The organism is Vibrio sp. MM46 (assembly GCF_027587135.1).
Lineage (GTDB): Bacteria > Pseudomonadota > Gammaproteobacteria > Enterobacterales > Vibrionaceae > Vibrio > Vibrio harveyi.
On sequence record NZ_JAPPTO010000004.1, the window covers coordinates 1 to 57671 of the forward strand.

Genomic DNA, 57671 nt, shown 5'->3' on the forward strand with positions numbered 1-57671 from the left:
AAATAAACATACTCTAGCGACTAGCACTTAGATATGAGACCAAGTGCTGATTAATAATTATTAAATTTAGAATGATACGTTAGTGAAAGTATGAGAAACATTATGGAAAACAATAAGGATAAGCCTGAAATCCTAATGATCACTCAGCAAAGTTTACAGAGTGAAAACTTCAAGGAGATGCTTTCTAAGAATACCGAAACCAAGATTACGATTATTGATAACAAGAATCCTAGTTACCACGAACTTATTCCAGAGAAGTATTTTCTACTTGTTGACTTTTCTATAGATACTCCTTCTGAAACTTTAGATTATTTAAAAAATAATGAAAAAGTACTAGGAACAATAATGCTTAACCTTGGGCATGAGCTTCAAATAGAAGAGTTGGCTGCGTGGCCTTTCGTGAAAGGGATTTTTGGTCCCAATGATTCTATGAACAAGTTATGTCAGGGCTTAGAGGCAATTATAAAAGGCGAAAACTGGTTATCACGTCGACTGTTAGAACAGTTACTTACTTATTACAAAGATAAGGAAGTGAATCGAATTATTGAGCCAGCTATAGAAGTGGAGTTAACCCGACGAGAAATACAAGTGCTACAGATTTTGAAAGAAGGTGGCTCAAATATGGAAATTGCCGATTCTTTATTTATCAGTGAACATACAATTAAATCTCATCTTTATAACATTTTTAGAAAAATTGAAGTAAAGAATCGAACCCAAGCAACAAGTTGGGCAAAAAGAAATCTTTAGTACTACTAGTAACTCTTTGTATTGGATAAAGAATATTGAAGAAAGTATGAGTTAATATTTTTTTGATAATTGAGTCAGCTTTAAATCTCATCCCATATTCAAACTCGCTCCTTTGAGGTTATTTATTAGACTTTTTATGTCTGAAATTGAGTCGTAGTCCAGACGTGAAAAGGTCTATTCAAAAATAAAGCCAAGAGGGAACAATAATGAGTATAAATCATACGCACAACGGTGATTCAGGTGACAACCATAAAACTGACTTTGATGGCGGCAACGACATCTTTGTTGGATTTGGTGGCAATGACTCCTTTGTTGCGGGCGGCGGCAATGACTACGTCGTAGGTGGCGCGGGAGACGATCGTCTTATTGGCGGTGCCGGAGATGATATTTTGAAGGCTGGTGAAGGCAATGATTACTTGGGCGGAGGTACAGGTAATGACAAATTGCTAGGGCTATTAGGTGACAACAAGCTTAACGGTGGTGTCGGTGACGATACGCTTCTATCTGGTTCAGGTGACAATGTGCTGATCGGTGGTACTGGCGCAGATAAGTTTATCTTCACAGATAAGTTTGGTGGTCATGGTGAGGCGAAGGTCGTTGATTTCACTATTGGTGAAGATTCACTTCATATCGTCAGTGATTCAGTAACATCATATGAAGACCTGACGTTTACTTACGATGCGAACGGCAGCGCAGTGTTCACGGACGGTGCAGACTTAACTGTGAAACTAATTGGCGTCACGCAAGAAGATATCGAGTCATACGGAAGCGACTTATTCATTATCTAAGTCATTCTATTGGGCGCTAGATTACTAGCGCCCACGTATCAACATATGTGGATGTAATCGTGCAAAATACGGTTTTCAAAGAAGTTAAACAGAAACTGTGCACGCTCACAGGTTTGCTGATTGGCTTTAGTTTATTTATAAATTTATTAGTACTTTCAATCCCTTTGTACATGTTGCAGGTGTACAATCGTGTAATCTCTTCCTATTCCATTGATACGCTTTTCTTATTAACGGTTATCGTACTTGCAGCGCTACTAACCATGTCGTTTATCGATATTGCTCGCGCTCAAATGAGTAAATCCTTCGGTTATTGGATAGATTCAAAACTGTCGGTATTTATGCTTAAACGCAGTATTCAATACCAAGCCCACACGGGTAAAAGCTACACCTCTCAAGTGCTGAGAGACATTCAAAACATCAAAAGCTTTTTAAGTAGCCAAGCGCCATACCCTTTACTTGATGCTCCTTGGACCCCCGTTTTCATTTTATTCGTTTATCTGCTGCACCCTATGTTGGGTCACATAGCCCTAGGTGGCTCTATTGTGCTGTTTAGTTTGGGGTTAATTAATGAGCTTGTGACACGCAAAACCTTACAAGAGAGTGAAGTTCGTTCGATTTCCCATATCAATCAAGCAGAAGTCGCGACTCAAAACTCAAACTCAATCATTGCGATGGGCATGATGAACGCCTTTTTAGAGCGTTGGTATTCTAGAGTGAATGAATCCAACCAGTTGGAGCAGCGTGTGGCGGGTAAATCGATCTACCTTACTAATTTCTCCAAGTTTGTTCGAGGCTCATTACAAATTTGTTTGTTAGGTGGTGGCGCATGGTTGGTAATCCAGCATGAGATCACTGCAGGCGCGATGATTGCGAGCTCAATTTTAATGAGTCGAGCACTATCACCGATGGAGCAAGCGATCGGCACTTGGCGCAGTGCAATGTCGGCAAAAAACGCTTACAGCCGTCTGTTTGAAATAGACAAGATTGTCAAACACGATGAGTCTGATATGCCTTTGCCTCGACCTAAAGGGCACTTCGAATTGACAGGTTTAGCCTACCGCCACCCTGGTGCAACGGAGCCAGTTTTGTCTGCCATTACGCTGTCTATCCCTCCCGGTGTGTCTGTTGGCGTAATTGGTCCTTCAGGCACTGGTAAATCGACCTTTGCTAGATTGCTCCTTGGTAATATCAAGCCTCTTGCGGGCAAAGTGACGTTAGATGGCATGGAAGTCTCTACATGGGCTTCTGAAGATCGGGGAGCACATTTCGGTTACTTAGCACAAGAAGTGGAATTGTTTCCTGGGACTATTCGGGAAAATATTGCGCGTTTCAAAGACGAAGACCCCGCTAAAGTGATTCAAGCCGCTCAGCTAGCTGGTTGTCATGAGCTCATACTAAAGAAAAACAAAGGCTATGATTTCATGGTCGGTGAAAACGGACGAGGTTTATCGGGTGGAGAACGCCAACGAATTGCTTTAGCCAGAGCCGTTTATGGTGACCCTTCGGTCGTTGTATTTGATGAAGCAAACGCAAACTTAGACGGAGAGGGGGAAGCGGCGTACCAACGCTTGATTGCTCACCTTAAATCCCAAGGTTCTACCGTGATTGTGATTGCCCATAACCCAAGCACGTTAAGGCAGATGGACCGATTGCTCTACTTGGCTGAGGGGCGCGTGAAGCTGTATGGAGCGAGAGATGAAGTTCTTAAGCGTTTAATGGGTGAAGAGAGAACAGATATACCGAGGGTGCGAAATGAGCAATCAACTGCCAACCGTTAACGAATTAGCTGCTGAAAAGGTGGTGCGCTTTATGCCGTCTTCGGAGCTTCGTTTAAAAGGTCCCATTTTGCTTGGCGTACTTACACTATCGCTATTTTTAGGTGGGCTTGGTTATTGGGCGGCGACGTCTAAGCTTGAGAGTGCAGCTATTGCTTATGGTGATCTTTCTGTATTGAGCAAACGACAAGAGATCCAACATCTAGAGGGGGGCATTATTGATAAGCTCTACGTTCAAGAAGGCGACTTGGTTGAAAAAGGGCAATTACTTATTCAGCTCTCGCAGCGTCAAGCTAACGCTAAGCTGGACTCTGTTGGCGGTCAGTACATCCACACTATCGCAAAAGAAAATCGTCTCAATGCAGAGTTGGATGAGCTTCCAGAGATTGTTTGGTCGCAAGATCTAACAATGTTCGTGAACAGTGAGATTGTTGCCGAAGCAAAGTCTGTTCAAAACAAGATTTTTGAGGCAAGAAAACGCTTTTTTAACAGCAAGTTAAACATCATTGCGCAGAGTGTTTCCGGCGCGAGTTTGGAATTGGATAACCTTAAGGAAACCAAAGTAATTGAAAGGGAGCGCCTCAAATTTATCGAAGAGGAAATTGCGAGCAATCAAGCTTTGGTACAGAAAGGGTTTTCAGGTAAGTCAGCTTTATTACAGCTAAAGCGCCTTGCTGCAGAAGTACGAAGCACCTTAAGTCAGCTTGATCGCCAGTCTCTCACCGTCAGCAAGCGTTTGGATGAGAACCAAGCTAAAGTTGAAGAGCTAAAACTTGAACGGCTCAATGAAATCGTAGAAGAGTTGCGTAACACTAAGAAAGAGATCGTTTCAATTCGTGAGGAGTACCGTTCGGCGAAAGACGTCGTTGCGCGTACTGCCATTGTTGCGCCAATCTCTGGCAGAGTGGTCAATATGCAAGTATTTACCGAGCAAGGTGTTATCGGCTCTGGTGAAACCTTATTGGAATTGGTTCCTCAAGACGATAAGTTGTTGGTGGAAGCTCGAGTAAGCCCTCAAGATATTGATTTGATCAGTCCAGGGCAACATGCTCAAGTGCGTTTAACGGCTTTAAATGCAAGAACACTTGCACCGCTAGATGGCACAGTATTAACCGTCTCTGCTGATAAATTATCTGAGCAGAATCAAGATGACTTTTATCTCGCTCGTATTGCGCTGTCTCAAGACGATGTTGCGAAGCATAGGCTGACATCTGGTATGAATGCAGAAGTGTTGATTCTGTCTGAACCGAGAACACCCCTAAGTTATTTGGTTAAACCATTAACGGAGAGTATGAATCGCGCATTCCGAGAAGATTGATGGATAGCTTCTGTTTGAAATCTCATCACAGTGTTTACACAAATAAATAATCCACTACGCCAGTCACATTTTGCGACGTTGTGATGTGCTTTGATGCGCTTTTATTTTGGTGAGATGAACGATGAGAACAGAAAAAGAAAAAATGCTGGCAGGCGAGCCATACGATGCTTGGGACCAAGAGCTCTACCAAGCGCGAATTGAATGCCGAAAGGTTCTGCAAAAGATTAACAACAGCATTCCTGATACGGATGAATGGCGAAGTGCGATTGATGAATTGATCCCTGATTCTGAAGGGGCGTACCTTGAACCGCCATTTCGGTGCGACTACGGCTCAAACATTAAAGTGGGTAAAAACTTCTATGCCAACTTCAATTGCGTGGTGTTAGATGTCGCGGAAGTCCACATTGGGGACAATGTTTTGTTTGCTCCTAACGTGCAAATTTACACTGCGGGTCACCCTCTCGATGTCAGAGGACGCGTGGAAGAAGGCGTTGAATTTGGCACGCCAATTACGATTGGTGACAATGTATGGCTGGGGGGCGGTGTGATTGTTTGCCCTGGTGTCACTATCGGTGAGAATTCTGTTATTGGGGCGGGTAGTGTCGTGACAAAGGATGTCCCAGCGAATGTTGTAGCCGCTGGTAACCCATGCAAAGTAATTCGTTCTATTGAGCAGTAAAGGCGAAGTAAATAAACTAAAAAGCGCAAGTAGACAAAAAGTACAAATAAACAAAAAGCCGACTCTGAGTCGGCTTTTTTGGGGTTCTCATTCTGAGTTCAAATAGACACTCGAGGTCTAAAGCATACTGGAATGTACTTGTTGACCTTGTTCGGTCAGTGAATAAATACGACCGTCTTCCTTGATCACCAAACCACTATTGACCAACTGTTTTAAGTGGAAATTAAACTTGGTGTGATCCTCAATACCCACCACTCGACATAGATCCATAAACTTCATTTTACGATGGATTTTAAGTTGCTTGATTACCGAGCGGCGAATTGGGTTGGATAACGCACTAAAGATTTGGTCATGCTTTCTTTCATCAAGAGGGGATTTTGGTGAGCGTTCAGCATGGACGCGCTTTAAGGTGACCGATAGTGCAGCGAGGTTAAAAGGCTTAGTGAGAAACTCATCTGCCCCTTTTTTCATGGCGTCGACAGCAACGTCAACAGTAGCAAATGCCGTTGTGATGATAATACCAATGTTGGGATGTTGACGTCTTAAAGTGGAGAGAGCTTCAATACCTGTCATCCCAGTCATCACCACGTCGAATAGCGCTAAGTCAAAATGTTGCTCGCTAGCAATATCTAACGCATCCTCTGCATTATCACATGCGATGACTTCAAACGATTCCAAGGTTAATGCCTCAACGAGGACCTCTCTCAATTCTACATCGTCTTCTGCAAGTAAGAGTTTTAATGTCATTCAATGTTCCTTGGTAAGCGGATTTCAACTGTTAAGCCTGTTACCTGATCACTCTTCTTCGAGTTCCTCAAGTTTAGCTCGCCACCGTGTTGTAAGATAATTTGATTACTGATAGCCAGTCCCATTCCCGTACCTTCTCCCCGAGGTTTTGTGGTGTAGAACGGCGTCTTTGCTTTGGCGATTTTGTCTTGTGGCATCCCTGTTCCCCAATCCGAAATTGAGAGTGTTGCTACGAGTTTGTCTTGATAAGTTTCGATATAAATCTGTTTATGTTCTTGGCTTGCATCGATAGCGTTGCCGATGAGGTTTGTTACCACTTCTTCTAACTGGCCCGCATCGCCTCGCACACTCAATTTGTCGTCTAGTGATGTACTGACAATAAAGCCTTCTAGGCGGTATTGATTGAGAGACAAAGCATGTTCCACAACCTCTTTGAGCGAAACCACCTCACGTCGTATTGGCTTATGGTGAGCGTAGTTAAGTACTTCGTGGCTGATCTCTGCGGCGCGCTCAAGACCCTGCCGAATTCTAGCCAGTTGTCGATGAGTTGCTTCGTTATCCGGCAGCTGTTTTTCCAATAAATCGCAGCTCATGGTTGCGCTGGAGAGTGGTGTTTTAATCTCATGTGCAACCGCTGAGGTCAGTTCACCAAGTTCTTTTAATTTAGCGTCTTGTTGAGAGAGTTGGATATGACTTTCAAGCTGCTTGTTCTTTTCATCGTCAAATACTCTGAGGGCAATCCAAAGAGTGCACAAGATAGAGAGCGCACACACCATTCTAACGATCAGCACCCAAAGTCCTAAATCGACCGTCAGCGCGCCTGCGGCAATGCCATAAGCAACGAGAGAAAGCCCCGTCAGCTTAAAAGGCAGTGAAGCGCCATGACCTTCTTTTTCAAGAATATTGGCGTAGCTCATCATGGCTAGGCCAGAGATGACTCCAGAGCCTAAACCAAAAATCCAGCGTACTTGGTTAGCGGTGTTATGGACATAAATGGCGTATTCTTTGTTGCCGAAGCGGTAAACCAAGCTAACGATAAATAGAGCCAGAACCGCAATCGCGGCGTATTTGATGTACTTGACCTTCTTCCAGCTGGTCAGATCTAGCATCTTCCAAGCGAAAGCCCCGAGAGCAATGAATGAGAACAAGAGCTTAAATACTTTGAAAGTCTCTATGCCTTTAGTCAGGGTAAATTCGTGTTCATACATCACCAAGTAAAGTTCGGACCATTCATGGAAGCCGTGGATGAAACCAAATAAAGCCAGAATGGGCAGAGCAGAAGCAATAGCAATGCGACTTTTGCGTAGATCTCGAAACAGAATCGCAAAAAAGATGGCGAAGAAAGCTAAGCCATAGAAGAGGTAAATTTTGAAGATGAGTAACATATCCATCATTTGAGTCTAAAGGACTCCTTACCCTTCATCAATATTTAAAAATTGCAATCTTATTATTTTGCATTGCATACATATTTCCTTAGAAACGTCCTTATCTATATAGATTTCATATGATGTTTGTGAATTTTTCTTATCATAAATTATTTGCGGGAGATAATTGTTATTCACACTGAGCTGTTTAACTTATTTCTTTAATAAAACTGTCATATTAAATTTCTAATCTCAACGCGTCGATTGATTAGTACCGATTGACTGTTTATTTATTTCAATACCTAGTTTTACTTGAACACTAAAACTAACAGGGCTAATTAAACATTGGTTTTTAATTAGCCCAAATTTCTCACTAAATTATATCGGAGATATATTGTGAAATTTATGAAATCAGCTCTAGTGTCTTCAGTTCTGGTTGCAGCATCATTTGGCGTTGCTGCTAAAACAACGATCAACGGCGCTGGTGCGACATTCCCTCATCCAATTTATGCGAAATGGGCTGAGCAATACCAGAAGGAAACGGGTGTTCAGATTAACTACCAAGCTATTGGTTCTGGTGGTGGTATTCGCCAGATTACAGCAAACACAGTGGACTTTGGTGCGACTGACGCGCCACTGACTATCGAGGAGCTGAACAAAGAGGGCATGATTCAGTTTCCAATGGTGATGGGGGCAATTGTTCCTGTGGTGAACATTCCTGGTATTGATGCTGGAGAGGTGAAACTAACAGGTAAAGTTCTCGCAGATATTTTCCTTGGTAACATCAAAAACTGGAATGATCCTGCGATTGTCGCACTCAATAAAGATGTCGACCTACCTAATCAACCTATCTATGTTGTCCACCGTTCAGATGGTTCTGGCACCACCTACAATTTTACGGACTACCTCGACCGTGTAAGCCCCGAATGGCATAAGTCTATTGGTGTTGGCAAAGACATTACATGGCCGAAAAAAGCAACAACCATTGGCGGGAACGGCAATGCCGGTGTAGCAAACTTTGTTAACCGTACCCGAGGAGCCATTGGGTATGTAGAGTATGCGTTTGCTAAGCAAAATGATCTCGCCTATACACAAATGCAATCTAAAGATGGCAAGTTTCTAAACCCAGGCATGGACACTTTCCAATCTGCAGCTGCCAATGCTGATTGGGATAATGCTCCGGGTTACCACTTATTGTTAAACGACCAACCGGGTGCAAACTCATGGCCAATGACAGCAGCGACGTTTATTCTTATGCATAAAGAGCAGGCGGATGCGAACAAAGCGAAAGAAATCGTGAAATTCTTTGAATGGAGCTATAAACAAGGTCAACTTGCAGAAGAGTTGGATTACATCCCAATGCCAAATAAAGTCGTTAACATGGTTAATGAGACTTGGAAAGAGGGTTTGAAATCTAACGGTCACACGATTATTCAATAATTAATCAAGTAGCCTGATAAGTAATATATTTATCAGGCTACTATATAAAATATTATGACTACTTTAGCTATTAAAAGTAAAGTGAACGGCGATTCGGTTTTTAATAAGCTGAGTTTTGCTAGTGCTTTATTAATTTTTGTAACTTTAATTGGTATTTTATTATCTCTTATTGAAGGTGGTTGGCCAGCCTTTAAGGAATTTGGTCCAGGCTTCATTTTTAGAGATATTTGGGATCCCATTAACGGTCAATTTGGCGCTGCCTCAGCAATTTATGGCACGCTGGTTACTTCTTTCATCGCTATTGTTATTGCTGCACCGATTGCGTTAGGTACGGCTGTATTCCTTGCTGAGTTAGCTCCTAAATGGTTGAGTCAACCAGTAAGTAAAGCCATTGAACTGCTTGCTGCTGTACCAAGTATCATCTACGGCATGTGGGGACTGTTTGTCTTCGTTCCTTGGTTTTCTGAAGGTTTCCAAATGTGGGCCGGTGTGCATTTGGTCGATATCCCTTTGGTAGGTGGTTGGTTTAATGGTCCGCCGATTGGGATAGGCTTATTGGCGGCGGGGATCATCTTGTCATTTATGATTCTGCCTATCATGACTTCTTTAACGCGTGACGCATTGAAATCCATTCCGGATGTCCTCCGTGAAGCAGCATATGGAACGGGAGCGACACCATTTGAAGTCATCACCAAGGTGCTTATCCCTAAAGTTAAGAATGCAACAGTGAGTGCTGGCATTTTAGGTCTCGGTCGCGCTCTCGGTGAAACCATGGCTGTCGCCTTTGTTATTGGTGGTGCGAGCCGTATTGAATTTTCATTCTTTATGCCAGCAAGCTCCATTTCTTCGACGATTGCTCAGCAATTTAACGAGGCAACAGATCCAATCCATATCGCATCGTTAATTGGTCTGGGAGTGGTGTTGTTTCTTATCACTTTCTTTGTGATGGGTTTTGCTCGTCGTTTGTTAAGGAAGTCATCATGAATAGCAGAAAATTAAAGAACTTTAGCTTTCTAACATTTTGCACTTTGTCGGCAGCGTTCGGTGTCTTCGTTCTCGCGAGCATCTTATACACCTTGATTGGTGAAGGAATAAAGGGCTTGAGCTTCGCTATCTTCACCGAGTTAACGCCTGGTCCGGGCAGTGAAGGTGGCTTAAAAAATGCCATTGTGGGGAGCTTAATGCTGACTGGCTTGGGCATTCTGATTGCTGCACCGATTGGGGTTCTTGCGGGCACGTGGTTGGCAGAAGCTGATAAAGAAAACACAGTGGCCGAATCGCTGCGCTTTCTTAACGGTATGTTAATGAGTGCTCCCTCTATCTTGGTCGGGTTGTTTGTCTACGCCATGATTGTGGTACCGACAGGCGGTTATTCTGGATGGGCAGGTGCCATCGCATTAGCCGTTCTCGCACTACCAGTGATCGTTGCTTCAACGGAAGAGATGCTACGTTTGGTCCCGCCAACGTTGAAAGAAGCGGGAAGCGGTGTAGGGGCGCCTAAATGGCGAGTGATCACCCAACTTAGTTACCGCGCCGCAGCTCCGGGGATTATCACTGCCATTCTTTTATCCATCGCTCGTATTTCTGGGGAGACGGCACCGCTTTTGTTTACTGCGTTAAACAGTAGCTTTATGACGACCGACATGAGCAAACCGATGGCAAACTTACCAGTGACGATATACCAATTTGCTATGAGCCCTTACAGCTCATGGCAAGAGCTGGCATGGGCTGGCGCATTGATTATCACCAGTTTTATTTTGATTGTTAACGTACTGGCGACGTCGTTGCCGCAATTATTAAAAGCGAGAAGAGCATGAACACGGCAACATTAAATCCAGTCAGAGCAAGCATGAATGAATCCACTATGAATACTTTGGTACACAGTGTTAGCGCCAACGATGTCTCAGCAAGTTTGACTCATCGTATGGACATTCAAAACTTAAATTTTTACTACAACAAAGGCTCTGATGCAGCGTTGAAATCCGTATCAATGCCAATCTATAAAAACCGAGTGACGGCACTGATTGGTCCATCGGGCTGCGGTAAGTCTACACTGCTTCGTACGTTAAATCGTATATATGACTTGTATGGGCATCAGTACGCTGAAGGCGAAATCTTACTTGATGGTGAGAGCATCTTTAGCAATACGGACGTCAATGAACTGCGTTCCAAAGTGGGCATGGTTTTCCAAAAACCAACGCCATTTCCCATGTCGATATACGAAAACATGGCATTTGGATTGAAGATACAAGGTACATTTAGCAAAGCCGAAGTTAGAGAGCGTGTCGAGTCTGCACTAAAGCGTGCGCACTTGTGGGAAGAGGTGAAAGATAAGCTAGATGCAGATGCGAATGGTTTATCAGGTGGTCAGCAGCAGCGTTTATGTATTGCTCGAACGATTGCGCTAGAGCCAGAGGTTATTTTAATGGATGAGCCGACTTCCGCGCTGGATCCTATTGCCACCGCCGCCATTGAAACTCTGATAACAGAGCTGCGTGAGAAGTACACCATCGTTATCGTAACGCACAACATGCAGCAAGCGATGCGCATCTCCGATTACACGGGTTTTATGTATCTAGGAAAGCTAGAAGAATTTGGTAAGACTGAAAACATTTTCCATCACCCAGACAACGACCGTACTAAACGTTATATCTCAGGGGACTTTGGATAACGAATAACAACAATAGCGCTGATTAGTCAGCTCGTTTTAGGCACGGTTTCGCGAGGATCGTGCCTATTTTTTTATGCCCTGACACTCTAGAATTAAGGTCATCTCAAACAATGTCATCTCAAACAATTAAGAACGCAGTATGTACAAAAACAAAGTGGTGGTTATTACAGGCGGCAGCCAAGGTATTGGTAAGTATCTCGCGCAGGCTTATTTAGACCAACAAGCGAAGGTCATTGTGTTTGATATTGCCGTAAACCAAAATCCGAGCGTCGAGTTTTATCACGTCGATCTAGGGCAGCCTACGCAGATTGAGCTCGCTTTTGATGAGATCCAACGTGCACACGGTAAGGTTGATATTCTGATCAACAACGGTGCAATCGCTAACTTTAACAAACCAGTTGAACAACTGACTTTTGAAGAATTCTCTCGAGTCATTGATGTCAATCTCAAAGGGGCGTTTGCGTGTTCACGTCGATTTATTGCATTAAACCGTGCTCAATCTTTTGGAAGAATTGTCAACATTGCCTCGACACGTTGGAATCAAAATGAAGCTGGTTGGGATGCGTATGGTGCATCTAAAGGAGGCTTAGTTTCGATGACTCAATCCATGGCGATTTCTCTGTCTGATACTCCCATTACCGTTAATGCTGTAAGCCCTGGTTGGATACAAGTTGAAGGGTATGAAGATTTAGATAGCTTTGACCATCAGCAGCATCCATCGGGTCGAGTAGGTAAGGCAAAAGATATTGTAAATGCGTGTTTGTTCTTAACTCATCCAGAGAATGACTTTATTAATGGACACAACTTGGTTGTCGATGGTGGAATGAGCAAGAAAATGATCTATCAAGACAGTTTGATTGATTAAGCTTACTTTCTTGGGTACAGAAGTGCTCTTCAGTAGAGTACTTCTTATTATTTTATCGGTAGTCGTTTACTTTCCTCTTTATTCTCCTCCCTGTTTTTTGGGTACATTCATTTTCACCGTTTGAAATAGGCATTTAAAAAACTCTTTGCGCAAAAGATGCCGAATGATAATTCCTCTGCTTCGATACACTCTAAAACCAGTGGCGACGATATCTATTTTTCGTGCTTCGGGTTAGGACTCATATATTAAAAAACAGTGACATACTTTTTAAAAAGGCGATGGGTTGGGGAAATTATCACCGAAATTGTGATATTGCCCTTAAAACTATATAGGAAATTTCTGAGTTTGTAGTAATGCTCTGTTTTAAATGGATTTATGAACTAACTTTGATATTGACGTCTTGTTAGTTAAAGCTAGGTATAACGATGAAATGGATTTTATTGCTTGTGAGCCACATCTTGTTTGCAGTGGCGGGTTTTGCTGCGGGTATTTATGCACTGCCTATTCTTATCCAACCTGATTCACCAGATGTTTCGGTTGTGTCTAACTCTTCGGAAGGTGTTCTCTACCGTGGCATGTTCGAGCGAAATCGAACAGATAGTGACTTTCTTCATTGGGGAGAAGGGGAGCTATGGGTCACTGAAGATACGATTGCTTTTCAAGGAGAATTGGCTCCTGGACCGGATTATAAGCTGTATCTCTCACCAACGTTTGTTGAAACCGAGGCGGATTTTAATCGCTTGAAGTCACAAATGGTGAAGGTGGGAGAGGTGAAAACATTTGACCGTTTTATGGTCACTCTTCCTCAAGATCTGCCCTTAGATAACTACACGTCAGTCATTGTTTGGTGTGAAACCTTTGGTGAATTTATTACGTCTGCACAGCTCAAATCTGTCGCAAAAATGAATCAGAGCTAATACCCAAACAATTTTAACTCATGTCGAATAATAACTGACAGAAACGTGACAAAAGGAGCGTTTCTGTCGCCAGTATCTCGACGCCTGTATTTTGACGGGGCGCTGTCCTGTCATAAATCAATAAATGATTAATATTTTGTATGAGTCGGAAAAGTATTGTGCCAGTGATTCAACGTTATCTCGCTTTATTCTTTTTGATGTTTTTAGTTTCCGCCCAAGCGATGGCCGCGGGGGAAATTGAAATATCGTTTAGTCCCACATCAGGAACTGCTTATGAAAATGGGGAAGTAATCAGTTATTCCATTGATGTGAAAAATACAACAGCGAATACTATTAGTAATGTTGCTGTAACGAATAAGATATGGGAAGTCATGTCTGGTTCGAATAAAGCATTTAGCCGCTTAACAATCTCTGATTCTCATACATTAGGTTCGAGCCCAGGCACTTACACCGCAAGTAACAGTAACCTCGATGTGAATGGGGCTAGCCTACTCCCTTTTGGACGGGTTACTTACCAAATTGAAGCGACCATTGCGGATGACGCCGCTGAGGATATTGTCTTAGGCAACACCGAGGTAAAAGGTACCGTTTCCGGCACAGAAACGACGTTTACCAATACATCAACGATTACGTTTACTCCTGCGGATTACGACTACACGTTAGAAGCTTCCGTTCAGCCGGCTCAATACCAAGTGGGGAGTAAGCTAACTTATAAGCTGATTGCGACCAACAGAGGCTCTGTTACCGTTAAAGGCTTAGATATCGAGCAAGCGTTCGAGACGCTGACGGCTCAAAAACAAGATGGCTCAACAGGTGCAGCTTTCAGTGATGTTCATATCAGTGCTAAAGCCTCGTCCGGCAGCAAAACGGGTACTTTTGCTACTTCTGGTGATTTGTCGGTTAAAGACGCTGAGCTCTCTGTTGGTGGTCACGTCACCTACACCATCAAAGCGACCGTTGTTGATGACCTTGTTGGCGACATTGTCACCAAAGCGACATCAACGACTCGTGCTGGCACTGTTAACAGTAGTGAACTTACAACGCCTCCGGCAGATCCAGATATCGCTCTGGCGCATACTTTACAGTCGACATCTCCTTACTTAATTAACGGTGAGGTTGATTTTCAAATCAAAGTCACCAACAACGGCGGAGCGATTGCTCACAATTATCATGTAAAACAGAATATTAAAGATTTGGTTAGCCCAAATGGTCTAGCTAATGATCGTACTTCTTCCTACAACAATACGGATGTGGACGGAAATCCTTTTGATGCTTGGGACATCACGGTATCAAACATTGGTGGAAAGTCAGATTCATCTTATGCGGGCAGTACGCAAACGAACGTTGACTTCAATGATATCGTTTCGATTTATCCAGGAGAGTCGATTACCTACCAAGTTAAAGCAACGTTAACCCCTGTTACCATTGGATCTCTGCAAGGTTTCACTGCGTCAGTGACGGATCAAGCTGACACCCTAGTTAAGAGTTCAAGTATTTCAGACACGGTAAATGCAGAGAAAGTACTGAGTGTTGCAGATTCCGACATTTCAATCACCAAAACGACCTCGGCGTCAGAGTATGTGCCAGGTGGTGAGATTGAATACGAAATCACGGTTACCAATGGCTCTTCCAAGTATTTTGCCAATAACCTTTTGGTCCAAGATAACCTGACTTGTGTGGTGACTGAACAAGCAGGCGGCGCGGGCGATGGTCAAGCTTTTGAAAAGTGGAAAGTGGATGTTATTTCAGGTGAGGATTCCATTGGTTCGGACCCTGGTTCGTTTAGTTATGGTACTTGGACGTCAAGCCCGCTTTCACTGACACCGGATATCGCGCCGGGCAAAACGATCAAATACAAGCTAACGGCAAAAACGAGTGATACGAGTACCGGTCTTATTTTGGATGACAGTGCAAGCTGTGCCAATGATAACGTGACGGAAGAAGGATCTGGTGTACAAACGCCGGACGATAATTTACGTGCGAGCAAAGATGTCGACAGTCGTTTCTACTCTTCCGGTCAGGCTCTGACATACACCATCACAGTAACCAATGATGGTGATGGTTTCGCTAACCAAGTTCAGGTTTTGGATGACCTTAAGTCAGTCAAAACTCAAGATATTCATGGTAGTGAGATCGCCGCGTATACGGGCTGGACCATTACCGCACAGGCTTTCAAAGATGACGGAAGTACTGCAACCGCAAGTGACACCGGTATTGCTGGTGAGGTGAAGTACCCGGATAACCTAAATGTGATTGCGACGCTTCAGCCTCACTCTTACATTGAATACACCATTGTTGCTGAAACCAATCCGCTCGCAAATGGACATATCTCTAACCAAGTGACTGTGGATGGCTCGGTTTATGCCGACCGTGGCTCTGACCCGCGTGACTTTGTTATTCAGTTAAACAAGCAAGTAAAAACAAACACAGATTCAAGCTTCCATGGTGAGCAGACGGCTTACTCAAAATTAGACAACGAAGTGACGTACCAAATCAGTCTAAAGAACGCGAAAGAGAATGGCTACGCGACTGACGTTGAAGTAAAAGATCTATTGTCGACGATTAAAGCTGGCGTCCTTGAGCCAGATGGCATGACGAAACCAGTGTTTAAGTCTTGGCAAATTAGTGCAGAGATTATTTCGGATGACCCTCGCCTAGATGGAAACGCTACATATACCGATGTTGGTACGTTCGCTGACAACACGGACTTAAATACCAAAGTGCAGATTCCACCGAACGTGGAAGTGCTATACACCATTGTGGCTCAAATCGATCGTGATACGCCTGATGAAATCCTCTTTACTCGCTTTAACAACACTGCGGATGTCAAAACGCCAGATTCAGGCATTCAATCTTCTGTGGCTGATACGGTTACCGTGTACCCACATGATCCAAAAATCATTGTTGTGAAGACAACTCCAGATGATGATTTTATTCCAGGAAAAGAGGTATCTTTCAAAATAACGGTAAGAAACAGAGGGCTTGGTTATGCAGACGAAGTTCGTGTATTTGATGATATCAAAGCTCTTAATGCCTTCTCTACCTGGAGTTACACCTCTGAAACTGACTCAAACAATTCGCCTTATAAAACAGGCAGCTATGCAGGGGACCCAAGTGGTTACCAAACGGATGAAAATCTTGATGCCCGAGTCGATATTGACCCCAATGTAAGTGGAGTTGATGGCTCTGTAACATTCGTTGTAACTGGTGTCGTTAAGAACGACTACAAGGAGAGTGAAATCTCTAACACGGCTGAAACCTACGATCCTTCGACCAATTTGAATCAGTCTTCTTCTGCTGAAATCGGTCATGTATCTGGGGATTCATTAAACGTTTCGATTCTTAAAACAGCCGATAAAGTTCGCTTTATTCCTGGTGAAGACGTGACTTATGAAATCCGTGTCAAAAACAATGGTTCAACTACAGAACATGGACTCAAAGTCTATGACTATCTGAATGATATCAAGTCAGTTCTAGCGAACGACAAAGACAATCAGTTCCAAGATTTTCCTGACCAAAACCCGTTTGAATACTGGCAGTTTAAGACTGGTTCAGATTTCGAGCCTGCCACTAACGATGATTTTATCTACCCACCGGGTGGTAAAGGCGCGACAATGAGCCTAGACCCTGGAGAGATTCGAACTTTTCAGATCAAAGCACGCGTCAAAGATAACGTTGTTGGCTCACTGGATGGAACCACTCTCAACAACAAGATCGAAAATGATGCCTACGTGTATCGTTATGTCGGCAACGACGAAGATTCACACGTTTCTCACCACGAAATGGAGCGCGCTTACAATGGCGGTGACGTGGTCAGAAAGCTGCTGGTTAACGGTAAAGAATCAAACTTCTACTCGCCGGGTGATACTTTAACCTATCAAGTGACCGTTTCTTCTCAAACGGGCTATGTGAACGATCATCCAGTTCAAGAAGATATTGATAGTGTTAAGACTCAGCTACTTGATGGTAGCAAAGATACGCCATATGCGTCTGGCTATACCGTTGATGTAAGTAAGCAAGATAGCAAAGGTGGTAAAGGAACCACCGATGGTACTTTGGATGGCACCGTTGCAGATAACCAGAACATCGATACAACGATTGATGTGGCTGGTGGTGATTCGGTGACTTTTGAAGTGGAAGGTGTTGTTCGTGAGGACGCCGTAGGCACGATTACTATCGGTGGTATCACAGTTGTTCCAAATGGCTACCATCTTTCATTTAGTAAAACGGTCGATCAATCCAGTTATGAGCCAGGGAAGCCATTGGTTTACCGATTAACCATTGAAAACGATGGTAAAGGTAACGCCTATAACATCCCAGTGATTGATGAATTGTCGGGTATCACGGTTGATCTCGTCGATGGTAAAAATGAAAAAGCCTTTGATTCTGGTTGGACGGTAGCGCCACGTATTGTGAGTGGCAGTGATAAAGCGATCCTCGATTTAGATAGCAGTATCGCGAATAACAAAGACATCAATACCCATGCCTCCATCCCGACGGGTACAAAGATTGAGTATGTAGTTACTGCAACCGTCAATAAAAATGCGGTGGGTAAGATCCTAAACCTATTGACCGTCGACGGCGATACCGTGAGTGCAGAGACTAAGGCATCTGCCGAGAAATACGATTTCTCTAAACACGTCGTAAAACTCTATGACCAAGATGGCACCACCGAATTGACAGGTGGATACACGCCTGGTGGTTACATCGAATACGAAATCTTATTGAAGAACTTAAACAACGTTCACATCAATCAGATGCCAATCAAAGATGAAATCAGCAAAATTCAAACGGATTACTTTGGCGGTGTGAAAGGTCGTGCGTTTGACTCATGGACGATTACTCCGAGTGTGGACGCGAGTACGATCAGTGATGCGGGTAAAGTCAGTAACAACACGGACATCAATACTAACTTCAACCTCGCGGCAAATGAGTTTGTAACCGGCGGTACGTTTGTTAAGTACACCATTAAGGCGAAGATTAGTGAGCAAGCCGTAGGGCAAATTCTCAACGTAGCTGTCGTTGATAACAGCCATAACTTGCCATCAGAGCCAGTGAACATGCTGCCAGCAAATATCTCTAAAACGCATAAAGCGTATACGGATACAACGTTTGCTACGCATAAAACCACTTACAATCACACAACAGGTAGCGAGAAGATCGTTTACCACTTGCGTATCGAGAACAAGGGTAAAGGTCTGGAGTACAACAAATCTCTCGAAGAGTTTTTCTCGAAAGTCAAAGTTCGTACTGCACAGAATGCGGATGGTGAAGCAGACTCACAGACGCTACCAGCATTCGATCAATATGGTTGGACTGTGAAGGCAACGACTTCTGGAGAAGCAACGACGCTGATCGATGGGTATGTAGGCGGTGCCGATGTCGATATTGATATCGCCAAGCTGTCTATTGCTCCAGGTGGTTGGATTGACTTTGTTATGGAGTCGCAAATTCGTCAAGACGCACTTGACCAAATCGTAGTGAAGCCGAAATACAATGGCTCTAACTTCAGTGCAGCGACGGTTACTCCGGAAGGCAGCAACCTTGCCGTGAGCAAAGAAATTGTGTCTATTGCAGGTAAATCTTACACATCGGGCGATACTTACAAGCCTAACGATGAGGTGATTTACAAGTTTACTGTTACTAATACAGAGCCTGTTTGGCGTGACCAGACGGTAATCCAAGACATCGTGTCTGGCGTTCGTGTTGAAGTCGTAGGTGGAACCACGAAGTCGGCATTCTCAGAGACATCAATCTCTCATATCTTTACCTCTACAGGTACCTCGGGAACGCAGGATACCTACATTGAAACTTATGATGCATCCGATAACTTGGACCTGTTAGTTGATATCGCTCCTGAAGAAGTCATAGAGTTTACGGTGAAAGGAAAAGTTCGTCCTGACGCGTTAGGAGACATTGATGGCAACACCGGGCGAGCAGGCAATCAAAGCGATACCACAGATGTGATTCCACCAGTGGCTCCTGTATTGAGCTTTGAAAAGTCGGTACTGAGTACGACGGCTGACAGCAGCACTTGTACCTTCCCATCGACCTCGGGCTCTGGGTGTCATTACAACCCGAATGGTCAAGTGCAATACCAAGTCAGTGTTACCAATACGGGGGAGAGTATTGCTAACGATGCCACAATCGTGGATGAACTGAACACAATTAACACATCCGATGGCAAGCCAGCATTCCAAGATTACAGTGTTGCCATTATCAGTGCTCCAGATGCGGATAGATTCTCTATCACTGGTGATTATCAAGGTACAGTGCCACTTAATGCGGCATTTGATTTGATGCCGGGAGATACCGTGGTATTCGAAGTTGATGGTACGGTAGCTGCAGACGCAACAGGCACTATCACTAACATCGCCAAGGTGAATGGTGACGATAGTAATCCCGTTGTTCTTGACCCAGGCACGTCGAGCCTAATCGCGCAAAAATCTACAGATACACCGACCTACACGCCTGGTTCAGAAGTTCGTTATCAAATGCGTATTCGAAACCAAACATCGAATAACGAGAAGATTGATATTCGAGATGCTATTAGCAGTTACAAGGTAAAAGTGGCTGACGGTTCAGAGCAGGTAGCATTAAAAGATTGGACAGTCAGCGCTCGTGTGATTTCTGATGGCAACCCGTCATATACGGATATTACTAACCTCAATAGCATTGCCGCGAATAGCGACATTGATGTCACAGTACAAATGGGCGGTAAAGCGGCTGACGATACTTACACTGAGATTTTAATTGAGGTTGTAGGGCATGTTCGTGATGACGCAGTTGGTGAGTTTACCAACCAACTACAAGGTAAGTTGAACTCGGGGTCGACCTTTTTCACTTACAACTTAAAAGAGAAGGTGATTGTCCCAGAACCGGGCAGCTTGACAGTAACGAAAGTCACGTCGACTACGCCGGCTATCTACCACCCTGGTGACACCATTGGTTATGACATCGAAGTCAAAAATACCGGTGATGGTTACGCAACGAATGTCCTGATCGCTGATCTTTGGAAAAATATTCGTGCCGATAAAGCGGGCTCTACATTACCAGTGCGCGCGTTTGATGCTTGGTCTGCTACCTCAATCAATGTTGTGGGCACTACCCCAAATCTGACGCAACAGATTGCTGGCTCGGAGATTACAGGCGATAAAGGCGAAGGCTATCAAGTTCGTTACAACATTCACCCTGACCATACGGTTCAATTGCATGTTGAAGGTGTCGTAAAAGCGGACCTTGTTGGCGACATTACTAACCTGGTGGAAGTGAGTGATTCAAGCGGCTCCCAAACAGCTGAAGCAACTTATGTTGCTGCGACGGCAGATCTTTCTGTCGATAAAACGGTTGATAAGAACCAGTATGAATCTGGCGATACACTGACTTATACAATCAAAATTGAAAACACGACCGCGAACTGGGCGAATGACGTTCAAGTTAAAGACCTTGTAAACGACATCACCTCTACCAACATTACTGGTGCAACGGTGAAAGCGTTTGAGTCTGGCACTATCTTCTTTAATGCAGCTTCGCAAACTGGTGATACAAAGTTCCCATCAGCGACAGGGGAGTTCTTGGACGGTAGTTTGGATATTGGTCCAAATGACGTTGTGACTCTGACCGTCGAAGGGGAGCTAGATCCGGAAGTTGTCGGGGATGTCACTAACAAGGTCGAAGTGACTTATAACGGCACGACCAAGACTGCTGACGCGACCAGTACAGCAAAAATCCCAGATTTAACCTTCACAAAAGAACCGATGGTTGAGTTCTATAGTCCGAACCAAGCAGCTGGCTACATCTTGAAAATCGTTAACCAAGATAATAGCTACGCCAATGACATCAACCTGAAAGATGAGATTGGCGCATTGACAGTAACGACGGTAGATGGCTCGACCAATCAAGCCTTCTTGCAATGGGCAGTGCAATACGTCTCGGGCAGTTCATTAACAACGGTGGATGCAAACTCTCTAGTCGTGGACAAGGACATTGACTACAACATCGACCTTGCGCCAAATGACACCATCACACTGTACGTGATTGGTCTCGTCAATGCTGAGGCTACAGGAGATATCGTTAACCAAGCGACCTTGAACCATAACAGCAAAGACGTTACTGCGACTGCGACGCTGAAACCTCGCCCGGGTGACATCGTTCTGGAGAAAACCACTGATGAGCGTTACTACCAGCCGGGTGAGTTCTCTACTTTCCGCGTCAAAGTGACCAACAACGGTTCAGGCTTTGCGTCAGATGTCAAAGTGGAAGACTTCATTTCTGCTCTGGAAGTGGAGACATCGGGCGGCGCTATGGCACCAGCATTCAAAGACTGGACAATCGTGACTACGAAGGGCGACCCTCGCACCAATATCGAGAAGGTCCCAGGACCAAATGATGATATCTCTACCAATATTGATATTGCGCCAGGTGATACGGTGGAGTTTGCCATTACGGGTGCGGTCAATGTCAGTGCGGTCGCAAACGTTGTAAACACTGCCACAGCAGAGTTTGGCGGTGCAACGATTGATGCTACGGCAACTTTGGAAACCTTACCTGAGGAAGTATGGATAGAGAAAACGGTGGAATCACCTATCTACATTCCGGGTGAGGATGCGGTATTCCACGTTCGTGTATACAACGGTACTGATGGCTTTGATAACGACATCAAACTCGATGACATTCTGTCGGGTATCAGAACGACTAACGTGAATGGTGTCAGTGATCGCGCGTTTATCAGTTGGACAATTAAAACCACTAGCAAAGACACTCGTACGACGATTACGCCAATGCCGGTAGATGATCGAGACATTCGTTCGGTTATTGATATCGCGCCACATGACATCGTTGAATTCACGATTACCGCGAAAACGAATCCGTTGGCAGCAAGTGACATTACCAACATTGCCACTGCGGATTTGAATGGCACCGCGCAGCAATCGAGCGCGACGATTCAACCGCAGTCTCAGGGTATTTCTATCGAGAAGACCACCGACAGTGAGTACTACATTCCGGGTAAAGAAGCGACTTTCCGTGTCAAAGTGAAGAACGAAGGTACGGTGCCAGCAACAGACGTTGAGGTGAAAGATGCCATCAGCGATCTTGACGTAGTGCGCCTTGATGGCACCACCGTTAAAGCCTTCGACTCTTGGCGTATTGATGTGAATAAGAGCAATCCAGAAACAGACATCACTAACATTCCGGGAGTGAACGCAGACATTGACTCAATGCTGACGATTGCCGCGAATGATGAAGTTGAGTTTGTGGTCACAGGGCTTGTTAATCAATATGCGACGGGTGAGATTGAAAACACCGCAAGTGCCACATTCCGCGGTGATACTCAAGAAGCGAGTGCAACGCTGCTATCGATGCCAGAATCCGTCAAGCTTGAGAAAACTGTTGACGAGGAATATTACCGTCCGGGCGAAAATGCAACTTACCATGTCGTGCTGAGTAACGAATCTGGCTCATTCACCGAAGAGATTGTACTTAAAGACCTGCTCTCTGAATTGAAGGTGAATACGATTCATGACACCGAAGCCGCTGCATTCACCAGTTGGAGAATGACAAGTTCATACAGTGATGATCGAACCATCGTGTTGCCAAAAATCCAAGGTGATAACGTGGATATCAATAGTCGTGTAGTGCTTGCTCCAAACGACAAACTGGAAATCGAAATCACAGGTGTCGTGAACGTGGATGCCATGGGGGAAATTACCAACCATGCGTATGCGTACGATAAAACAGAGAGTGATGTGCTTGCTGACGATTTCGTTACGATTAAGCCACAGCCGATCATCCTAGCCGTCACCAAGGTTGCGGATAAAACCGAATACACCAATGATGACGATGAAATCACCTTTACCATGACGGCAACCAACCGTGGTTCTGCTGATGCTGACAACGTTAACTTGTTGGATGAAATCGATAAGTTGATTGGCAGCAATGGAAATGCGTTATTTACCTCGTGGACGGCGACCATCACCGAGCTTAAATCTGGTGCTGTGGTATCGGTTGACTCAGATAATAACGTTGACTCAAACCACACCATGAAAGCCTACCAAGGTAACGAGTATCAAATTGTGGTGGCAGGCGAGATCAATCAGGGTATTGATGACAACTTCACCAACGTTTTCACTGCGACCGCGCCGACGGGCGAAGTTGCGACCGCCAATGTCACTATCAAAGTGAAGAAACAAGCTTACAACGAAGGCATGCTGACCGTAACTAAGGTTGCGAGTAAGTCAGAAGCGAGTGTGGGTGAAGTGGTGGAGTACGAAGTAACCATCACTAACGAAGATAAAGAAAACCCATTCACGGGTGTGCGTTTGGTGGACCGTTACCCAGGTGGCTTTGCTTATATCCCAGATTCTACTGAGATGGTGAATAGCGGTCCTGATGGTGTATTTGACACTTCAGATGATATTCAAATTTCAGTGGACCCGACCAAAACCAATCAGCTGATCTTTGACGTTGGTGACATGAATATTTACGGCAAAGGCGATTCTAAAACGGCTGATTCTGTTCGTATTCGTTACCTAATGCGGGTCAGTGTCGGTGCCACCTTTGGTGTCTATACCAACACTGCATGGGCAGAAGCGCCACCAGCAGAGAGCTTCTCTGCTCAGAGTGCGACCACAAGCTATGTGGTGAAATCTAATCTAGCTAGTGCAACGGTGGAAGTGATGCCAGATAAGGTATTCGACACCGCTTCGATCATCGGCAAGGTGTTTGAGGATCACAATGGTGACGGCTTCCAAGCAGATGCGACAGCGGATGATATTTATATCGATGTCGATTTAACCGCAGGTGACTACATTCCCGGTTCAACCTTCATTACGCAAGATGGTGTTGAAACGCAGCTTAAAGACGTTCAAGTCACGCAACAAGGTCAAGGTGTGCTGATGTCGAGCATCGACAAAGGCTACGAAGTGGATGAGTTATACGGCTTGTCACGCAATCGAACGCTTGAGCACAGCAACAAAGTTGCATTCCAATTCAAGACTCGAACTCGCCAAGGCTTCCCATTCAAGGTGACCACGGATAACGGCACGCATATCGAGTTCGACAAGCAAGGTAATGCGATTACCAAGCACAAAGGAGACAAGAAAAAAGGTCTGTCAGCAGAGAACATTGATGTAGTGAGAAACCTCTACCGAGATGGTGATGCGTATTTATGGGAAATCATCGTAGAGAACAAAGGGCTATACGAAGATGGCATTCCAGGAGTTCGATTACTGACCGTCGAAGGCATCATTATCGAGACAGACCAATATGGTCGATACCACGTTCCAGATCAGTGGGTGTTGAATAAGAAAGGTAAGCAGTTCTTGGTCAAAGTTGACACAGACTCGCTACCAACAGGCATGAAGGTGATCAGTGAGAACCCGAAAGTACGCCGAATTACACCAAACAAGCTGACGAAATTTAACTTCAGTATTCAAAGCAGTGGGGATGATTAACCGTTCGAAGAACAGACGCTGGCTGGGGGCGTCCCAGCCGACAATTCAAACGGTTAAGCAGGATTATTATGATTAGATTGAGACCATCAAAACTGACAATGTGCATCGCGGCTGGTTTGCCGATACTTTCCTACGCGAAAGACACCAGCCAATTGGAAAAACTTGACAGTGACTCTCTGGGTATTGAAGTTAAAGCTCACGAACAAACAGATAACTCGCGCATCTACTTAGATCAAGGTGCGATTTGGGTAAGCCGCGACATCATGCGTTTTGACCCAGTGCTCGACCTGAGCATCAGCAGTGATGTGGAAGTGAAAGATGGCAAGCCATTACAAGAGATGAGCTTCGCTATTACGACCAACTTTAGCTACTACGTCGATCATTACCAACTTGAGGTGTTTCGGGGTGGAGACCGCGGTTTAGTGAACCCATTAGCCGTGGTAGAAGGACAGCAATTTGCTAATGACTTCAACATTGTTTGGGACGGCGCTACCACGCAAGACTACCAATTTGAATCGAACACACAGCTGTTGTTCCGCCTAAAAGCCTTCGATAAAGACGGCAATATGGACGTGACTACAGTTGGTGTGATTGACCTTGTTGAGCCTGATTCTGAAGTTGATATCGATAAGAACGACGGTGAAGAAGAGCAAAGCCGCAAGCTAGGTAAGGCTCAGTTGATGCGTCACAACATTCCAACCTCTGCGGGTCTGGCAAGATTCATGGGTACGGGACTAAAAGGCGTCGATAAAGTCGTGATTGGCGAAGACGAGTTCGATGTGGAAGAAGGTGAGCTATACGCAGAGCAATACCTACCAGCAGACGCTTATTTATTCCCAACTCGCGTGGTGTTCGACAATGGTGAAGAGCGCCGTTATCAGCTTTATGTACGTATTCCAGATGAGTATTGGGTACAAGCGGGTCTTGCTGACTTCTACATTGGTAAAAACAAGGTCACCGGTAACTCAGCGGCATTGGCCGTCGACGACCAATACCAAGATGACATCTACAACCAAGGACGCTTAGCGTACTTTGGACAGGGTAAGTTTGGTGACAAACTCAGAATTACTACTCACTTTGATACCAAAGAGAGTGACGTTCGAGACATGTTTAAGCACCCGTTTGCCTCTGATTCATCCAGTGTATTCGACATTCTAGAAGACGACGATGAGATGTATTACGGCAACTACGGTGACAGTTCGAACATCTACAAAGTGGTCAATACCAAAGGTAAGGTTTATCTCAACGTCGAATACGATAAATCCAATGTGTTGTGGGGTAACTACAACACCGGAATTACGGGTACAGACAACAACGATTACAACCGTAGCTTATATGGTTTCAAAGGTGATTATCGTACTCGCTCTACCACTAAGTTTGGTGAAGATCGCCTGAACATCGTTGGTTTTGCGGCTGAATCGGACTCGCTCTTTGCTCACGATGAATTCTTAGGCACTGGTGGTTCGTTGTACTTCTTACGTCATGGTGAAGTGGTTCCGGGCAGCGACAAGGTGATGGTGAAAGTTGTTGACCCTGACAGCAGCATTACGGTTCAGGAAATGCCACTACAATCGGGACGAGACTATGAAATCGACCCGTATCAAGGTCGCATCATTCTAACCAGACCACTAAACAACATCATTTCTGATAACTTTGGTTCGGTTATCAACGACCAGCCTTCTTCTGGCTACGACAACTATCTTGCGGTGGATTATGAGTACGTGCCTCAAGGCACTGATGCGATAGATTCTATGACTGCTGGTGGTCGCGTGAAAGGTTGGGTGAACGATTACATCGGCGTCGGGGCAAACTACCAAACCGAAGAAAAAGACAATCAAGATTACGAAGCATACGGCACAGACTTAACCTTGCGTGCTTCAGAAGGCACCTATTTAAAAGCCGAATTCGGGCACAGTAAAGGTCGACAAACTGATTCTAACTACGTCTCTTTAGACGGAGGTTTAACTTTCACCCCAATTGGCAATAACGCAGAAGATCGCGAAGGTGATATCTACCAAGTGAAAGGGGTGATGAACCTATACGATCTCGCTCCGAACGTCTTTTCTGCAGTGGGTAACGACGTCAAAGCTTGGTACAAATCCAAAGATGCAGGCTACAGTTTTGCCAGCCAAGATGACGACTTAGAGCAAGAGTCATACGGTACTGAAATCCGTTTCCAAGCTACTGACCGAGTTGCAGTAAAGACGCGCTTTACCTCGGTTGAAGAACGTGAATCAGACGGTGATTTACGCACCGATACCCAACAAGCGGAATTGGAAACTCAAGTTAAGGTTACCAAACACATCAAGATCTCGGCGGCGGGTAAACAAGTTGAAGAGCTAAACAACCAAGATGAAAAAGGCAAAGGCACCTTAGCGGGTCTGCGTGCTGACTACATCTGGGATAGCGATAACAACGTTTATATCAAAGGTCAGAAAACCGTAGGTCAAACGGATGAATACGACGAGAACGACAGCGTCACTCTGGGTGGTGAAACCCGGATTCTAGAAGACTTTGTGGTAGGTGCTGAATACACCACTGGCGATCGTGGCGATGCCGCAGAAGCGAGTGTGACGTATGACGTAACCGAAGATTACAGTACGTATTTAACCTATGTAGATGACACATACGAAGGCAAAAACAATGTGATTGTTGGTCAGCGTGCAGACCTAACTTCTACGGTTGATTTCTACCAAGAAAACCAATTTGTTGATGAAAACAACGGCAAAGGTCGTATTGACTCGTTTGGCTTTGGTTACGACATGAACGACGACATCGACATGGGCATCGGCTACCAAAAAGGCGAAATCGAAGACGAACAGAAGATCACTACTGAACGCCAAGCGGTGAGTGTTAGCACTTCGATTGATGTCGATGACGTGCTGTTCAAGAACAAAGTGGAGTACCGTGTCGACAAGACCGATGATTCCGCAGACCCAGATAAGAAACGTATCGACCAATGGGTGACGACTAACCGTTACACGCATCACCTGACGGAAGAGTACACCTTATTTGGCAAGTTCAACTACTCGCGCTCTGAGAGTAAGTCGAGCGATAAAGTATTGGCTCGCTTTATTGAGTCGACGGCAGGACTGGCTTATCGCCCAATCTACAACGACCGTTTGAACTTGTTATCTCGCTACACCTATTTGGTGGATTTCGACCAGCTCAACCGCGATGTAGATTACAAAGATGAAGAGAGCCATATCATCGAAATTGAAGGTATCTATTCGTTGGATGCAAATTGGGATTTAGGCGCGAAATACGCATTCAAGGACAAACATGAAATCTTCACTCGTCAGTCAGGCGAAGACATTCCTGTCGATAGCAAAATTTCATTGTACGGCTTGAGTGCATCTTATCGTGTCATGAAAGATTGGGATGTTACCGGCGAGTACCATTGGAAGACGGACAGCACCTACGATGAGCTAGAGCAGGGCGCATTGGTTTCCGTTAACAAACATTTGAGTGATAACTTCAAAGTCGGCGTGGGTTACAACTTCTCGGGCTTTGATGGCAACCTAGCGAATGATGACGATTACGACGCATCAGGCGTGTTCATTAACCTAGTTGGTAAGCTATAAGAGGGCGATATGAAAACGACGATTCGTTTGTTAAGTGGCATGATCGCAGGGGCAATATTGGCAGGTTGTTCGGCGGATGCGTATGTAAGCCAAGAGAACCAAGAAAAGTTTGCGGACGTGAATGTCTCCAAGTTTCTGATCAGTGAATGTTTGGCGCCGCAGCGCGAAATTCATATCGCGGTTGCCGAACATTTCGATTTCGATAAGTCCACCATTCGTGAAGCCGATGCGGCAAGTCTAGATGCGTTCATCCATGATATTCAAGGCTTGAGTGGGCGCATCACGATTGTTGGTCATACCGACTTTAAAGGCTCTGATGAGTACAATGAGAAGCTGTCTATGCGCCGTGCTGAATCGGTAGAGGCGTATCTTCAGCAACAACTTGACCCCGAGCAATACGATTGGGAAGTGAAGCACTTTGGTGAGTCGCAGCCGCTAGCGTTGGGTAAATCGGATCAAGCTCGCGCCGAAAACCGTCGCGCTTACGTTATGTTTGAAGAGGCGAAGAAATACGAAGAGATGCCTTTCTGTGAGCCGCCAAAACCAGAACGCAAGATCTACATGGCGATGACACCACACTTTGATTTCGATAAGTCGGAATTAAAACCGGAAGACCTTTCACAATTAGATGACTTCATCGCCAAACTGCAAGGTTTAGAAGGTAGCATTATGGTGGCTGGTCATACCGACCAAGTGGGCTCGCTCTCTTATAATGAACAACTGGCGGAGCGAAGAGCGCAAACCGTAGTGGCGTATCTCAAGACGAAACTCGATCCATCGCAGTTTGTGTGGGAGGTAAAAGCCTTTGGTGAGCTTCAACCTGTGATCAACGAAGAATCTCCAGAAGCCAATGCTTTAAACCGCCGTGCGTTTATCGTATTTAAAGAGAGCGAACTGGGGCAACCGACGGAATAATTTGGTAAGGTTGTCCTCTCGCAAGCTAGCTACCTGTTTTCATAGCGGTAGTTAGCATACAAAGGTCAACCTATCCAAACCAAACAGGGAGTCGGGTAATGGAGAAAGTGCAGTTAGTCGTCGATTTTCTTCTCACTCACAAAATTTTATTTTCCGCATTAATCCTGCTGTTCATCATTGTTCTGCGTCGTTTGATTCTGTCTCGAATTCGTGGCGACGATGCCTTCATTACGGAAGAACAACGCAGTTGGATGTCGAGAACCAAAAACGGTACGTTCGCTCTTACGCTGATCCTGTTGTTCATCTTATGGCAATCAGAAATCAGCGAGTTCGCCCTAAGCGTTACCGCGATTGCAGTAGCGATTGTTGTCGCATCTAAAGAGATTATTCTTTGTTTTACTGGTTCGATTCAACGAGCCAGTTCTCGTTCATTTCGCATTGGTGACTGGATTGAAGTCGGTAAGCTATGTGGCGAAGTGATTGAGCACAACATGATGGCGACAGTGATTCAAGAAATCGACCTGCATCATGGGCAATACCACTTCACAGGAAAAACCGCGACGTTGCCTAACAGCATGTTTTTCACCTACCCAGTGAAGAACCTCAACTTTATGAAGCGTTACGTTTACCATGACTTTTCTGTTGTGGTGAAAGACTTCGTCAACCTATACCCAATTTTGCCATTACTGACCGATAAGATTGACGAACATTGCAGTTACTTTGCTGATGTCGCGCATCGCTACAACGCGATGATTGAAAAACACGCCGGTGTCGATCTTCCGGGTGCAGAGCCGCATATCCATATCTCAAGCAACATCAATGGTGAGCAAATCGTGCATATCATGATTTTCTGTCCAACGGACAAAGCCAACCACTTAGAACACCTGATTCGCAAAGACTTTATGGAGCTGTATGAGCAACGATTCCCGATGAATCCGGAACACTGAGTTCTCGCTCAATAATCATCACCTCAATGTTAACCCTCACCAATCAAAGGTGAGGGTTATTTTTATTGCTCATTTGTCGTTACGACAAAATATCTTAATGGATCGAGGCGCATATAATCGTTAAATTACGCCCGCAATCTGTCCTCAGACAACTTCCGCTTGTTGCTAAAAATACACAATAAAAACATCAATTAAGACTACTCAGATAGTCCGTACCGTAATGGTTGGCTCCCCACGGGCTCTACGACTTAACGGTAAAGGTTGCACGCATGGCTGTTTATTAAACCGCTGAATCTCTTCATAACATTACTATTAAGATGCTTCATGCAAACTGGCTTTAAAATCAAATTTTCGCCTTCTCAACGTCTATTCGCATTGATGGGGCAGTGGCAGTCAGCGTCGAAATCCTATTTAACGGATTTGGCGTCAATCGCATTGCTGCTGTTACCTTTGATTCTGTCTAATGCGTTGGCAGTTTTTTTTGGACACGTATTCCGTTTTACTGGCTTAGCGGATTTTTCCCAACTACTGTTTCATGTATCAGATATCCTGATCAACTTATATCCAAGTGCATTCTGCGTGGTGGCGGGTTACTACCTTTCCCATAAAACCAACGTTTCGAGCGCCGTGTTCATCATCTATTCGTTGATCATGTTCTACTTGATCTCAATAGAGAATGGCAGTCTTTCACAGACTTACATGTTACCGAACAACCCATTGTTGGCGTTATTGAGCGCGACAATGACGTACGTTTACTGCAGCATTTTCAAGATACGTCTGTTAGAACCCCAAGCCCTCGACTTTTCATCACGACTGCTTAAGCACGTGGTGCACTTTTTCTTATTTGTGCTCATCGCGTTGGTGATGTCCCATTTCACGGCGATCTTTATGGCGTTGTCAGGTGGCATGGTTCGTGAGCTCGGCGTAGACCCGCTGACATTCAAAGGTGGTTTGATCTATCAAACTGTGCTGGGTTTACTTGGCTCGATTGGCATCAATGGGCACAACCTGTTGTTTGCGATTAAGCAGCAGATCTTTGCCGCAACCGAAGCCAATGTAATGGCGTGGCAGGCCGGAGAGGCGTCACTGAATGTGATTAGCCAAGGCTTTTACGACGCATTTATGTCGATGGGCGGATCTGGCAACTCGATCAGTTTGCTTTTCTGTGTGCTGATGTTTGCTAAAGAGCGCAATCATTTGATGCTTGCTCTGGCAGCGATGCCTCTGGTGATCTTTAACATCAACGAGGTTTTGTTGTTTGGTTTGCCAATCATCTTCAACCCGATTTTGATCATTCCTTTTGTGCTCGTGCCGTTAGTGAGCTTTGTCATCACCTTTTTGTGCATTTCATCGGGGTTGGTACCGCCGGTAGAGAATATTGTGAACTGGATGACACCACCCTTGTTCAGTGGCTATATGGCGATGGGGAATCAAATAGAAGGTTCGATTCTTCAAGCCTTCATCATTGTATTGGGCATCTTCATCTATCGACCGTTCTATTTGGCGTACGCAGGAAAATACTCAGCACAGTTTCGTGCGAATACGGCTTATACCGGTATCGAAAGCTCGATATTTAAATCACTGCTAAGTAACGTAAAGGCGTCGAACAACTCCAGTATCAGTAAGTCGACGGCGCAGAAACGCTTAACCACGATTTTGCGTGAAGGTGAGTTAGTGATGTTCTATCAAAAGCTCCAGTCGACCAAAAACGTCAGTGAGTTTTCTTATGAAGCGCTACTTCGTTACATCGATAAAGATGGCACGTTATGCCCGCCGACGTTTGTGAGTGATTTTCAGATGCTCAACTCGATGCCATTGCTGGATAAGTTGGTGATAGAGAAAGTCTTGGCAGACATGCAGAAAATGCACTTATCGAAAGATCGTCGTATTGCCATCAACATCGCGGTGGCGACGATAGAACAAGAAGAGTTTGTGCCGCATTTGCTTTCGCGTTTAGCCCATTACGGTATTTCTCCTGAGTGGTTGGAAATTGAAATCACAGAAGAAGCGATTCTCAGCAATAAGGTTTTTTTGATCAAAACAATGGAAGCGCTTCAGGCACAGGGTATTCGTATTGCAATGGATGATTTTGGTACAGGCTATGCGTCGTTTCCACACCTGCTGAAATACCCATTCGACAAGATCAAACTAGACCGTTCACTTTTGTTGGATGCAAACAATCAAAAGGGCAAAGATCTCTACAAGTTGGTTGCGAAACTAGGTCACATCACCCATTGTGAAGTCGTGGCAGAAGGGGTGGAGACGCAAGCGGAATATGACTTTGTTAAACGCTGCGGCGTGGACAAAGTGCAAGGTTATTTCTTTGCTCGTCCATCGCCTTTATTAGACATTCTTGGTGAACAGCAAGAAAAACCATTTCTATCGTCACAATTACAAAGTCGAGTGGAAATATAGACTTGCTGGCGCTAATGTGCGCCTCCTTGCTTAAATAGCAGGCGAATTAACGAACGACGTTGACCTTAGAAGCAACGCGTTTCTATCAAACGAAAGAGTACCGAGGGGCTTAAAAGGTGCTCTTTCTGTTTGGTCGATTACAACAAGTTGGCTGTGGCTACCCTTGTTGAGTGACTATTCGCAACGTTGAACGATCAACGCTTTGTTACTCGAATGATACCGTCCTCGACGTGTTTGTCGAAACTCTCCCTCATTGCGAAACAAATTAAATGGATTTAATTGCGGCGAATTTCTTGAGCGGCTCTTTGAGTCGTACTTTGATGGATTAACTGAGCCAAATGAACAATCGATACATTAATCGGCTTTTTACTGTAATTTCTTCCAACTTATACATTAATGGTTTGTGTAACGTCTTAGTGATGTTGCTGCCTGTTTCATTGATTTCTGCATTCAGTACATTGTTAAGCAATCTACTGATGATCGCAGGCTATGAACAACTTGGTATGACTGTTGGGGCAGCAAGCGCCATTATTTGGAAGCTATTTCCCATTTTGCTTCTAGTGTACTTCTCGCAGTTCCTTTCCTCTTTGCTAAAAGTCTCGCGAGTAAACGTGATAACGCCTTCGTTGATGATTTACTTTATCGTCTGTAACGAATGGGGCTTATTGCAAGATGGTACTGTTGTTCCGAGTAACTACCCATTAGCGATTCTGGTTCCGACAGTCGTCGCTTGGTCTGTACGCTTCATGCAAAACCGCAGATGGTTTATGCGTTCTGATTTACCAAATGTGGTGGATCAATCATACAACCTCATCATGGCGACCGTAGTCTTGGTGGTTGGTTACACTGTGTTGGGCTATGCACTTGGACAGGCATTCTGTGCCGCTGATATTGCAGATCTGTTACTGCCGAAATTAGACCCAAACTCGTTGCTTGATGGGATCATTTATGAGTTTGTGCGTAACCTATTTTGGTCGATTGGCATCAATGGTCACATCATTTTTGCCCCTTACAAGTCAGAGCTTTATGAGGTAACTCGTGTCGCGATAGAAAACCACGAAGCGCTGGGCACACCACTGCCAATTTTAACCACAAACTTCTTTGATTTTTATGCAGGAATGGGTGGTGCAGGGAACACCATTTCGTTGGTGCTGTGTATGCTGTTTCTGACTAAAAATCGCAGTTATAAAGCCTTGGCGGCAACAGCACTGGTGTTGAGCTTGTTTAATATTAACGAGCCCATTATTTATGGCTTACCCATCATGTTCAATCCAGTCATGATTGTGCCATTTTTAATCGCACCTGTTGTGGGGTTAGTCATCGCGTATATTACAACAGCAATGGGGTTGGTGGCACCGATTACCGAGATCGTTAGCTGGATGACTCCGCCGCTCGCCAGTGGTTACATCGGGACTGGTTACACATGGACTGGCGTGGTGTTACAACTGATCATCATCTTAGTCGGTGTGCTGATTTACTATCCATTCTTCAAGCAAATGGACAAGATTGGGAATGCGAATACGTTGTTTGCAAAGTCAGTCTCTGATGATTTTTTCAATTACGAGGGATTAGACAATGGCAAAGTCGCTGGGGCATTTTTCCCTGAAATTACCAATAAGTTCGCGGCACAAAAACGTATCAGTGATCTGAAAAAGCATGGCGAGTTCGTGTTGTTCTACCAACCGCAGGTTAATGCTCGCACAGGGGAGATTCGGTCGCTTGAAGTACTGATTCGTCACCGCTCAGAAACGGGCGAGATCACGCCTCCAACGTTTCTTGAGGACTTTGCCAAAGTCGGCTTAATGAGTGAGTTGGATTTATGGGTGGTTGAGACCACACTGCGTGAAGTGGCGCCTTTGGCGAATCGACCAAATTTTAAGGTCTCGATTAACTTATCTCCAGAAACTTGCTTGGTGCCAGACTTCACCGAAAAAGTATTGACGATGATTAACGAAAGCGCGTTGTCTTGCTCGCAAGTTGAGTTTGAAATTACTGAAGACATGTTGATTCAAGATGAGCATCGTACACACCGTGTGTTGAGCACACTGCGAGAAGCGGGGGTGAGGATTGCCTTGGACGATTTTGGTTCAGGTTATTCGTCAATTGGTTACTTGTCGAAATACGATTTTGATAAAGTGAAAATAGATCGTTCGTTGGTGCTTAATCTCAACAACAAAAATGGTCGTGAGCTGTTTAGGCTAACGGCGAAACTCGTAAAAATTACTGGTGCTGTTACGGTGGCAGAAGGCATAGAGACAGAAAGCGAACTGGAGTTTATGGCAGAGCTCGGTATCGATCTGATCCAAGGCTTCTATTTCTATCAACCAATGCCCTTCGACGATGTTGTAAAGCTTGAATACAGTCAGCGAGAAGAGAGTCTGGATTACGATCACTTTGCATTTTAAGACCGAGGTGAGCAGATACAAAAAAGGGAAGCGCTCAGCTTCCCTTTTCTTTTAGGTTCAATTTATGTCGATCTAAGAATCTCAAACCAGAATACTTAGATGAAGGCGTGATTATTTGAACTCGAATTTACCCTGCATGATTGCCCAGTGACCTGGGAAAGAACAGAAGAACGAGTAATCGCCTCCCGGAGTCATCTTCTCAGTGCTGAACGTGATAGAAGTGCTTTCACCACCGCCAACCACTTTAGTGAAGGCATAAACACGGTCATCGTTTGGTTTCACGTAGTTGTTTTCTAGACCAGCAGACATGCCTTCTGTACCCACTGCTTGAAGGTTTGCCGTATCAGTAATCACCACGTTATGACCCATTGATTGCGCAGGCATTTTACCAGTGTGGTTCAGCGTCAGTTTCACTTCTTTACACGTCGCTGGCACGCTCAGTGTTTTGGTCGAAAACTGCATCATATCGTTAGCATCGATGGACACTTCACACTCTGCGCTTGCTTGCGCGCCAAAGCTTAATCCAACTAGTGCAAAGGTTGCTGCTACTAAACGTAAAGACATATAACACTCTCCATATTTTATTTTTGGGCTGACTTGGATTCAAACCGATCCAATGCATCTCATTATCATCGAATATTCCAATTGAAACCGTGCTTCAATCCGGATATTGACGTTTTGTTGCAAAGTTATACTTATCGTTTTCACTGGATGATCATTCATATGCCTTATTTTGAACGCTTCATTTAAGAAGTGTGAAGACGATCTTTATAACCACCTCAGATGCCTATTTGTGTCTTCAGAACGCCCTGATTTTGGCGTTTTTTTCGCTAACATGTAACTAATTATTTCAAGTGTTTTTATTCTGTAACTTATTGATTTTAAGATGCATAAAAGCAAAGTGAAGACAAATTCTTATCTCGATTGTCACCAGAAAATAGATTTGTTTTATCCAGTGCACACTTTCTGAATTTTGAACTAGAGTCCCAGTTTTTTGTTTGCTTACCGATTGCGTACGAAATGTCGTCAAATTGACGCGAAAAGACGCTTTATTTTTGGCACTTTTACACCTGTAAGTTGGGTTACATTTAGTTACATCTGTCCGCTGCGACGCGAAAAAAGTCCCCCTCTATAATGCCTTTCCTTTTTATTGTTGTTTGTATAAGTCCTTAATTATGAGAAAGAATACGCTAGCGATCATGCCAAGTGTTTTAGCACTGGCGATCGGTATGGGGTTGCCTGCTGCACACGCAGGAGTGATCACAGACGCAACTATCGTCGGCTCAGAAAGCCAGTGGTGGAACACTTACAAAGTGATCCTAACGAACGACGGTTCAAAGCCAGTTGAACTTCGTGATGCGAAAGTGACGTTTGATTCAAACCTATCAATGTCGACCCCCTCTTGGTCTGCGACTGGCATCAGCTACCCGGGCATGAAGTTCACCAGCGACGCACAAGGCAACGTCTTCAAGAACACGCTCGCGTTGGCTTTTGATAGCGGTAGCTGGGTGAAATCACAACTTCCGGCAGGTGAGCGTATTGAGCTAACTCTGGGTGTGAGTGGTGTATTGGATCTGACTCTTCTTCAAAATACCATTCGTCTGATCGCTGATGGCGAAGGTGAAGTAGGTGAACCAGAAATTTCTCTTCAATTAGCTTCGCCAGTGAACGGTGCTGAGTTTGAAGAAGGTCAAGCGGTTGCCATGCTAGCGAACGTTACGGCAACCAACACCAGCGTTAAAGCTGTGACTTTCTTTGTCGACAACAAACAAGTTGCTCGTGTAACGCAAGCCCCATTCCAAGCAACTTGGACTTCTGTTGGCGCAGGCACTCACACGATCAAAGCTGTAGTAGAAGACACCTCTGGTTTAACCCAACAACAAGCGGTCAGCATTTCGGTAAAAGAGAAGCCAGTTGAGCCACCAGTGGTACCTGAAGTCCATGAGCTAACATTCGTCGCGCCTACACAGGATCAAGCATTGATGGTGGGTCAGGCAACGACGATTAAAGCCCGTGTTGATGGTGAATTGATCTCTAAACTGGAGTTTTGGGCGAATGACCGCAAGTTAGGTCAACGTAACATCACAGCAGGTCAAACGACGTATTCTCAATCTTGGACGCCAAATGAAGTGGGTAATGCGACACTTAAAGTGGTGGTTCTCGATCAGAACAACCAAATGGTCGAGCAACGCAGCATCGCAGTTGCAGTTGAAGCAGCCCCAAGCTTTGTTAAGCCAGAAGTGAGCTTCTCTTCGCCTTCGAACGGTTCTAAGTTTGAAAAAGGTGAAGCGGTATCCATTTCTGTTCGTGCAACGGATGCTGATGACGATTTGTCTCGCGTTATCGTGAAAGCAAACAACAAGCAAATCTGTGATTTCAACGCATCAACTACAAACCAGTTCTCTTGTAACTGGACGGCGTCAGAAGTCGGTGCAGTTAAGCTAGAAGCGATCGCAACAGATGCTGAGAATCTAACGGCGACAGCACGTGTAAACATCACAGTTGAAAAAGTAGAAACACCGACGCCTCCGCCAACAGGTGGACTATGTGTTGATTTTAATGTGTACCCAGACTGGACTCGTGGTGATCACGCAACAGGCGGCGACATTATGGTTCATAAGAACATTGCCTACTCAGCGGTGTACTGGACTCAATCTGTTCCTGGCAGCGATAGCTCATGGTCATTACATCTAAACTGTGATGGTACTGAGCCGGGTACAGCGCCAGCGCTATCATTGCGTAACCCAATGGACCCAGTGCGTCTAGAAGTGGCAGGTTGGCCAAACACATTCGTAGTGGCGAGCCCATCCACTCAAGCACCAAGCACACTGACTATTGCAGCAAGCAGCAGTGATGCGCTCACAGACCTAGAGCAACTGACACGTTCGTTTGTGTCGGCTATCGAACAAGCAGACAACGCGGGTACTGCATCTGTCGTGATTCGATCGGATGTTCTGGATCTCGCTACGCAAGACAAAGGTGCATCTTTTGGTCCCGTTGCGGTTAAACAAGCACTGACGAATGCCATTGATATTACGGGTAGCCGTATTGATATCGATGCGATCAACGCACTGAGCGATGACGTGAAAGGCTGGGCACATGCTTACAACTTGATCTTCACAACCCTTGCGCCACAAGCGACATTTGGTTGGTCATTAAGCATTGGCGAGTTTGCTTACGATACCCACTCTGGTCGTCAGTCTGTATGGGATGAAGCGTCCGTTTTCACTGCCGATCTACTTGATAGTTTCGAGCTTTACAAAGCAGATACTGCGAACAAAGCTGACTTTGTGGTGTTTACTAAATCGAATGCAACCACGGCACTAACCAGCGAGCAGTGGCATCACGCACTTGAATACGTAAAACAGGTAACAGATTACGTTGATGCGCCTGCAATGTTAGCGAACATGCCAACAGAGCAAACCGCAAATTACTTCATGGGCAATACTCAAACCGATCAGCAAATCCGTAAAGCCGCGTACAGCAACGTATTTGCATTGATGTTTGATCAAGACTCTCAAGCTCTAACCAGCAAAATTGAGCTTTACCAAACGGCGAAAGTGCCACTGTACTACGTAGGTGAAGAGTTAGAGAAAGGTTCGTTGACTCGCATTGAAGCGCTAAACCAAGAGTTAGCAAATGCTGAAAGCGTAATGGATAACGAAGCCTTCCTATACGAAACGCCACAGTCTCAATGGGTTCCGTCAACGGTTTACAAGTGGAACGACTTCTTAGATGGCTTGAACGCAATGCACAACATTGGTGTGGCGGGCAATAAGTTCTGGTTGATGAACGATGAAGTTGATGATGCAACCAACATCAAATACGCGAAAGTCGCGATTGCTGCGTTCCTTGCGCAAAGTATGCAAGAGACCATCCGCTACAACGCGTGTGATGAAAACAACTGGTCTGAAGTGAAATACGGCGCGCCTGCGGATTACCCAATGACAGCAAGTTGTGGTCAACTGGGTCAGAAATACGCAGATTACGGTGTAAACCCAGTTTCAGGTTTAGATCATGCGTACTCTTGTCCTCGTGATGACAAGATGGAAGTCAGTGCGTTGACTCATGCGAAATGGTATGGTGCTCCAGCTCCAGTCTTTGCAGCACCTGATGCAGTACTTGAAGAGCGCGGTCTATTGGTGAACGGTGCAGCAGGTCGTTGGACAAACAACGGTCACTGTAACGATGTTCCAGAAAACGTAGATACGTCTAAGCAAGTTTGGGAACGCGACGAGTGTAAGACTTACGTTGGTCAGAAAGCAGGTAAGTTCATTTGGGACGGCAGCAGCCAAGAAAGCGTTGAAGGCTGTGGCTGGTGGGGTCGTGGTGTAATCCAAACCACAGGTCGTCAGAACTTTGGTACGCTTAACCACTACCTAGGTCGTTCGCACGTTGATCCATCAACCATTGGTAAGACAATTGATGGCGTAACGGTAGAAGCGCCACCGGCGAACCCACTTTATGCTGAGCTAGACTTCTGTTCTAACCCAGGTCTGATTTGTAGCTCGGAAGAGAACAAAGAGATCAAGTGGATCGCAGGTCTGTTCTACTGGGTAACGTCAGTTCAGGCATACAACGATGAAGGCGGTCAGTACGCTGATTGGAACTACCACAATGAGCTGAAGAAGTATGTAGATAGTGGTCTGCAAGGTTCTCAATTTATCGATGACGTTTCAGGCATCGTTAACCGTGGTTGTCCGGACCTGACGTGTTCGACAGGTGATGTTCACAATGTGAAAGAGCGCCGCGAGAACTTCAAACTGGTACTACAAAAGCTAGGTCTTGATCCTCGCTAATTAAGACAAAGCAACATCAATGAAGAAAAGCCATCACCGAAAAGTGGTGGCTTTTTTGTTTTTAGCATTTGGCTCAGATGCTTAATTTTTATTATTACTAATTCGTAATAGTCATTTTCTTTTTCCGCTTATTATCATTTATTTTCAACCCAATATAATGCCCGCCATTCCAAACGTATTTGCTGCGTTTTTGATTTTTATCTTTCGATGGGTGGTTTCCGGGAGGGGAGTATGTCGAATTTTGTTGTTGTCGGTGGTGGTGCTGCGGGTCTAGAAATGGTCACACGTTTAGCGAGCAGTTTTGCAGGCAAATCTGACCATACCGTTACTTTGGTTGAGCCATCTTCTCATCACTTATGGAAACCAAGACTGCATGAGATTGCGGCGGGCACGTTTGATAACGAGCTCGATTCGGTTGCGTTTCGTCTTCATGCTGCTTGCCACGGTTACCAATATGTTCAAGCGCGCATGTCAGGCTTAGACCGTGCGAACAAAACCATCACTGTGAGTACTGAGTTTTCACCAGAGCAGACCGGGCTATCGCAGCAGTTAACACTGGATTACGATTACCTCGTGATTGCCGTTGGTGCGATCAGTAACGATTTCAAAATTCCGGGCGTGAGCGATCATTGCTTATTCTTAGATTCTGCTTCTCAAGCAGAAAAAGCGTGGGAACAGATGAAGCAAATGCTAGCAAATGGTGGTTCACATCGTGTTTCTATCGTGGGTGCCGGCGCAACTGGTGTTGAGTTAGCGGCTGAATGGGCGAAAGTCAGCAAGCAATTAAACCGCTACCAAAATGGTACTCAACTTTCCATTACGCTCATCGAAGCGGCGGATCGTGTGTTACCTGCAAGTGCTGAGTACATGTCTGCCAAGGTACTGAAGAAACTACAAAAGCAAGGCGTTAATGTTCGCTTAAACACCAAAGTTCAACGTGCAGAAGCAGACCGTATCGTGACGGAAAATGAAGTCATTCTTGCCGATCTACAAATTTGGGCAGCAGGGATTCGATGTCCGGATTGGATAGCGAATCTCGATGGTCTAGAAAGTAACCGCATTAACCAACTTAAAGTGCTGCCAACACTGCAAACCACTCTCGATGATAGCGTGTTTGTTATTGGTGATAGTGCTGAATGCCCACAAGAAGATGGAAGCATTGTGCCGCCACGAGCGCAAGCTGCCAATCAAGCTGCCACACATTTGGCGAAGCAATTTAAACGCTTAGTAAAAGGCAAAGAGTTAAAGCCGTTTGTGTTCAAAGACGGTGGGATGGTCGTCGCGCTTGGGCATGACTACGCGGTTGGCGCATTGATGAATGACAAAGTCGTATTGCGTGGACGCTACGTTCGCCGCTTGTACGACACGATCTTTAGGCTGCATCAGCGCGTTATTTTCGGTTGGTTCCGCGTGTCGGCTTTGGTAGTGCTTAAACGCGTAAAAGGTTTATTGAACCCATATTACAAAGGCTCTTGGTCTTAATCCAAGCCGTGACTCTTCGATTCCATTTTTTCATTTTTATCGAGCGCCCAAATCATCAGGATTTGTGGCGCTAGGTGTTTTTTATGCGTCATTTGCAACTCTCTTTGCCCGTTCAACTTCTTGTTTCTGCCCTACTTGCGTGGAGTGGGGCTCAAGCCATCCTTCTTCTTATGGACCATGGGCTGGTCGAAAAATCGCTTTTACTGTCGGGTGATTACTACCAAATTTTAATGTTGGGCAAAACGGTCTATCTCGGCTTACTGAAAATGGTAGTGGGTTTGATGGTGCTGTTTTCTCTTGTCGAAGGCATCACCAATATTGGTTCAACCGTTCGTCTTAAAGCTCTGGGTGGGCGAACACTGCTTTTCTACAGTTTCACCACCTTAATTGCCATTAGTTTAGGGCTTGGTGCGTCGTTAGCATTGCCTGCATGGGAACCACTTAATCAAAGCGTTTCTGTGGGTAGTAATGTTCATTTGATTGACGAGCAAGGTGCTAGTGGTGCCGCCATACTCACCAACCTTGTCAAGATGGCGATGGTGAATCCATTTGCTGCACTGGCGAATGGTAACTTGCTGGCGATTGTGGTTTTCTCCTTTATGGCAGGCGTTGCGATTTTGCTTTCTGTTCCATCGGGTCATCCGTTGCTAGCGGTGATTTCGGGGCTGAACAAAAGTGTCAACACCATGATTCGAGGCATCGTTAAGCTGTCTCCGATTGCTATTTTTGCGATCGTGTTTGATATTACGCTGACCTCAAGTGGGAATCTGATTCAGCAACTCGCGTTGTTTGCGTTACTGGTGTTTGTGCTCACGATGGTGCACGGGCTAGTGGTATTACCGACGATTGCTAAGGTAATGACCGGGATTTCTCCAGTTGCACTGTTTAAAGCGATTTCAGCCCCATTAGCCATGGCGTTCGCAACGTCATCAAGTGCGGCGGCGCTGCCTTTGGCAAAACAAAGTGCGGAAGATAATTTAGATGTCGCGCCAGAAGTCAGCAGTATGGTGCTGCCACTCGGCTCTGTAATGAATATGGACGGCACCGCGCTATTTGAAGGTGTCGCTGCGATTTTCCTAGCACAATTGTTTGGGGTGGATTTGAGTATCACAGGGTTGGTGATGATCTTTATCATGGCCATGGTCTCTTCCGTTGGTGCGCCAGGCATGCCTTCGGGCTCCATGTCGGGTATGCAGTTAGTACTACTAGTTGCGGGTATTCCATTGGAAGCGATAGCCATTTTATTAGTGATAGAAAGGCCGTTGGATACGTTCCGTACCGCCGTCAATGTGGAAGGGGATTTGATTGCGACGCTTGTCATTGACCGTTGGCAAAAGAAACAAGCTGGTGATGTTTTTGACCAACATACAGCGGCTTCGGTGAGTTAACCCTAACGCCAAGTCGGTTCTTCTTTAATATCGAGCTCGAAAAAAGGAGTGACATTGTGCGTCACTCCTTAGTCCCTATTAGGGATTTGGTGTTTTATCTGAACCCGTCATCATTACCACGAAAAGGTTTGGATGACGTTGTCTTTTGCCATTGGGTTAGACGCAATCGCGTGATTGATGTTTCTTAGAAAATCGTCGCGAGAATCCAACAGCCAGCCTTTTTGAGGAACGATGTTGTTGCCATGGTCGCCCCAGTAAAAAGTATCAATGCTCAGGTTTTCAAGCAGGTATTTTTCCTCTTCCAACACCTGCAGTTGTGTCGGCATAATGAACTCACCATTCTTCACTTCCTGCTCCATCACCGTTCCCGGTTGAATCGCAAGTGCCATTGGGGCAATTTGCTCAGGATTCATTTGGTTCAAAATATCGGTTGTGGCGATGATGTGCTCTTTTGAACGCTCACGCCCACCAAGTCCAAAGATGAAAGAGAGCAATACTTCGATGCCAGCTTCTTTCGCCATTGCCATGCCTTCAATGGCTTGTTCTGGTGACATGCGCTTTTTGATGCGCTCTAGAACAATTCGATCACCCGATTCAAGACCGGAATACGCCATATCAAGTCCAGCATCTTTGAGCTCTTTTAGCTCTGCAATGGTTTTACGGCGGAAATCGTTCATGCCACTGTAAAGTGAAGTCTTTTTGCACTCAGGGAACGTGGAGCGCAGTTTGTCGAAGATCTTGAGCAAGTAATCCGTACGTGCTGCCATGACGTTACCGTCGATTAGAAAGATCGACTCTACGTGTGGGTAGATAAGGCGCGCTTCCTCAATATCTTTAAACACATCCTCAATGGGACGCACTTTAAAGCGCTTATCATCAAACATGCTACAAAACGTGCACGTATTGATGCTACAGCCCAGTGTAGTTTGGATAAGAATGCTGCGGTATTCCGGCCATGGTCGGTAAACTTTGCCCTCATAGTTCATAAATGGATCTCCAGTTAAAGGCGGGATGATTCAGTGCCATCGCTCGCTAAAGACAGTGGGGATAAGCGCAATATAACGTCGCCTTATTCCCGATGACCGAAGATTAACAATATTGGTAATTGTTGATAATTGGTGTTTTTATCGAATGAGTTTTTAGATTTTATTGATAATTAGGGGTAGGGATTTTGTTGGAATGCAGATAAAAAACACCCAGCCGAAGCTAGGTGCTTGAACAAAAATAGCAATATTTATTTTGGCTTGAGTTAGACAAGCTTCGCAATCACAGTTTCAATGGCATCAACCACTTGCTGTGACTTTGGCTCGTTTAAGGCGTCACGATGAGGTGCCGCAAAAGCTTCAATGTCGTTATCGAAGTAAGCGCCATGTGCTTGTGCAAACTCATCCGATAGTGCGGCACGAATTAAAATGTCAGCACCCAAGCGAATATCGCCGCCAGCAATGCCGTAAGCGTCTTTTACCATCTTGCTACCAAGTAGAGACTTTGGATTGACTGATACAACCATAGGACCGACGTTTTTCAACTGTAATCCCATCACGCGTGACCACATGGTAAGTGCCAGTTTGCTTTGTGCATAAGCTTCACCGTCTGACAACGGTTTGTCACCCATTAATGCCTCAATGCTAACAGGAGCTTGCGCAGCAGAAGATAAGTTCACTACACGCCCTGTATTGCCAAGCAACGGAAGTAACTCTTTTGTCAGTAGGTAAGGCGCAATGGTGTTGACTGCAAAACGCACATCTAGGTTATCTTGAGTTCTTGCGTTTGGTGTTGCGTATACGCCAGCGTTATTGATGATGACGTCCAGCTTGCCAAAGCGCTCTGCTATTTCTGCAACCATCTGTTTCACGGCGCGTGGAGAAGACAAATCCGCAACAATACTTTCGACTTTACCTGCGTTTATGTCAATCAAGCTCTGTTCTACGTTTTGGACTTTTTCTTGGTTACGACCGTGCACGATCACATGATGCCCGTCAGCCACTAACATTTTCGCTGTTTCTAAACCAATGCCGTCTGTAGAGCCTGTGATCAGGATGATTTTTTGCATAGCTGAGATTCCTTATGAATTCGATATGAAACAATCATAGTGGCATCTTCCGCATTAGACTATTGAGGGCGTTGGGGAAACACTTTATAGGAAAAATTGAAAATCAATCTATTGGTGTTTTTGTGGGCGAATCGACGAATTCACCCCCTTTGAAATGCTATGGTTATTTTAAGCGTTGCTTAAGATTTGAGCAGCTTGTTTAACTTAAAATATACTCAGCCAAAGAGGTCTCTATGTTAGGTGAAAATCACTCATTAACTCATGAATTCCCAGAACATTTGGATACCATCACTCAACTGACAGCTAACGACTCCGCGTTTGCTGAAAACGCTAAAAACTACAACACGCTCGACAAAGAAATCCGTGAACTCGAATTGCGAGGAAACCCAATCGACGACCATGAAATGAACACTTTAAAACACAACCGTGCAGAACTAAAAGACTGGCTTTACTCAAAAATAATGAGCGCATAATCCTTCAAGTGCTTCATCAATGGCGGCTCGAATCTTCGAGCCGTTTTCGTATCTGCAAGATGGGTTGTTAGCTTAAGCACGCTATTTAACGGGTAGATGCCCAGTCTTCACCCAGATCACCGTTTCTTGTTCCACAAAAGGAAAGTGCTCACTCATGTGCGGACTGCGCAACCATGTGTGAGTTGGATACTCACCAAATTCGTCTCTAAACTCGCCCGATAATACAAAGATCTCTTCGCCACCAAAGTGACGGTGTGGCTGGAATCTTTCGCCTTTTGGCCACTTTACCAGCGCCACATGTTCGTGTTCGAAATCGTGCAATGGCATCACCTGCAATCCGCCAATACCCGGTAGCCAATCTGCTTGATGAGTATGAATTCGTACCGTTTCAATATCGCTTGGATCAAACTGGTTGAGTTTTACCAAGATTACACAGCCTTCACGACTAAAAGGCGCGTGTTGGCTGCCCGGAGGGTTGCGTATATAAGTTCCGGCAGGGTAGTCGCCATGTTCATCGGAAAACTCCCCCTCAAGCACTAGGATTTCTTCCCCATACGGATGAGGGTGGGTAGCAAACGCTGAGTTTGGCTCGTACTTCACTATGCTGGTGGTATGTCCTGACTCTTTAGCTTCACGCTCTAACGGTTTACGCCACACGCCAAAAGCAGGGCTAGCGATCCATTCCTGTTCTGCGGTTTTAATCACCAAGCGTTGTGAAAAATCCATGTTTAACATAGTTGCTTCCAGTATTTGTTTATGTCTAGTACGTATATCCAAGCATCTTGGCGTCATCTGGGTAATAGAGCGATTCTAGTCGCTTTCGCGTGTTTGCCAACCAGGAGTTTTCACAAGGTTAGGTATGGATTTTTCGAGTGATACGGAGGGCTTGCCGGTTAACCTTATGATTATTATTGATAATTTACACATAAGTTAATTTTACAAATTGTTACATGCTTCGCTTTTTTTACTCTTTGTTATGTTATAACATTCGCGAAATATTGAATGGTGTTATAACATAACAAAATAAGGAAAAACGTAGTGAATAAGAAATTGGTCTCTTTAGCGGTTGGTAGCTTGTTTGTTTCCCCAGTTTTTGCCGATACGCTTTCGAACCCTCAGATTGGCGTAGTGCTAGACGGTTACTATCAAGATGGCCAACGTCATAACTCAGAGCGTGAAGAAGGTTTTGGTCTTGGTCACACTGAGTTGAACATGTCTGCAAACATTGATGACAAATTCCACGGTGCGCTAACAGCAGTATTAGAAAGCCATGGCGATGAAACAGAATTGATGCTTGAAGAAGCTTTTGTCGAGACACTGGCACTTCCATACGGTCTCAATGTTCGTGCTGGTCGATTCCTGTCTGATTTTGGTTACCTGAACAATCAACACATGCACACTGACAGCTTTGTGGAGCGTCCGATTGCTTACCGCACATTCCTAGGCTCGCACTACTACGATGATGGTGTACGCGCAAACATTGTGTTGCCAACGGATCTGTACGTGAAATTTGGCGTTGAAGCGTTAAGTGGTAGCAAGATGTCTTCTGTTGAAGAAGGCTCCAAAGTAGGCGTTTATACTTCTACGCTGAAACTAGGTAATGATTTCTCTGAGTCGTCTAGCTGGCAGTTTGGTTTAAGCTACCTGCGTAACGAAAACGGGAAAGTGAAAGAGTTCGAAGATCACGACCACGGTCATGGTCACGAAGAGGAGCATGGTCACGACCATAATCATAGTGCAGCAGTTACTGGTGCAAACCTTTACGGTGCAGATTTCGTATGGAAATGGGCTCCAGATGGTAATTACAAATACAGCAACTTGACACTATCAGCGGAATACATGTTGTTGGACGGCGTGGTAGACAGCAAGTTTAAAGATGATGCGGAGTCGCCAGATAACCTAAGCGCATACTACGTATCAGGTGTTTACCGATTTAACCCAAGCTGGTCAGCAGGTCTACGTTACGGTGAAGCAGAAAGCTACGATGGTCATGCTCACGGCGACCATATGCACTTCACTGCACTGAATGATAAAGAGATGGATGCGATGATCGCGTGGGATTCTTCTCACTTTGGTACTATCCGTGCGCAATACACTCGTATCGATAACCAAGACAGCGAAACAGATAACGTATTTACTCTGCAATACGTTATGACATTTGGAGCGCACGGTGCACATGCGTTCTAAGCTGACACTGACTCAATGCAGTTTAGCGATGATGGCGGCGGGGGCTGCCATCATCTCTTCGCCTGCTTTGGCTCTCAACATCTTCGTTTGTGAGCCAGAATGGAAAGCCTTGCTCGAAAGCCACGCACCAGACGCCACCATCTATTCTGCGACCACAGTAAAGCAAGATCCGCATTACGTCCAAGCTCGCCCTTCTCTAATTGCTAAGATGCGCCAAGCTGATATGGCAATGTGTTCCGGCGCCGAGTTGGAAGTAGGGTGGCTACCCATGTTGCAAGTACGCAGTAGCAATGCTGCGGTACAAAACGGCGCACCGAGTATGATTTACGCAACGGATTTCGTTCGAATGTTAGATACTCATGACCACGTCGACCGTAGCATGGGGGACATTCACGCCCATGGCAATCCGCACGTGCAGTTTGCAGCCAACGATATGATTCCACTCTCACATACGATCACCGAGCGTTTGAAAACCATCGATCCAGATAATGCGCAAACGTACCAGTTTAATGGCATGAAGTTTCGTGCGCATTGGCGTAAAAAACTCAATGAATGGAATGAAAAAGCCGCGCCATTAAAAGGGAAGCAAGTGGTGGGATATCATGCGACTTATCGTTATTTGTACGATTGGCTTGGCATGGAGCAAATTGCTGACTTAGAGCCAAAACCGGGTATCTCGCCAACCACATCTCACCTGCAATCACTCACCAAGTTAGATGCCAATAGTTTTGATGCGATTGTTTACTCATCTCACCAAGATCAGCGTCCAGCAAATTGGTTACAGCAGCATACAAACAAACCTGTGATTCAACTGCCACTGACGGTTTCTAAAGGTGAAAGCTTGGATGAAATGTACGATCAAGTTATCGACGATTTATTGGACGTGCTCGTGCAGCCCATTCCGGTGAAGATCTAAACCATGGCTGAGTATGCATGGTTATTGCCAGCGGTGTTGTGCGGCTTAATTGCTCTGGTTGGCAATGTGGTTCTTGGGCAACAAGTTCTCAATCGACAGATCATCTTTATTGATTTGGCGGTGGCACAAGTTGCCGCTTTGGGAGCTGCGCTCAGCCATTATTGGTTGAACCAATACGCACTGTTTTCAGGCTCCTTCTTTGGTGAGATGGTTGGTCCTTGGGTGATGTCGTTATTGCTTTGTGGTCTGATCGCTGTAATGGAGAAGCGATACCAACAGCATTTAGAGCCGATGATCGGCAGCCTGTTTGTAGTATCCGCATCGCTGGCGATTTTGCTCGTGAGCAAAGACCCACATGGCGGTGACTTCATTCAAGGCATCCTTAATGGTCAGTTGTTGTGGGCAACGTGGGCGGACGTTTGGCCTTTGGCTTTGATAACCGCAGCGATGCTGCTGTTGGTATGGTTCAAGCCTGAGTTTATGCTGGGCAGTGGCTTCTATCTTATCTTTGCTATCTTGATGCCGATTACGGTCAAGCTCACGGGGATTTACTTAGAATTTGCGTTGTTGGTGATTCCGGCTTTGTGCGCCGCAGCATTGAAAGGGATTCGGTTCTTTATTGCGAGTATCAGCATTGGTATTGTCGGAATACTATCGGGCATTGCTGTTTCGGCTCGTTACGATTTACCAAGTGGGGCGAGTATTGTCATCACCTTGTTTATCGCAGGTATGTTGTTCAATCTTTTGCTGCAACCTTGGTTGCTCAAATCGCAATCTGCTTGCAAAGGTCAAGAGCATATCGCGCAATGATAAAAAGGCTCCGCATTCACGGAGCCTTTTGTTTAGCACTGCTTTTTCTTATTAGTAACGCCTGATCAGTCTTCGTTTATAGACCAATTAGCCACTCTATCTGTTTCTATTTTAGCAAGATTTGAAAATAGGGAGAATTTGAGGCTGAATCGAATCTGTCAAAGTGTTATCCAACGCAGGGAATAATTGATTGATTCCGGTTTCCGATAAGCCCAACCACGCCATCAAACTTGCATGCAATTGATCTGAAGAAATGGTGGGAATAACACGCCCACGAGAAAGCAAATACGGACTATGTTCAGATAAATCCGGGTACTCACCCACAATTGCTTTTCCTGCTACATCACCGCCCATGACTAAGGCGTGACTTGCCCAGCCGTGATCCGTGCCATCGGTGCCGTTTGGAATCAGAGTTCGACCAAACTCAGAGTGAGTAAATGTCGTCACTTGCTCAAACAACCCATTGTTTTGTAATGCTAATTGGAACGCTGCCATTGCTTCTGCCAACTCTTGCAACAAACCAGTTTGACGATTGATTTGTGCTGAGTGAGTATCAAATCCTCCCAACTTACAACTGAAGTACTGAGCAGGATGTTGGAATTGATCTTTATGCAGAATCAGCTTGAACACCGCTTTCAATTGCTTACCGATTCGTGTTTCAGGGAAAACATCGGTGATCTCGGAATTCAGAATCGAACTAAACTGCTCATACATTCTGGTGGAATCTACCGCGACTCCTGCGTAATGCGATTGAAAAATATTGCTGTAACTGCCGGTACTTTGCAGTTGATCGAACAAGTCGCGTGAACGTTGATCATTAAAAATATCGCTTGGAGGTTGAGATCCCACCGAGTTGGATTGTGCTTCAATACAATTTGTCCACACCTGCGTACCGCCAATATCAAACATTGGCGATAGTTCGTTTAGATTGCGCAGCATGGTACCTAGCTCGGTGGATGTCTTTGCACCAAAGCCTTCTTTCGATAGAGACTTGGTCGCATGAGACTGAACCATGGTGGATTGATGCGAGTGGCTGAACAGATGCGCTGGTCGCGTACTTTCGCCATATATCACGTTGTTTACGCGTTGAGTCAGTGGTCCTAGGTTAATCACAGGTACAAGGTTCGCGCTGTCCCAGTAAGGTTTGAGCGCCGCCATGGCAGGGTTGAGCGCCAGCTTTGCGGTGTCGTTCACGGCATCTAGGTAAATACACGTAGTTTCATCCAAAGCCAAATTGCCACGTAGGGCGCGATATTGAGCGTTGGCATTGGCTGCCGTTGGAATAAGCATGTTGTAGCCATCATTACCGCCTGCAAGGTCAATACCGACAACGGCGCGATATCCGTTTTGGCATTGACTAAACGAGTCAGCAAAGGCAGGAAATGCCGCTAGGTTCAGCGCAGAAATACCCACACCGGCGGAACTTGCTTGTAAAAATCGACGTCGAGTTAAGTTCATGATGTTTACCCCTGTGTGATGAATTCTGGTGAAAGCAGTGCGTTCATGACGAGATTCTTAATCTCTTTGCGCCATTCCGGTTTGCGTCCCGGGCACTGAGCGAGGTAATCGAGATAGCATTGGCGCGCTTGCTCACTCATTTGGAAAGCGAACAAATGCTCGTTGAGGTAATCAACAACCCCTTCATCATCAAACGCAAGGTAACGGGTGAACAAGGTTTCATCCATGTACCAATCTTTGTTTTCCTGTTCGAAGCGAGCAATCAACTCACGGAACTGAATCCCGTATTGGTAAATGTCATGCCATTGATACACATTAAACTCGGGTGCCACCAAACCATTAAAATCAGGATGATTTGGCGCGTCATCAGGTTGATAGTAATAAAACACAGATGGGGCAGATAAAGGCAGCGTTCGACTATACCAATTGAATTGTTTTGGCCACATCATCACACCGTCACGACGCTTCACATGCAGAGCGCGCATCGCATGAGTAAAGACAGATAGCGGGTCACGCAATTTGCCCACTGAGTTACCAGAACGCAGGGCGTCTTTGTCAGTTAAAATCGCAACTACTAGAGTTTGCATGTCGCCATCAGAGCGTTTAAATGCCCGGCGGACACGGCGAATGTAGCCCGCTCTCGGGTTACTGGTCACAAGCTTATTGATGAAGAACTTGGTTACAAAAGTGTAGAGTGTGTTCTGTTTCATCAAATGCTCAATCACTGCTTCCAGCTCATCCTCTGTACCTACACCGGCGGGGAAGGTTTTACCAAGAATACGTTTTTCGCCCATGTCATGCTCGCCGCGTGGCAACATCGGTTGGCTGTATTTGTCATTACCGCGGATATCAATGAACTTCCAGCCGGTAAACACGCGGGCCAGTTGTTCAATATCTACTTGGGTGTAAGATGCTATTTCGTTACCTTCGGCATCCAAACGGACTTCACCGTTATTGCGCAGCTTGACAGGACCAAGAGTGAATAACTGCAACAGCTCTCGCGCGTAGTTTTCATCTGGTGCAGTGAGCTCATTAGAAACGTTGTTTACAAAGGTTAGGTATTCGCCCATGATTGGCGATTTCGATACAAAGCGAATCACATCACGGAAGTTCGCAAAAGCGTTATCGAGCAGCCCATCGAAGTAATTACACATGTAACGACGCTTAGACGCTGCACTAAATGCTGGGTCTTTTACGCTCACGACAAACAGTTGAGAAAGGGTATAACCGATGCGTTGACGCAGAATATCGTTGCCTTCCACCGTCATGCGCGTCCAACTGCTGGCGTAATACAAGCCCTGTCCTAAGTCGGGAACATTCAACTCATCTTGTTCAAAGTGAGTAAGCCAAGATGAAGAAGGGATAAGTGTTTGTTGAGCGACCCAGTTTTCAATGCTTCCTGATTGAACGAGGTCATTAATGTCACGTTGGGATGGCCCAAATGTGCACTGTTGCAGCGTTCTTGCTGCATCTATGTAAGCCTGATTCATTTTATCTCCCGTAGGTATTGTTATCTTTGTCAGGTGAGGCGTCTTTCTCGCATCCATGTTTAAAAGCACGCTGTATCTTTAAAATCGTAATCCAGATTTTTGATAACAAGAATGTAATACCCACAGGTTTATTGTGACTTTGCTGCATAATCTAAGAATTAAATGGGTGAGCTTTAAGTGAAAGGCTGCTTATTCAACAAAAAGCGCATTTGTTACGCAGCAACATCGATAGAACAGTGACGGAAACGCATTATTTGGCAAACCATCATCAAGATGTCTTGATTAGTTCACATCCGACTCCCAGACTGTTTCTATAGTTTATGAAAGACCCTGCGTACGAGAAGCGCAGCTGTAACGCGACTAAGCATAAAAACAACAAACGCTAGGGATAACAGCGAATTTGTAATCTCAACATTTAAGGAAGACCAAGATGAAACCGGAAAAAGTAGCAGTAGTCACTGGTGCGGCTCGTGGTATTGGCCAAGCTATTTGTGAGCAATTACTGGAGGATGGATTCCACGTAGTCGGGCTGGATATATCGCCTGTGGAATGGAGCCAGTCAGCGCAGTTAAGCAGTTATCAAGTCAATTTGTGCGATGCCGCAACCGTTAGCGAAGTGGTAGATAGTATCGTAAAACAGCATGGCAGAATTGATGCGCTGGTTAATAACGCCGGCATTACTCGTGATGCATTGCTGCCAGACATGCTAGAGCAAGATTGGGAAAGCGTTATCGACGTGAACTTAAAAGCCGTATTCTTACTAACTCAACGTGTTGCCCCTGTTATGCTAGAGCAGGGGGAGGGCAGTATTGTAAGCATTTCTTCTATCGTGGGAACGGATGGCAATATCGGTCAGAGCAACTATGGCGCAAGTAAAGGCGGCGTTATTTCAATGAGCAAAGGCTGGGCGAAAGAGCTATCGAGAAAGGGGGCACAGATCCGCGTCAATTGTGTCGCGCCAGGTTTTATCGCCACCGACATGACCAAAAACCTACCAGAAAAAGTTATTGAAATGATGGAAGGCAAAACCCCATTAGGTCGAATGGGGTCAGTACAAGACATCGCTAATGGTGTGTCCTTCCTCACCTCCGACAAGAGCGCTTACATTACAGGACAAGTGCTCAAGATTGACGGTGGTTTAGTGCTTTAACCAACGAACTAAACCTCAAATAACAAACGCCCTTCATCTGAGTGAAGGGCGTTTTTGTTGGATAGAGTCAACTTAGTTATTGGACCCCGTTTTCCATAAAAACAGGTTGAAGTTGTTAATCATAAAAACGCTTAACAGCCTCATTGGCGCCTCGATATAAACGATTGAGCGTTTTATTGAAGTTATAGCCAAGACTTTTCTAATTTCCCTATTTTGAGTTTAGAAATGTTTTTGTATGTGAAGTAAGAGCGCAATTCTTCGTTTCTTATTCAATAATAGAATGGAAAAAATTAGTTGGATCAGAGGTTAACCTTGGAGGAAGTATTACCACTTTTATTCCCTAAATTAATCCATTAATATTTCCGTACTTATCCAAATTTTTAAGCTCACCAAACTCTTCAATGTCTGCGGCTTTTCTTTTTTCAATCTCAGCTCGCTTAGGCCATCTGCAAATACTACTTATAGGGTATTCAATTACGCCACTGGGGTAATTTGAGTTATACACATAAATCACTTCTTCACTATTCGATAGATCGCAATTTAGAGCAGATAACATCTCTACAAAGTAAGCATTATGTGTAACCCCTCGAGAGTTTGCACTCCAAAGGTAGACTTCATCATCTTCAGCATTACTTGGATCATCACTATCAATACGAATACCTTGCCAAATAACATTGGTAGTAAAGGGATTGTCGGCATGGCGTGATTGCATGGTTAACTCTGGAAAACTAAAGCGTCCCTCATTGTCAGTTGTCGTGTAATCATGTATTTCATCATCGGTAACATCGATAAATTCATAGCTTCTTTTTAATTTAACACCAGGTAAGGGGGAACCATTGTTGGTAAGTTTTCCAGTCACTGGAGGGAACAGCTGAACCGTTTTCTTTCTAAACATTTTGTTCTCCAAGCCAAAATCTGAAAGTGTAAAAACTAACAGAAAACTGAGGTGTGTTAACGATAGTAAACCTCTAAGCATTGCCAAACTATTGATATGCATATGGTTTGTCTCTGGCATGCTATATGCCGAAAACAGAACTGGCAATATTGTCTAAGGCAAGATAGTGATCAATTTGGATTTGTTGTCAAAAATGAGACGTCAGTTCATTGGAGCGGCTTGCTATTATATTTACCGTTAACAGGAACCTTCATTTTTTCAATCGTTTATTAGACTGAAACCTCCTTAGATGCGTTATGCGACAGCCTCTGGACAGAAGTTATTTGTTGTTAATGTCCTCAAATGATTATGTCCAACAATGAGTTTAGAAATGTTTTTGTATGTGAAGTAAGAGCGCAATTCTTCGTTTTTTATTCAATAATAGAATGGAAAAAATTAGTTGGCTCAGAGGTTAATCTTGGAGGAAGTATTGTCATTTTTATCCCCTAAATTAATCCATTAATATTTCCGTACTTATCCAAATTTTTAAGCTCATCAAACTCTTCAATGTCTGCGGCTTTTCTTTTTTCAATTTCAGATCGTTTAGGCCATCTACAAATGCTGACTATAGGGTATACAATTACGCCACTGGGGTATTTTGAGTTATACACATAAATCACTTCTTCACTATTCGATAGATCGCAATTTAGAGCAGATAACATCTCTACAAAGTAAGCATTATGTGTAACCCCTCGAGAGTTCGCATCCCATAGGTAGATTTCATCATCTTCAGCATTGCTTGGATCATCACTTTCAATACGAATACCTTGCCAGATAACATTGGTAGCAAAGGGATTGTCGGCATGGCGTGATTGCATGGTTAACTCAGGAAAACTAAAGCGTCCCTCACTGTCAGTTGTCGTGTAGTCATGTATTTCACCATCGGTAACATCGATAAATTCATAGCTTCTTTTTACTTTAACACCATGTAAGGGAGAGCCATTGTTGGTAAGTTTTCCAGTCACTGGAGGGAACAGCTGAACCGTTTTCTTTCTAAACATTTTGTTCTCCAAGCCAAAAGCTGAAAGTGTAAAAACTAACAGAAAACTGAGGTGTGTTAACGATAGTAAACCTCTAAGCATATCCAAACTATTGATATGCATATAGTTTGCTTCTGGCATGCTATATGCCGAAAACAGAACTGACAATATTGTCTAAGGCAAGATAGTGCTCAATTTGGATTTGTTGTCAAAAATGAGACGTCAGTTCATTGGAGCGGCTTTCTATTATATTTACCGTTAACAGGAGCCTTCCTTTTTTCAATAGTATATTAGACTGAAATTTCCTTAGATGTGTTATGCGACAGCCTCTGGAAAGAAATTATTTGTTGTTAATGTCCTCAAATTATTATGCCTAACAATGAGTTTAGTTAAGCTTAAACAATTTAAAAAATGTCCTTCGCTTAGGTTAAGGGCGTTTTGGTTTCAAGATAAAGGCATAAATATTTAGAGAATTAAGTTGCCAGTTGTTTACTCGGTATAACAAAACGCAATTGGTCTATCCGTAAAGCACAGATGTAATATCCATAAAAAACATGGATTATGCATATGAAAAAAATATCGCTACTCGCTCTGCTTGTTCTCTCTGGCTGTAACCAGCAAAACACCACGCCTTCAGCGCCAAATCACAATAGCCAATATCAGAGTTTTAAAAAAACACCGGAGCTTGCTGAAGAACTTAAAGCTCAGCCTACAATTGATGACCAATTTGCTCTGCTATATCGAAAATTTGATTACACACTAGACAGAAGCGACTCCCTGACTGGTCGTGATGAAAACAAGGACGGAATACGCGACGATATTGAGGCATTCATCAATGCGTTAGAAGTGTCAGAGCCAGTGCGTAATGCATTGAAGCAAGATGCACGTCAAACTCAGAAAAACCTATATTACGATTGGAGTGAAAAGACTGGGGCTAATATTGACAAAGCCATGGTGATAGGTGACGAATACGATAAAGTCATCGCATGCAAAGATTTTGTCGGTATTCCAGTGGATGATTCAATCGATACGTCAAAAACAATCACAGCACTAACATACAACACTAAAGCGAGAACCATGGCTTATCTTGCTTATAATCATTTGCTAGATGGTTCCGTTAGTGCATTGCTTCCCGCTGAGGAGAAGTACTGTGAATAAACTAACAAGTGTTCTTTTGCTCTGATCTCCAGTGATAGTGACTTTACAAGTCTTGCCACGAGATTGAGAGAGTCGGAGAACCATGTCATTGGTGTTGGAAAAGCAATGACACCGACTTCATTTAAAAACGCTTGTGATGATTTTGTTGCTATTGAAAACTTGAATGCTGATGTTGAACTGGGGGGAGCACAACCTAACTCTAGTCAAGACGCTGAACGTGAACTTTGGCGATTGATGCATCAGGCATGGCAAAACTATAGAGACGAGTCGGGATGGGCTTTGCAGGTAGATTCAATAGATGTAGTTAGTCATTATTGGTTTCGGCAAAAAACTACGTTCGTAGATAGCTGAATTTTGCTAAGATGTTGTAAATATTAAAAAGTTATAAAGGGATGAGTTAAAGTACTCACCCTCTTTATATCCATTGTAAATTTCAATTATTAGAATTATGAAATTATTATTGTTCAAGTAATTTTAGTTTGGCAGTCACAGGTAGATGGTCACTGCGTATTGCCCAACTAGCTTTGTCTTGTTGAGGAATTGCTAAGTCCATAACTTGCCATTTTTGCGCGTTTGACGTGAGTATATGATCTATGCCAATGATTGGGTTATCTGTTGGCCAAGTACGGATATCTAAAGTGTCTTTCTCGACTAGGTTCCAGTATTTCGATAGCTCAAACATAGACTCATCACTTGGTACTGCATTGAAATCACCCGCCAGAATGACTATTCGAGAGCTAATATTCTTAAATAGTGAGTCACTGTTGCCTAGAATATAGTTGTTAATGGCATAAGATTCTTCGACGCGTATTTTAGGGTCTGCATACCAGTCGTAGTGTGCGACCAAAAATAGGATAGGGCTATCAAAAGAAGGTATTTTTATCTCGGCAGCGTAAAGAACTAGTTGTTCATCTCCTGATGGAATTTGAATCGACTCTGTCTTTAAAATAGGGTACTTGGACATAACCGCTACGCCATATTCACCACCATCAAAGTTAATCGTTTTAGCAAACTCGCCATGAAGATTGGTTTTTTCCTTTAATAGCGCAAGCTGATCAACATTACCGCTGCGCTTGGTTTTTTTGTCTATTTCTATGATTGCCGTGATGTCGGAATTCAACGTTTTAATGCCCTCTGCTATGTCATCTAAGGTACCAACACGGGCTGCTGCAATGTTATAAGTTGATATGGTTATTTGGGGGTGGTTTTGCGTATAAACTTTGTCAGGTACGCCATCTTTCATTGGTGTAAGTACTTTCATCTCTTCGTTGGCATTCGCATGATAAGAGGCTAAAACTGCACTGGATAGCAACAACATAGTTTTGGTGCTTTTGATGGTGTTCAACATGTCTTCTCTTCCCTA

37 protein-coding genes and 1 pseudogene are annotated in these 57671 nt (G+C 44.6%); 27 read left to right on the forward strand and 11 right to left on the reverse strand.

The genetic code is table 11. From position 1 onward, the window contains the following. Nucleotides 1-90 precede the first annotated feature (90 nt). The 5 genes from OH459_RS05605 (at nucleotide 91) to OH459_RS05625 (ending at nucleotide 5307) form a co-directional block, all read left to right on the forward strand. Nucleotides 91-747: a LuxR C-terminal-related transcriptional regulator gene (locus OH459_RS05605; RefSeq protein WP_017189577.1), complete on the forward strand. Its 657-nt coding sequence runs from the start codon at nucleotides 91-93 to the stop codon at nucleotides 745-747. Between the two features lie 206 nt (nucleotides 748-953). Next, nucleotides 954-1535: a calcium-binding protein gene (locus OH459_RS05610; RefSeq protein WP_005452823.1), complete on the forward strand. Its 582-nt coding sequence runs from the start codon at nucleotides 954-956 to the stop codon at nucleotides 1533-1535. 59 nt (nucleotides 1536-1594) lie between these two features. Continuing rightward, a complete protein-coding gene (locus OH459_RS05615) occupies nucleotides 1595-3313 on the forward strand; it encodes a type I secretion system permease/ATPase (RefSeq protein ID WP_026000269.1) in 1719 nt (572 codons plus the stop codon). Continuing rightward, on the forward strand, nucleotides 3288-4628 hold the full coding sequence (locus tag OH459_RS05620) for an HlyD family type I secretion periplasmic adaptor subunit (RefSeq protein WP_017189575.1): 1341 nt from the start codon (nucleotides 3288-3290) through the stop codon (nucleotides 4626-4628). Before OH459_RS05615 ends, OH459_RS05620 begins: the two co-directional genes overlap by 26 nt. Before the next feature lie 121 nt (nucleotides 4629-4749). Beyond that, the gene (locus tag OH459_RS05625; RefSeq protein WP_009697016.1) at nucleotides 4750-5307 is read left to right on the forward strand and encodes a sugar O-acetyltransferase; all 558 of its coding nucleotides are present in this window, start codon (nucleotides 4750-4752) and stop codon (nucleotides 5305-5307) included. A 117-nt stretch (nucleotides 5308-5424) separates the two neighbouring features. Here OH459_RS05625 and OH459_RS05630 read toward each other — a convergent pair whose 3' ends face one another. Further along, nucleotides 5425-6054, reverse strand: a complete 630-nt coding sequence (locus tag OH459_RS05630) for a response regulator (protein ID WP_005452815.1) — start codon at nucleotides 6052-6054, stop codon at nucleotides 5425-5427. After that, a complete protein-coding gene (locus OH459_RS05635; RefSeq protein ID WP_047514082.1) occupies nucleotides 6051-7445 on the reverse strand; it encodes a sensor histidine kinase in 1395 nt (464 codons plus the stop codon). Before OH459_RS05635 ends, OH459_RS05630 begins: the two co-directional genes overlap by 4 nt. Nucleotides 7446-7823: 378 nt before the next feature. Here OH459_RS05635 and pstS point away from each other — a divergent pair, with 378 nt between their 5' ends. The 12 genes from pstS to OH459_RS05695 all read left to right on the forward strand — a co-directional run bounded on the left by pstS (nucleotide 7824) and on the right by OH459_RS05695 (nucleotide 35030). Beyond that, nucleotides 7824-8858: a phosphate ABC transporter substrate-binding protein PstS gene (pstS, locus tag OH459_RS05640; protein WP_029788215.1), complete on the forward strand. Its 1035-nt coding sequence runs from the start codon at nucleotides 7824-7826 to the stop codon at nucleotides 8856-8858. A gap of 54 nt (nucleotides 8859-8912) precedes the next feature. Then, nucleotides 8913-9842, forward strand: coding sequence for a phosphate ABC transporter permease subunit PstC (gene pstC / locus OH459_RS05645; RefSeq protein ID WP_009697019.1), 930 nt, complete (start codon nucleotides 8913-8915; stop codon nucleotides 9840-9842). Continuing rightward, nucleotides 9839-10675: a phosphate ABC transporter permease PstA gene (pstA, locus tag OH459_RS05650; protein ID WP_005452801.1), complete on the forward strand. Its 837-nt coding sequence runs from the start codon at nucleotides 9839-9841 to the stop codon at nucleotides 10673-10675. Before pstC ends, pstA begins: the two co-directional genes overlap by 4 nt. Continuing rightward, nucleotides 10672-11529: a phosphate ABC transporter ATP-binding protein PstB gene (pstB, locus tag OH459_RS05655; protein WP_171904753.1), complete on the forward strand. Its 858-nt coding sequence runs from the start codon at nucleotides 10672-10674 to the stop codon at nucleotides 11527-11529. Before pstA ends, pstB begins: the two co-directional genes overlap by 4 nt. Nucleotides 11530-11668: 139 nt before the next feature. Continuing rightward, nucleotides 11669-12394 carry an SDR family NAD(P)-dependent oxidoreductase gene (locus OH459_RS05660; protein WP_017189572.1) on the forward strand — a complete coding sequence of 242 codons (726 nt, stop codon included), beginning with the start codon at nucleotides 11669-11671 and terminating at the stop codon, nucleotides 12392-12394. A 425-nt stretch (nucleotides 12395-12819) separates the two neighbouring features. After that, nucleotides 12820-13311 (forward strand): DM13 domain-containing protein, encoded by a 492-nt coding sequence (locus tag OH459_RS05665; protein WP_017189571.1) that lies wholly within the window; start codon nucleotides 12820-12822, stop codon nucleotides 13309-13311. Nucleotides 13312-13682: 371 nt separating this feature from the next. Beyond that, on the forward strand, nucleotides 13683-24764 hold the full coding sequence (locus tag OH459_RS05670; protein WP_269986017.1) for a hypothetical protein: 11082 nt from the start codon (nucleotides 13683-13685) through the stop codon (nucleotides 24762-24764). Between the two features lie 68 nt (nucleotides 24765-24832). Further along, on the forward strand, nucleotides 24833-28348 hold the full coding sequence (locus OH459_RS05675) for a hypothetical protein (RefSeq protein ID WP_009697023.1): 3516 nt from the start codon (nucleotides 24833-24835) through the stop codon (nucleotides 28346-28348). Between the two features lie 9 nt (nucleotides 28349-28357). Next, nucleotides 28358-29263: an OmpA family protein gene (locus OH459_RS05680; protein ID WP_269986018.1), complete on the forward strand. Its 906-nt coding sequence runs from the start codon at nucleotides 28358-28360 to the stop codon at nucleotides 29261-29263. A 98-nt stretch (nucleotides 29264-29361) separates the two neighbouring features. Beyond that, entirely contained in the window at nucleotides 29362-30210 is an 849-nt protein-coding gene (locus tag OH459_RS05685) for a mechanosensitive ion channel family protein (RefSeq protein WP_005452782.1), read from the forward strand. 324 nt (nucleotides 30211-30534) lie between these two features. Beyond that, nucleotides 30535-32625: an EAL domain-containing protein gene (locus tag OH459_RS05690; RefSeq protein ID WP_017189567.1), complete on the forward strand. Its 2091-nt coding sequence runs from the start codon at nucleotides 30535-30537 to the stop codon at nucleotides 32623-32625. Between the two features lie 338 nt (nucleotides 32626-32963). Next, nucleotides 32964-35030: an EAL domain-containing protein gene (locus OH459_RS05695; RefSeq protein WP_269986019.1), complete on the forward strand. Its 2067-nt coding sequence runs from the start codon at nucleotides 32964-32966 to the stop codon at nucleotides 35028-35030. Nucleotides 35031-35141: 111 nt separating this feature from the next. Here the strand turns inward: OH459_RS05695 and azu are convergent, their stop codons facing one another. After that, complete coding sequence (gene azu, locus OH459_RS05700) at nucleotides 35142-35594, reverse strand: azurin (protein ID WP_005452777.1); 453 nt, start codon at nucleotides 35592-35594, stop codon at nucleotides 35142-35144. A gap of 611 nt (nucleotides 35595-36205) precedes the next feature. On the opposite strand from azu, the gene OH459_RS05705 reads away from it, so the two are divergent. The 3 genes from OH459_RS05705 to OH459_RS05715 all read left to right on the forward strand — a co-directional run bounded on the left by OH459_RS05705 (nucleotide 36206) and on the right by OH459_RS05715 (nucleotide 42699). Next, complete coding sequence (locus OH459_RS05705; RefSeq protein WP_269986020.1) at nucleotides 36206-39829, forward strand: Ig-like domain-containing protein; 3624 nt, start codon at nucleotides 36206-36208, stop codon at nucleotides 39827-39829. A gap of 231 nt (nucleotides 39830-40060) precedes the next feature. Further along, entirely contained in the window at nucleotides 40061-41311 is a 1251-nt protein-coding gene (locus OH459_RS05710; RefSeq protein ID WP_269986021.1) for an NAD(P)/FAD-dependent oxidoreductase, read from the forward strand. 83 nt (nucleotides 41312-41394) lie between these two features. Beyond that, complete coding sequence (locus OH459_RS05715; protein WP_269986022.1) at nucleotides 41395-42699, forward strand: dicarboxylate/amino acid:cation symporter; 1305 nt, start codon at nucleotides 41395-41397, stop codon at nucleotides 42697-42699. A gap of 113 nt (nucleotides 42700-42812) precedes the next feature. Here the strand turns inward: OH459_RS05715 and OH459_RS05720 are convergent, their stop codons facing one another. After that, nucleotides 42813-43685 (reverse strand): B12-binding domain-containing radical SAM protein, encoded by an 873-nt coding sequence (locus OH459_RS05720; RefSeq protein WP_017818535.1) that lies wholly within the window; start codon nucleotides 43683-43685, stop codon nucleotides 42813-42815. 263 nt (nucleotides 43686-43948) lie between these two features. After that, nucleotides 43949-44752, reverse strand: coding sequence for an SDR family NAD(P)-dependent oxidoreductase (locus tag OH459_RS05725; protein WP_269986023.1), 804 nt, complete (start codon nucleotides 44750-44752; stop codon nucleotides 43949-43951). Between the two features lie 233 nt (nucleotides 44753-44985). Here OH459_RS05725 and OH459_RS05730 point away from each other — a divergent pair, with 233 nt between their 5' ends. After that, nucleotides 44986-45225: a YdcH family protein gene (locus tag OH459_RS05730; protein ID WP_005452761.1), complete on the forward strand. Its 240-nt coding sequence runs from the start codon at nucleotides 44986-44988 to the stop codon at nucleotides 45223-45225. Between the two features lie 81 nt (nucleotides 45226-45306). On the opposite strand, the gene OH459_RS05735 is transcribed toward OH459_RS05730, so the two are convergent. Beyond that, nucleotides 45307-45960, reverse strand: coding sequence for a cupin domain-containing protein (locus OH459_RS05735; RefSeq protein WP_269986024.1), 654 nt, complete (start codon nucleotides 45958-45960; stop codon nucleotides 45307-45309). A gap of 303 nt (nucleotides 45961-46263) precedes the next feature. Here OH459_RS05735 and OH459_RS05740 point away from each other — a divergent pair, with 303 nt between their 5' ends. From OH459_RS05740 to OH459_RS05750, 3 genes are read left to right on the forward strand one after another with little or no spacing between them, the layout of a single operon-like run. Next, the gene (locus tag OH459_RS05740) at nucleotides 46264-47412 is read left to right on the forward strand and encodes a hypothetical protein (protein WP_269986025.1); all 1149 of its coding nucleotides are present in this window, start codon (nucleotides 46264-46266) and stop codon (nucleotides 47410-47412) included. Further along, complete coding sequence (locus OH459_RS05745) at nucleotides 47402-48328, forward strand: metal ABC transporter solute-binding protein, Zn/Mn family (protein ID WP_269986026.1); 927 nt, start codon at nucleotides 47402-47404, stop codon at nucleotides 48326-48328. The genes OH459_RS05740 and OH459_RS05745 overlap by 11 nt, the downstream gene beginning before the upstream one ends. A gap of 3 nt (nucleotides 48329-48331) precedes the next feature. Next, nucleotides 48332-49138: a metal ABC transporter permease gene (locus OH459_RS05750; RefSeq protein WP_017189559.1), complete on the forward strand. Its 807-nt coding sequence runs from the start codon at nucleotides 48332-48334 to the stop codon at nucleotides 49136-49138. Nucleotides 49139-49249: 111 nt separating this feature from the next. Here the strand turns inward: OH459_RS05750 and OH459_RS05755 are convergent, their stop codons facing one another. Both OH459_RS05755 and OH459_RS05760 read right to left on the reverse strand, forming a co-directional pair. Next, a complete protein-coding gene (locus OH459_RS05755) occupies nucleotides 49250-50596 on the reverse strand; it encodes a DUF1501 domain-containing protein (RefSeq protein ID WP_269986027.1) in 1347 nt (448 codons plus the stop codon). Nucleotides 50597-50601: 5 nt separating this feature from the next. Further along, nucleotides 50602-52086: a DUF1800 family protein gene (locus OH459_RS05760; protein ID WP_269986028.1), complete on the reverse strand. Its 1485-nt coding sequence runs from the start codon at nucleotides 52084-52086 to the stop codon at nucleotides 50602-50604. A gap of 430 nt (nucleotides 52087-52516) precedes the next feature. On the opposite strand from OH459_RS05760, the gene OH459_RS05765 reads away from it, so the two are divergent. Continuing rightward, complete coding sequence (locus tag OH459_RS05765; protein ID WP_269986029.1) at nucleotides 52517-53236, forward strand: beta-ketoacyl-ACP reductase; 720 nt, start codon at nucleotides 52517-52519, stop codon at nucleotides 53234-53236. A 340-nt stretch (nucleotides 53237-53576) separates the two neighbouring features. Here the strand turns inward: OH459_RS05765 and OH459_RS05770 are convergent, their stop codons facing one another. Together OH459_RS05770 and OH459_RS05775 are read right to left on the reverse strand one after the other, a co-directional pair. Next, nucleotides 53577-54251, reverse strand: a complete 675-nt coding sequence (locus tag OH459_RS05770) for a carboxypeptidase-like regulatory domain-containing protein (RefSeq protein WP_269986030.1) — start codon at nucleotides 54249-54251, stop codon at nucleotides 53577-53579. 365 nt (nucleotides 54252-54616) lie between these two features. Next, complete coding sequence (locus OH459_RS05775; RefSeq protein WP_269986031.1) at nucleotides 54617-55291, reverse strand: carboxypeptidase-like regulatory domain-containing protein; 675 nt, start codon at nucleotides 55289-55291, stop codon at nucleotides 54617-54619. A 426-nt stretch (nucleotides 55292-55717) separates the two neighbouring features. On the opposite strand from OH459_RS05775, the gene OH459_RS05780 reads away from it, so the two are divergent. Both OH459_RS05780 and OH459_RS05785 read left to right on the forward strand, forming a co-directional pair. After that, nucleotides 55718-56308, forward strand: coding sequence for a hypothetical protein (locus OH459_RS05780; RefSeq protein ID WP_050903596.1), 591 nt, complete (start codon nucleotides 55718-55720; stop codon nucleotides 56306-56308). 12 nt (nucleotides 56309-56320) lie between these two features. Beyond that, a pseudogene (locus OH459_RS05785) lies at nucleotides 56321-56587 on the forward strand (NYN domain-containing protein); the annotation flags it as partial. 178 nt (nucleotides 56588-56765) lie between these two features. Here the strand turns inward: OH459_RS05785 and OH459_RS05790 are convergent. Beyond that, entirely contained in the window at nucleotides 56766-57656 is an 891-nt protein-coding gene (locus OH459_RS05790; RefSeq protein WP_053053913.1) for an endonuclease/exonuclease/phosphatase family protein, read from the reverse strand. Between the last annotated feature and the right edge of the window lie 15 nt (nucleotides 57657-57671).

What these genes read in the sequence shown, in the direction of transcription:
- OH459_RS05605 (WP_017189577.1), top strand. Translation starts at nt 91, where the DNA reads ATGAGAAACATTATGGAAAACAATAAGGATAAGCCTGAAATCCTAATG.
- OH459_RS05675 (WP_009697023.1), top strand. Translation starts at nt 24,833, where the DNA reads ATGATTAGATTGAGACCATCAAAACTGACAATGTGCATCGCGGCTGGT.
- OH459_RS05710 (WP_269986021.1), top strand. Translation starts at nt 40,061, where the DNA reads ATGTCGAATTTTGTTGTTGTCGGTGGTGGTGCTGCGGGTCTAGAAATG.
- OH459_RS05625 (WP_009697016.1), top strand. Translation starts at nt 4,750, where the DNA reads ATGAGAACAGAAAAAGAAAAAATGCTGGCAGGCGAGCCATACGATGCT.
- OH459_RS05725 (WP_269986023.1), bottom strand. Translation starts at nt 44,752, where the DNA reads ATGCAAAAAATCATCCTGATCACAGGCTCTACAGACGGCATTGGTTTA.
- OH459_RS05630 (WP_005452815.1), bottom strand. Translation starts at nt 6,054, where the DNA reads ATGACATTAAAACTCTTACTTGCAGAAGACGATGTAGAATTGAGAGAG.
- OH459_RS05750 (WP_017189559.1), top strand. Translation starts at nt 48,332, where the DNA reads ATGGCTGAGTATGCATGGTTATTGCCAGCGGTGTTGTGCGGCTTAATT.
- OH459_RS05745 (WP_269986026.1), top strand. Translation starts at nt 47,402, where the DNA reads ATGCGTTCTAAGCTGACACTGACTCAATGCAGTTTAGCGATGATGGCG.
- OH459_RS05790 (WP_053053913.1), bottom strand. Translation starts at nt 57,656, where the DNA reads ATGTTGAACACCATCAAAAGCACCAAAACTATGTTGTTGCTATCCAGT.
- OH459_RS05660 (WP_017189572.1), top strand. Translation starts at nt 11,669, where the DNA reads ATGTACAAAAACAAAGTGGTGGTTATTACAGGCGGCAGCCAAGGTATT.
- OH459_RS05715 (WP_269986022.1), top strand. Translation starts at nt 41,395, where the DNA reads ATGCGTCATTTGCAACTCTCTTTGCCCGTTCAACTTCTTGTTTCTGCC.
- OH459_RS05620 (WP_017189575.1), top strand. Translation starts at nt 3,288, where the DNA reads ATGAGCAATCAACTGCCAACCGTTAACGAATTAGCTGCTGAAAAGGTG.
- OH459_RS05690 (WP_017189567.1), top strand. Translation starts at nt 30,535, where the DNA reads ATGCAAACTGGCTTTAAAATCAAATTTTCGCCTTCTCAACGTCTATTC.
- OH459_RS05610 (WP_005452823.1), top strand. Translation starts at nt 954, where the DNA reads ATGAGTATAAATCATACGCACAACGGTGATTCAGGTGACAACCATAAA.
- OH459_RS05705 (WP_269986020.1), top strand. Translation starts at nt 36,206, where the DNA reads ATGAGAAAGAATACGCTAGCGATCATGCCAAGTGTTTTAGCACTGGCG.
- OH459_RS05730 (WP_005452761.1), top strand. Translation starts at nt 44,986, where the DNA reads ATGTTAGGTGAAAATCACTCATTAACTCATGAATTCCCAGAACATTTG.
- pstS (WP_029788215.1), top strand. Translation starts at nt 7,824, where the DNA reads ATGAAATCAGCTCTAGTGTCTTCAGTTCTGGTTGCAGCATCATTTGGC.
- OH459_RS05770 (WP_269986030.1), bottom strand. Translation starts at nt 54,251, where the DNA reads ATGCCAGAGACAAACCATATGCATATCAATAGTTTGGCAATGCTTAGA.
- azu (WP_005452777.1), bottom strand. Translation starts at nt 35,594, where the DNA reads ATGTCTTTACGTTTAGTAGCAGCAACCTTTGCACTAGTTGGATTAAGC.
- OH459_RS05635 (WP_047514082.1), bottom strand. Translation starts at nt 7,445, where the DNA reads ATGGATATGTTACTCATCTTCAAAATTTACCTCTTCTATGGCTTAGCT.
- OH459_RS05680 (WP_269986018.1), top strand. Translation starts at nt 28,358, where the DNA reads ATGAAAACGACGATTCGTTTGTTAAGTGGCATGATCGCAGGGGCAATA.
- OH459_RS05670 (WP_269986017.1), top strand. Translation starts at nt 13,683, where the DNA reads ATGTCTGGTTCGAATAAAGCATTTAGCCGCTTAACAATCTCTGATTCT.
- OH459_RS05735 (WP_269986024.1), bottom strand. Translation starts at nt 45,960, where the DNA reads ATGTTAAACATGGATTTTTCACAACGCTTGGTGATTAAAACCGCAGAA.
- OH459_RS05665 (WP_017189571.1), top strand. Translation starts at nt 12,820, where the DNA reads ATGAAATGGATTTTATTGCTTGTGAGCCACATCTTGTTTGCAGTGGCG.
- OH459_RS05755 (WP_269986027.1), bottom strand. Translation starts at nt 50,596, where the DNA reads ATGAACTTAACTCGACGTCGATTTTTACAAGCAAGTTCCGCCGGTGTG.
- OH459_RS05685 (WP_005452782.1), top strand. Translation starts at nt 29,362, where the DNA reads ATGGAGAAAGTGCAGTTAGTCGTCGATTTTCTTCTCACTCACAAAATT.
- OH459_RS05780 (WP_050903596.1), top strand. Translation starts at nt 55,718, where the DNA reads ATGAAAAAAATATCGCTACTCGCTCTGCTTGTTCTCTCTGGCTGTAAC.
- OH459_RS05775 (WP_269986031.1), bottom strand. Translation starts at nt 55,291, where the DNA reads ATGCCAGAAGCAAACTATATGCATATCAATAGTTTGGATATGCTTAGA.
- pstA (WP_005452801.1), top strand. Translation starts at nt 9,839, where the DNA reads ATGAATAGCAGAAAATTAAAGAACTTTAGCTTTCTAACATTTTGCACT.
- pstC (WP_009697019.1), top strand. Translation starts at nt 8,913, where the DNA reads ATGACTACTTTAGCTATTAAAAGTAAAGTGAACGGCGATTCGGTTTTT.
- OH459_RS05765 (WP_269986029.1), top strand. Translation starts at nt 52,517, where the DNA reads ATGAAACCGGAAAAAGTAGCAGTAGTCACTGGTGCGGCTCGTGGTATT.
- OH459_RS05695 (WP_269986019.1), top strand. Translation starts at nt 32,964, where the DNA reads ATGAACAATCGATACATTAATCGGCTTTTTACTGTAATTTCTTCCAAC.
- OH459_RS05720 (WP_017818535.1), bottom strand. Translation starts at nt 43,685, where the DNA reads ATGAACTATGAGGGCAAAGTTTACCGACCATGGCCGGAATACCGCAGC.
- pstB (WP_171904753.1), top strand. Translation starts at nt 10,672, where the DNA reads ATGAACACGGCAACATTAAATCCAGTCAGAGCAAGCATGAATGAATCC.
- OH459_RS05760 (WP_269986028.1), bottom strand. Translation starts at nt 52,086, where the DNA reads ATGAATCAGGCTTACATAGATGCAGCAAGAACGCTGCAACAGTGCACA.